Annotated in this window: 52 protein-coding genes (1 of these 52 cut by a window edge); 14 read left to right on the forward strand and 38 right to left on the reverse strand. The window is 49.5% G+C overall.

Going from position 1 to position 57,671, the window contains the following annotated elements; genetic code table 11:
- The 9 genes from larC to DWZ45_RS11870 form a co-directional block, all read right to left on the reverse strand.
- Nucleotides 1-207, reverse strand: a 207-nt coding sequence (larC, locus tag DWZ45_RS14705) for a nickel insertion protein (RefSeq protein ID WP_243023487.1), incomplete at its 3' end; no start/stop codon positions are given.
- Nucleotides 208-310: 103 nt separating this feature from the next.
- Nucleotides 311-1,084: a nickel pincer cofactor biosynthesis protein LarB gene (gene larB / locus DWZ45_RS11835; RefSeq protein ID WP_118469270.1), complete on the reverse strand. Its 774-nt coding sequence runs from the start codon at nucleotides 1,082-1,084 to the stop codon at nucleotides 311-313.
- A 134-nt stretch (nucleotides 1,085-1,218) separates the two neighbouring features.
- The gene (locus tag DWZ45_RS11840) at nucleotides 1,219-1,848 is read right to left on the reverse strand and encodes an ATP-binding cassette domain-containing protein (protein ID WP_118469272.1); all 630 of its coding nucleotides are present in this window, start codon (nucleotides 1,846-1,848) and stop codon (nucleotides 1,219-1,221) included.
- 1 nt (nucleotide 1,849) lies between these two features.
- Complete coding sequence (locus tag DWZ45_RS11845; protein ID WP_243023489.1) at nucleotides 1,850-2,689, reverse strand: ABC transporter ATP-binding protein; 840 nt, start codon at nucleotides 2,687-2,689, stop codon at nucleotides 1,850-1,852.
- 90 nt (nucleotides 2,690-2,779) lie between these two features.
- Complete coding sequence (locus tag DWZ45_RS11850) at nucleotides 2,780-3,589, reverse strand: ABC transporter permease (RefSeq protein WP_118469274.1); 810 nt, start codon at nucleotides 3,587-3,589, stop codon at nucleotides 2,780-2,782.
- Nucleotides 3,586-4,572, reverse strand: a complete 987-nt coding sequence (locus DWZ45_RS11855; protein WP_333549120.1) for an ABC transporter permease — start codon at nucleotides 4,570-4,572, stop codon at nucleotides 3,586-3,588. Before DWZ45_RS11855 ends, DWZ45_RS11850 begins: the two co-directional genes overlap by 4 nt.
- Entirely contained in the window at nucleotides 4,565-6,229 is a 1,665-nt protein-coding gene (locus DWZ45_RS11860; protein ID WP_118469276.1) for an ABC transporter substrate-binding protein, read from the reverse strand. Before DWZ45_RS11860 ends, DWZ45_RS11855 begins: the two co-directional genes overlap by 8 nt.
- Before the next feature lie 275 nt (nucleotides 6,230-6,504).
- A complete protein-coding gene (locus tag DWZ45_RS11865) occupies nucleotides 6,505-7,455 on the reverse strand; it encodes an HD domain-containing protein (RefSeq protein WP_118469278.1) in 951 nt (316 codons plus the stop codon).
- 23 nt (nucleotides 7,456-7,478) lie between these two features.
- Nucleotides 7,479-8,753 carry a S1C family serine protease gene (locus tag DWZ45_RS11870; RefSeq protein WP_233430292.1) on the reverse strand — a complete coding sequence of 425 codons (1,275 nt, stop codon included), beginning with the start codon at nucleotides 8,751-8,753 and terminating at the stop codon, nucleotides 7,479-7,481.
- A 279-nt stretch (nucleotides 8,754-9,032) separates the two neighbouring features.
- Between DWZ45_RS11870 and DWZ45_RS11875 the strand changes: the two genes are divergently transcribed.
- The 3 genes from DWZ45_RS11875 (at nucleotide 9,033) to DWZ45_RS11885 (ending at nucleotide 13,688) form a co-directional block, all read left to right on the forward strand.
- Nucleotides 9,033-11,438, forward strand: coding sequence for an endonuclease MutS2 (locus DWZ45_RS11875; RefSeq protein ID WP_117796702.1), 2,406 nt, complete (start codon nucleotides 9,033-9,035; stop codon nucleotides 11,436-11,438).
- A gap of 65 nt (nucleotides 11,439-11,503) precedes the next feature.
- Nucleotides 11,504-12,217 (forward strand): response regulator transcription factor, encoded by a 714-nt coding sequence (locus DWZ45_RS11880; protein WP_107001860.1) that lies wholly within the window; start codon nucleotides 11,504-11,506, stop codon nucleotides 12,215-12,217.
- Between the two features lie 52 nt (nucleotides 12,218-12,269).
- Nucleotides 12,270-13,688: a HAMP domain-containing sensor histidine kinase gene (locus DWZ45_RS11885; RefSeq protein ID WP_107001859.1), complete on the forward strand. Its 1,419-nt coding sequence runs from the start codon at nucleotides 12,270-12,272 to the stop codon at nucleotides 13,686-13,688.
- Nucleotides 13,689-13,717: 29 nt separating this feature from the next.
- On the opposite strand, the gene DWZ45_RS11890 is transcribed toward DWZ45_RS11885, so the two are convergent.
- The 7 genes from DWZ45_RS11890 to DWZ45_RS11920 all read right to left on the reverse strand — a co-directional run bounded on the left by DWZ45_RS11890 (nucleotide 13,718) and on the right by DWZ45_RS11920 (nucleotide 19,985).
- The gene (locus DWZ45_RS11890; RefSeq protein WP_022358806.1) at nucleotides 13,718-14,350 is read right to left on the reverse strand and encodes a helix-turn-helix domain-containing protein; all 633 of its coding nucleotides are present in this window, start codon (nucleotides 14,348-14,350) and stop codon (nucleotides 13,718-13,720) included.
- Complete coding sequence (locus tag DWZ45_RS11895; RefSeq protein ID WP_107001858.1) at nucleotides 14,331-15,008, reverse strand: DUF3990 domain-containing protein; 678 nt, start codon at nucleotides 15,006-15,008, stop codon at nucleotides 14,331-14,333. Before DWZ45_RS11895 ends, DWZ45_RS11890 begins: the two co-directional genes overlap by 20 nt.
- Nucleotides 15,009-15,233: 225 nt before the next feature.
- Nucleotides 15,234-15,776 (reverse strand): L-serine ammonia-lyase, iron-sulfur-dependent, subunit alpha, encoded by a 543-nt coding sequence (locus tag DWZ45_RS11900; RefSeq protein WP_118469280.1) that lies wholly within the window; start codon nucleotides 15,774-15,776, stop codon nucleotides 15,234-15,236.
- A 110-nt stretch (nucleotides 15,777-15,886) separates the two neighbouring features.
- A complete protein-coding gene (locus DWZ45_RS11905; protein ID WP_118469282.1) occupies nucleotides 15,887-17,173 on the reverse strand; it encodes a TRAP transporter large permease in 1,287 nt (428 codons plus the stop codon).
- Nucleotides 17,174-17,182: 9 nt separating this feature from the next.
- A complete protein-coding gene (locus tag DWZ45_RS11910) occupies nucleotides 17,183-17,701 on the reverse strand; it encodes a TRAP transporter small permease (protein WP_118469284.1) in 519 nt (172 codons plus the stop codon).
- A 75-nt stretch (nucleotides 17,702-17,776) separates the two neighbouring features.
- Nucleotides 17,777-18,841: a TRAP transporter substrate-binding protein gene (locus DWZ45_RS11915; RefSeq protein ID WP_022358811.1), complete on the reverse strand. Its 1,065-nt coding sequence runs from the start codon at nucleotides 18,839-18,841 to the stop codon at nucleotides 17,777-17,779.
- Between the two features lie 103 nt (nucleotides 18,842-18,944).
- Nucleotides 18,945-19,985, reverse strand: coding sequence for a proline racemase family protein (locus DWZ45_RS11920; protein WP_207663588.1), 1,041 nt, complete (start codon nucleotides 19,983-19,985; stop codon nucleotides 18,945-18,947).
- Between the two features lie 365 nt (nucleotides 19,986-20,350).
- Between DWZ45_RS11920 and DWZ45_RS11925 the strand changes: the two genes are divergently transcribed.
- Complete coding sequence (locus DWZ45_RS11925; protein WP_118469285.1) at nucleotides 20,351-21,448, forward strand: helix-turn-helix transcriptional regulator; 1,098 nt, start codon at nucleotides 20,351-20,353, stop codon at nucleotides 21,446-21,448.
- 452 nt (nucleotides 21,449-21,900) lie between these two features.
- Complete coding sequence (locus DWZ45_RS11930; protein WP_118469287.1) at nucleotides 21,901-22,887, forward strand: ornithine cyclodeaminase family protein; 987 nt, start codon at nucleotides 21,901-21,903, stop codon at nucleotides 22,885-22,887.
- A 156-nt stretch (nucleotides 22,888-23,043) separates the two neighbouring features.
- On the opposite strand, the gene glyA is transcribed toward DWZ45_RS11930, so the two are convergent.
- The 9 genes from glyA to DWZ45_RS11975 all read right to left on the reverse strand — a co-directional run bounded on the left by glyA (nucleotide 23,044) and on the right by DWZ45_RS11975 (nucleotide 35,078).
- On the reverse strand, nucleotides 23,044-24,291 hold the full coding sequence (gene glyA, locus DWZ45_RS11935; protein ID WP_022358816.1) for a serine hydroxymethyltransferase: 1,248 nt from the start codon (nucleotides 24,289-24,291) through the stop codon (nucleotides 23,044-23,046).
- Nucleotides 24,292-24,443: 152 nt separating this feature from the next.
- On the reverse strand, nucleotides 24,444-25,592 hold the full coding sequence (locus tag DWZ45_RS11940; RefSeq protein ID WP_118469289.1) for an FprA family A-type flavoprotein: 1,149 nt from the start codon (nucleotides 25,590-25,592) through the stop codon (nucleotides 24,444-24,446).
- 129 nt (nucleotides 25,593-25,721) lie between these two features.
- Nucleotides 25,722-26,165 (reverse strand): ribose 5-phosphate isomerase B, encoded by a 444-nt coding sequence (rpiB, locus tag DWZ45_RS11945; protein WP_022358818.1) that lies wholly within the window; start codon nucleotides 26,163-26,165, stop codon nucleotides 25,722-25,724.
- A gap of 210 nt (nucleotides 26,166-26,375) precedes the next feature.
- Nucleotides 26,376-28,967: an ATP-dependent chaperone ClpB gene (clpB, locus tag DWZ45_RS11950; RefSeq protein WP_107001854.1), complete on the reverse strand. Its 2,592-nt coding sequence runs from the start codon at nucleotides 28,965-28,967 to the stop codon at nucleotides 26,376-26,378.
- A 212-nt stretch (nucleotides 28,968-29,179) separates the two neighbouring features.
- Entirely contained in the window at nucleotides 29,180-30,049 is an 870-nt protein-coding gene (gene aroE, locus DWZ45_RS11955; protein ID WP_118469291.1) for a shikimate dehydrogenase, read from the reverse strand.
- Between the two features lie 47 nt (nucleotides 30,050-30,096).
- Nucleotides 30,097-30,876, reverse strand: a complete 780-nt coding sequence (locus DWZ45_RS11960; protein ID WP_107001851.1) for a shikimate kinase — start codon at nucleotides 30,874-30,876, stop codon at nucleotides 30,097-30,099.
- A 164-nt stretch (nucleotides 30,877-31,040) separates the two neighbouring features.
- On the reverse strand, nucleotides 31,041-31,928 hold the full coding sequence (locus DWZ45_RS11965; RefSeq protein ID WP_022358823.1) for a shikimate dehydrogenase: 888 nt from the start codon (nucleotides 31,926-31,928) through the stop codon (nucleotides 31,041-31,043).
- Between the two features lie 99 nt (nucleotides 31,929-32,027).
- Nucleotides 32,028-34,049: an FAD-dependent oxidoreductase gene (locus tag DWZ45_RS11970; protein ID WP_118469293.1), complete on the reverse strand. Its 2,022-nt coding sequence runs from the start codon at nucleotides 34,047-34,049 to the stop codon at nucleotides 32,028-32,030.
- 72 nt (nucleotides 34,050-34,121) lie between these two features.
- The gene (locus DWZ45_RS11975) at nucleotides 34,122-35,078 is read right to left on the reverse strand and encodes a LysR family transcriptional regulator (protein ID WP_118469295.1); all 957 of its coding nucleotides are present in this window, start codon (nucleotides 35,076-35,078) and stop codon (nucleotides 34,122-34,124) included.
- Between the two features lie 458 nt (nucleotides 35,079-35,536).
- Between DWZ45_RS11975 and DWZ45_RS11980 the strand changes: the two genes are divergently transcribed.
- The 5 genes from DWZ45_RS11980 (at nucleotide 35,537) to DWZ45_RS12005 (ending at nucleotide 40,971) form a co-directional block, all read left to right on the forward strand.
- Nucleotides 35,537-36,751: an MFS transporter gene (locus DWZ45_RS11980; RefSeq protein WP_118469297.1), complete on the forward strand. Its 1,215-nt coding sequence runs from the start codon at nucleotides 35,537-35,539 to the stop codon at nucleotides 36,749-36,751.
- Nucleotides 36,752-36,782: 31 nt separating this feature from the next.
- Nucleotides 36,783-37,547, forward strand: coding sequence for a type I 3-dehydroquinate dehydratase (gene aroD / locus DWZ45_RS11985; protein WP_338126570.1), 765 nt, complete (start codon nucleotides 36,783-36,785; stop codon nucleotides 37,545-37,547).
- Nucleotides 37,548-37,882: 335 nt separating this feature from the next.
- Nucleotides 37,883-38,503 carry a TRAP transporter small permease gene (locus DWZ45_RS11995; RefSeq protein WP_117796717.1) on the forward strand — a complete coding sequence of 207 codons (621 nt, stop codon included), beginning with the start codon at nucleotides 37,883-37,885 and terminating at the stop codon, nucleotides 38,501-38,503.
- Nucleotides 38,503-39,792, forward strand: coding sequence for a TRAP transporter large permease (locus DWZ45_RS12000; protein ID WP_118469303.1), 1,290 nt, complete (start codon nucleotides 38,503-38,505; stop codon nucleotides 39,790-39,792). Before DWZ45_RS11995 ends, DWZ45_RS12000 begins: the two co-directional genes overlap by 1 nt.
- A 132-nt stretch (nucleotides 39,793-39,924) precedes the next feature.
- On the forward strand, nucleotides 39,925-40,971 hold the full coding sequence (locus DWZ45_RS12005; RefSeq protein ID WP_118469305.1) for a TRAP transporter substrate-binding protein: 1,047 nt from the start codon (nucleotides 39,925-39,927) through the stop codon (nucleotides 40,969-40,971).
- A gap of 172 nt (nucleotides 40,972-41,143) precedes the next feature.
- Here DWZ45_RS12005 and DWZ45_RS12010 read toward each other — a convergent pair whose 3' ends face one another.
- The 13 genes from DWZ45_RS12010 to DWZ45_RS12070 form a co-directional block, all read right to left on the reverse strand.
- Nucleotides 41,144-41,734: a 50S ribosomal protein L25 gene (locus DWZ45_RS12010; RefSeq protein ID WP_118469307.1), complete on the reverse strand. Its 591-nt coding sequence runs from the start codon at nucleotides 41,732-41,734 to the stop codon at nucleotides 41,144-41,146.
- 235 nt (nucleotides 41,735-41,969) lie between these two features.
- Entirely contained in the window at nucleotides 41,970-42,785 is an 816-nt protein-coding gene (locus DWZ45_RS12015; RefSeq protein WP_118469309.1) for a histidinol-phosphatase, read from the reverse strand.
- 95 nt (nucleotides 42,786-42,880) lie between these two features.
- Entirely contained in the window at nucleotides 42,881-43,624 is a 744-nt protein-coding gene (locus DWZ45_RS12020; protein ID WP_118469311.1) for a YkgJ family cysteine cluster protein, read from the reverse strand.
- 2 nt (nucleotides 43,625-43,626) lie between these two features.
- Nucleotides 43,627-44,682, reverse strand: coding sequence for an aminotransferase class I/II-fold pyridoxal phosphate-dependent enzyme (locus DWZ45_RS12025; RefSeq protein ID WP_118469313.1), 1,056 nt, complete (start codon nucleotides 44,680-44,682; stop codon nucleotides 43,627-43,629).
- Nucleotides 44,683-44,756: 74 nt separating this feature from the next.
- On the reverse strand, nucleotides 44,757-45,602 hold the full coding sequence (locus DWZ45_RS12030; RefSeq protein WP_182426674.1) for a CPBP family intramembrane glutamic endopeptidase: 846 nt from the start codon (nucleotides 45,600-45,602) through the stop codon (nucleotides 44,757-44,759).
- A gap of 61 nt (nucleotides 45,603-45,663) precedes the next feature.
- On the reverse strand, nucleotides 45,664-46,302 hold the full coding sequence (gene nth, locus DWZ45_RS12035) for an endonuclease III (protein WP_107001840.1): 639 nt from the start codon (nucleotides 46,300-46,302) through the stop codon (nucleotides 45,664-45,666).
- A 159-nt stretch (nucleotides 46,303-46,461) separates the two neighbouring features.
- Nucleotides 46,462-47,328: an NYN domain-containing protein gene (locus tag DWZ45_RS12040; RefSeq protein WP_022358838.1), complete on the reverse strand. Its 867-nt coding sequence runs from the start codon at nucleotides 47,326-47,328 to the stop codon at nucleotides 46,462-46,464.
- A 492-nt stretch (nucleotides 47,329-47,820) separates the two neighbouring features.
- Nucleotides 47,821-48,414 (reverse strand): type IV toxin-antitoxin system AbiEi family antitoxin domain-containing protein, encoded by a 594-nt coding sequence (locus DWZ45_RS12045; RefSeq protein ID WP_118469317.1) that lies wholly within the window; start codon nucleotides 48,412-48,414, stop codon nucleotides 47,821-47,823.
- A gap of 155 nt (nucleotides 48,415-48,569) precedes the next feature.
- The gene (locus DWZ45_RS14755) at nucleotides 48,570-48,704 is read right to left on the reverse strand and encodes a hypothetical protein (RefSeq protein ID WP_255646893.1); all 135 of its coding nucleotides are present in this window, start codon (nucleotides 48,702-48,704) and stop codon (nucleotides 48,570-48,572) included.
- 564 nt (nucleotides 48,705-49,268) lie between these two features.
- Nucleotides 49,269-50,675: a 23S rRNA (uracil(1939)-C(5))-methyltransferase RlmD gene (gene rlmD / locus DWZ45_RS12055; protein ID WP_333490949.1), complete on the reverse strand. Its 1,407-nt coding sequence runs from the start codon at nucleotides 50,673-50,675 to the stop codon at nucleotides 49,269-49,271.
- A 23-nt stretch (nucleotides 50,676-50,698) separates the two neighbouring features.
- Nucleotides 50,699-51,289 carry a TIGR01440 family protein gene (locus tag DWZ45_RS12060; protein ID WP_022358840.1) on the reverse strand — a complete coding sequence of 197 codons (591 nt, stop codon included), beginning with the start codon at nucleotides 51,287-51,289 and terminating at the stop codon, nucleotides 50,699-50,701.
- A gap of 91 nt (nucleotides 51,290-51,380) precedes the next feature.
- Complete coding sequence (gene aroC / locus DWZ45_RS12065) at nucleotides 51,381-52,484, reverse strand: chorismate synthase (RefSeq protein ID WP_118469318.1); 1,104 nt, start codon at nucleotides 52,482-52,484, stop codon at nucleotides 51,381-51,383.
- A 25-nt stretch (nucleotides 52,485-52,509) separates the two neighbouring features.
- On the reverse strand, nucleotides 52,510-53,586 hold the full coding sequence (locus DWZ45_RS12070) for a lactonase family protein (RefSeq protein ID WP_107001837.1): 1,077 nt from the start codon (nucleotides 53,584-53,586) through the stop codon (nucleotides 52,510-52,512).
- 452 nt (nucleotides 53,587-54,038) lie between these two features.
- Here DWZ45_RS12070 and DWZ45_RS12075 point away from each other — a divergent pair, with 452 nt between their 5' ends.
- The 4 genes in view from DWZ45_RS12075 to DWZ45_RS12090 are tightly spaced (at most 36 nt apart) and all read left to right on the forward strand, a layout consistent with a single transcriptional unit that may run on beyond the window.
- Entirely contained in the window at nucleotides 54,039-54,572 is a 534-nt protein-coding gene (locus tag DWZ45_RS12075) for a helix-turn-helix domain-containing protein (protein WP_022358843.1), read from the forward strand.
- Nucleotides 54,573-54,608: 36 nt separating this feature from the next.
- The gene (gene potA, locus DWZ45_RS12080) at nucleotides 54,609-55,685 is read left to right on the forward strand and encodes a spermidine/putrescine ABC transporter ATP-binding protein (protein WP_118469320.1); all 1,077 of its coding nucleotides are present in this window, start codon (nucleotides 54,609-54,611) and stop codon (nucleotides 55,683-55,685) included.
- A gap of 18 nt (nucleotides 55,686-55,703) precedes the next feature.
- Nucleotides 55,704-56,525 (forward strand): ABC transporter permease, encoded by an 822-nt coding sequence (locus tag DWZ45_RS12085; RefSeq protein WP_022358845.1) that lies wholly within the window; start codon nucleotides 55,704-55,706, stop codon nucleotides 56,523-56,525.
- Nucleotides 56,525-57,671, forward strand: the 5' portion of a protein-coding gene (locus tag DWZ45_RS12090) for an extracellular solute-binding protein (protein ID WP_107001833.1). Its footprint extends 782 nt past the window's final position; 1,147 of the gene's 1,929 nt are visible here — the first part of the coding sequence; its start codon is at nucleotides 56,525-56,527; its stop codon lies off the right edge, out of view. Before DWZ45_RS12085 ends, DWZ45_RS12090 begins: the two co-directional genes overlap by 1 nt.

Below are 57,671 nucleotides of genomic sequence, written 5' to 3' on the forward strand. Positions count from 1 at the left end.
TTCTTCCTCTAAATGTACATCGAAATCATACGCATCGATTCCACATTTCTTCGTCCGCCCAAAATGCAGATGATACCCGGATACGCCCAGACTGTCCAGTGCCTGTACCAGTTTTTCCCGGCTTGCTCCAAGATCCAACAGTGCGCCAACCGTCATATCTCCACTGATTCCAGACGCACAATCCAGATATAAGATTTTCTCATCCATTTTTTACTTCTCCTTCCAGTCTTCTCTCTTTTGATACATTCCCGCTTTTCCGCTCTCATGCATCTATTGTCCTGTTTATTTCCACAATAACACAAACTTTCTATCACTCTGCCGTCTTCTTCGGCTCCCGCACCGCCAGGCGGTTGATCTGCGCCGCCAGATATGCTGCGCCGTAGCCGTTATCTATATTTACAACCGAAATGCCGTTCGCACAGGAATTAATCATCGTGATCAATGCCGACAGTCCATGAAAACTTGCACCATAGCCGACCGAGGTCGGAACCGCAATGACCGGATTTTCCACCAGCCCGGCGACAACTGTGCCAAGCGCGCCTTCCATTCCCGCCACCGCAATCACGCAGTTTGCCCGCGCAATCGCCTCGCGTTTGGATAAAAGGCGATGGATGCCCGCCACCCCTATATCATAGTAGCGCTCCACGCGGCAGCCGAAAAATTCTACCGTTTTGGCAGCTTCCTCCGCAACCGGGATATCCGCGGTTCCGCCTGTGCAGACTGCCACCAGCCCTTCCAGCTTCCACGGTGTCTCCGATGATTTTCTCGCCTGCAAAATTTTTGAAACCGGATCGTATTCTATCTCCGGGATGCGCGCCCGCACTAGATTCCACTGCTCTGGCGTCGCCCGCGTTCCGAGTACTTCCCCATTTTCCCGGTACAGCGTCTCGAAAATATCCGCCAGATAGGCATCCGGCTTTCCTTGGCAGAACACCGTCTCTGGGAATCCCGAACGCAATTTCCGGTGCAGATCCAGCTTCGCATACCCTAAATCTTCGTAAGGAAGATTCTTGAACGCATTCTCCGCTTCCTCAATACTCGTATCCCCCCGTTTTACCTCTTCCAACAGCTTCCGAACATCCATTTTTCCTCCTCCTTACCAAATCCCGAATTATTAATCTCTTACTATCGCCCATCTTCTTGTCCTTTGGACAAGAAGCATCCCTCGCTCTTATGAGCTCGGTCAATCCCGATTTTCTCTGTCAATATGTGCACTGGCTAAACTGCTGCCATCTTTTCCTGCAATGCCTTTAAATCAATCCGCCGCGTGCAAATCCGCTTCAAAAGAGATTCCGAATGGCTCACAATCACCATTCCCAGCTCCCGCTCCTTTGCCTCCTGCAAAAGCGCCTGCCAGATCTGGCTCTGGGTCACTGCGTCAAACATCGCGGTAATCTCATCCGCCAGCAAATACCTCGGATTTGCCGCCAGCGCTCTGGCAATACAAAACCGCTGCAGTTCGCCTCCGGAAAGCTCCGATGGGAACCGATCCAGCCATTCTTCCCGGATGCCAAGCCGTCCCCGGCTCTCCTCATCCACCTGACCGCCTTCACTGAGAACCTGGCGCATCCGCCAGCGCGGGTTGACCGCCTGCTCCGGGTGCTGCCAGATTAACTGCACCGGCATACAGCCCCGGATATTCTCAATCGGTATGCCGTCAATCTCTACCATTCCCGCCTCCGGTCTCTCATATCCCGCCAGCAGGCGACACAGCGTCGTTTTTCCATATCCGCTCGGCGCCACCAGCCCCACGCGCTCTCCCGGCTCAATTTTCAGGGAAATACGCGTCAGCACGTGGCGCCCGCCATTTTCATATGAAAAAGATAGGTTTTCTGCCTTTAGTGACATCTCATTCTCCTCCAAAAAATTCATGTTCCGGCAGCGCCCGGTAGAGCGCCTGCGTGTATGGCTCTTTCAGATTCCGTCCCTCCCGGAAGTTCTCCGGCTTTACTTCCTCCAGAATCGTCCCGTCATAAAACACCAGAATCCGGTCCGCCATCTCAATCGCCAGTTCCAGATCATGAGTAATCAAAAGCACCGCTGCCCCGTCCTGTGCCATCTCTTTTAAATGACGGATCACATGGCGCGCGGTCATCGCCTCCAGCCCCGGTGTCGGTTCATCCGCCACAATCAGCCTCGGCTCCTGCATCAGTGTCGCTGCCATCAGGACGCGCCGCGCCATGCCGCCCGACAGCTCAAATGGATAACATTTTTCCACTGATTCATCCAGCCCGTACCGCTTCAAAAGCTGGCGGCATTTTGCCCGCGTCGCTTCATCTTTTCTGCCGCCGCAGATCTGATCCCCGACCCGCATCAACGGATCGAGGTAGGAAACCCCCTGCGGAATCAGGGAAATCCCATTGCCCCGCAGCCCGGCAAGCCGCGTCTCATCCAGAACCTCTCCCTGATAGGAAATTTTTCCTTCCATCCGGCAGTTGTACGGCAAGATCCCCAGAATCGCGTGCGCCAGCAGGCTTTTTCCCGAACCACTCGCCCCGACCACCGCCGTCAGCTCCCCACTGAAAAGTTTGCAGGAAAGGTCGCGGAGCGGATGGAGTTCGCGCCGTCTAAGCCCACGCGCGTACTGCGTAAAATATAAGTTTAGATTTTGAATTTTCAATATCGGCTTTTCCATGGAATCACGATTTTCACGCAATCTCCGTTCTTTGAGAACGTCTGTCTGTTCCAAATCTGATAGCCGCATCGTTTTTGATTGTTTCTGTCTTAATCGCATCATTTTATCAAAATATATGTTTTTCTGCCTCATTCCCAGCATCCTCTACTCATGCACGCTCCCCGGATCCATCAGCCGCCCCAGGCTCTGCCCGATCGCCTGAAATCCCAGCGTTACCAGCACCAGTGCCGCGCCCGGAAAGAGCGCCAGCCACCATTTTCCGGTAATCAGGTACGACATACTCTCGGATAAAATAACACCGATCGCCGGTTGCTCGGAGGAAAGGCCGAAGCCCAGAAAGGTCACGCCCGCCTCATGAAGAATCGCATGGGGAAAGAGAAGAATTAACCCGGTTACAAATTGCCGCGATACCTGCGGTACTATGTGGTTCCAGGCAATCCACCAGGGCTTTTTCCCCAGTTTTTCGGAGATCCGCATATACGGACTGTCCCGGATCTGTAAGATTTCCGCCCGCAAAAGCCTCGCCAGGGACGCCCAGTGCGTCAGGGCAATCCCGGCTGCTACACCCCGGAATCCCTTTCCCAGACTGTAGGAAATCAGGATCAGGAGAAGCATGTGCGGGATTCCCATTACCAGATTAATCAGCCCGCATACCAATGAATCCATCAGGCCCCCGCCAAGCGACGCCAGCAATGCAAGCGCCAATGCCACCGCGGCGCTGATCGCCGCGGTCAGAAGCCCCAGCCGGATGCTTAAAGAAAGCCCCGCAACCGTCCGTTTCAGCATATCCCGCCCCATCCAGTCGGTTCCAAACAGCCCGCCGGTTCCCGGAGGCAGGTTTTTTCTCGCAAAATCGACCTGCTGTGCGGCATCCTCCCAGACGATTCCAAGCACTGTCACCAGAATCAAGAAAAGGAGGGAAATTCCCAGCAGCCAGAGTGTTTTCTTTCTCATGCCCTACCTCCTTTCCTAAGTCTCGGATCGACCAGCCGGTACAGCCCATCCGCCGCTGCATTTCCTGCAAATACAAGCACGGCACTGATGAGTGTAATTCCCAGCAGAAGCGGGATATCGCTTCCCAGCCCCGCCGTGACCGCCGCCCGTCCGAGTCCCGGATAGGAAAAGACCTGTTCCACCAGCACCGAACCGCCGAAAATCTCGCTGATCGAGCCAAATTGCAGCGTAATTACCGGGAGAAGCAGGTTGCGGAGTCCATGCCGGAAAATCAGCCGCCAGCCGCTCTCGCCCCGCGCCCGCGCATAGAGTACGTAATCACTTTCCAGAATCTCAATCACTTTTTCGCGCGTGTGCATCGCAATCGAAGAAATCCCTGTCAGTCCCAGCGTACACGCCGGCAGAAATGCGTGATACAGGCGATCCGCCAGGCTGACCTCGTCCGCCGCCATTCCCACCGGGACACTGAACCCGATTGGGAAGATGGGAAGCTGCACTGTAAAGAGAAGCAGCAGCACCAGCGCCAGCCAGAAGGACGGCGTTCCCGCGATCACGATGCAATAGCCCGTAATCAGGCGATCCACCCACTTGCCCCGTTTTGCCGCCGCTGCAATTCCTAAAAATATCCCCACGATTCCCGAAAACAGCCACGCAGACAGAAGGAGCCACACTGACGCAGACGCCTTTTCCGCGATCACCTCCAGCACCGGTCTGCGGTACAGAAGGGAAATGCCAAAATCACCATGACAGATGCCCGAAATCCAGCTAAAGAAGCGCTTCCAGACCGGCACACCAACGCCCCAGTACGCCTGCAGCTTCTCGATCTGCTCCGGCGCCATCGAGCCGAGCGCCGTCTGCCCGACATTCGTCTGCAGCGGATCGACCGGAGACATCGACACCAGCAGAAACGATACCAGACTGACTGCCAAAAGCAGCAGAATCAGGTGCAGCAGACTGCGCCCAAACCATTTCATCCTACTCATAGTACCACCGATCGACATTGTTGACGATGGACCAGCCGTGACCGTGCGGATGCACCTTCTGCTCTGCGACATGAAGCCCGTCTCTCACCCAGTACAGATGATCGACATTTACCAGCCAGATCCACGGAAGATCACCCTCGGCTGAAACGCCCGTCTCGCCGTCCCACTGCGCCGTTTTCCACAATTCATACGAACTTTCCAGATCCGGTGCTTCCAGGGCCTCATCCATATAAGCGTCCACGGTCTCATTCGCATACGGCGAATATTCTGCCAGCCCCGTATCTGCCTTTGTATGGTAAATATTATAAAATTCCATCGGCGTGTGCGCGCCCCAGCCCCAGAGAAGCGGCTGCGACTGTGCCTCGTCATACGCAGTATCCCAGCCGGTGCCGCGGATCGATGCGTCAATTCCAATCTCTTTTAACTGCTGTGCCGTATCGGCTGCCAGCGCCTGACGCACCGAATCCCCGGTCGGATAGAGAAATTCCAGAATGGCTTTCACTCCATCCTTTTCGCGGATGCCGTCAGCATTTTTCTTCCATCCCGCCGCATCCAGCATCTCTTCCGCCTTCTCCACATCATAGGAAATTTTCTCCATTTCATCGTTGTACCACGGCATCTTGTCACAGACACTATATGCCGGGCTGCCGTAACCATTTAACACATGATCGATCATTTCCTGCCGGTCAATCGCCAGGTTGATCGCCCGGCGCACCTGCACATCCGCGGTAAAATCATTGCCGATTTTTACGCCATCCCCCCGTACCGTCTCCGGCACTGCCGGGAGGTTAAATCCACGGTTGTCCACCGTCTCACAATCCAAAAGACTGAATTCTGGAACCGACTGGTCTGCATAGGACGCCGCCGTGTACGCCACATCCACCTGCCCGGCGCGCACCGCCACAAATGCCGCATCCTCTTCCATAAAGAGAATCGTGACCTGCCGCATCTTCGGCGCATCCCCATAATAATCCGGGTTGGCTTCCAGAATCACCTGCTGCCCCTTGTCCCACTGTTTCAGGATATATCGCCCGGAACCGATCGGATGTGTGCCGTAATCCGTTCCATATGCATGCTCCGGCACAATTCCCGTCACCGCCATCGTGTATGACCAGATAGCAAACGGGCGTTCCATCTCAAACACAACCGTCACATCATCGATCGCCTCCGCCTGTTTCAGCATTGAAAAATCGTTGACGGAACTCGTCTTTTTCAATGTGTTATAAGTGAATGCCACATCCTCCGCGGTCAGCGCCTCGCCATCCGTGAATTTCGCATCGTCGCGGATCGTCACCGTCCATGTCATTCCATCCTCGGAGGTCTCCACATCCGTCGCCAGATCATACCCGATACTCAAATCTGCTTCTGTCACCGTCAGGGTGCTCTGGATCAGCGGTTCATGCATATGCTCGCCCGCGCCCCAGCCATATGCCGGATCAAAGCCCGCCTCCGGCTCTGAAGTCGGCGGCATCGCGATAATAACGCTTGTTTGGGTATTTTCCGTCTGTTCTGCGCCGGAACCGCCTTTCTGTGCCTGATTTCCAGCGTTTCCGCATCCGGAAAGCATGACTGCCGCCGCTAAGGCAGTAACGCCAAGTTCCCTGGCTTCTCCGAACACCTTTCCAATGATTTTGCCTGTATTTTCTCGTTTTTTCATATTTTCTGTTGTACCCCTATATTTTTCTTTATGAAACAAAAGGATATCAGAAAAGTGCGATCCCTACTGAACCGCTGTACCTTCCTGGTATCCTTCTCCATTTTTCTTATTTATTTTATGTGCGGCTATTTAACTCGCTTCTCTGCCAACAGCATAGACACCTGATTCCTATTTTTTCGTTCCCCCGCTTCTGCAAGGCAGCATCTGCTTGTGCAGCGCTGTTTTCTTTTTCTTATATACATTTAGACTCATTTTAGATGTCTGTTATCTTATTATTATTCCGTCGGCGTCGTCTTTCTCACATTCGTCTCCAGGAAACGGTTATATCCGAGCCAGCCCGGATTCTCCCCGCCGCTCTTTAAGACTTCCAGCATCGTCTCCATCTTCGCATCGGTATTGTCCGCGAAATTCAATGCCAGCGCCTCCAGAAGCGCCGGTTTCTTCGGGGAACCGTACTCTAATTCGCCGTGGTGCGCAAGGATGCAGTGCTTTAACTCCGCCGCTGTCTTTGCCGGGAATCCCGGAATCTCCTTAATACGGTCTGCAACCATCATCGTGCCGATCACGATATGACCTAAGAGCTGACCGTCGTCCGTATAATCATTTTCCGGAAACGCGGATAATTCCTGCACTTTTCCGATGTCGTGGAACAGCGCCGCCGTCAGAAGCAGATCGCGATTCAGCGCCGGATATGACTTCGTGTAGAAATCACAGAGTTTCATAACACTTAACGTATGTTCCAAAAGTCCGCCCACAAAACCATGATGCACACTCTTCGCCGCCGAATGGAAGCAGAATTTCTTCACAAACGCCTTATCTTCCAGGAAACAGCTGGATGCCAGCTTTTTCAGGTACGGATTCTGGAAAGACTGCACCAGAGCCGTCAGATCCTGATACATTATCTTGATATCCTTTGAGCTGACCGGAAGGTAATCACTTTCCTGATACTCGCCCTCGTCTGCCTTGCGTATGCGCTTGATATTTAACTGGTTGGAACCCTGGAAAACCGTCACATCGCCGTCCACATAGACGTACTGCAGCGGCTCAAAATCATTGATGCCCGGAGAACTTAAATCCCAGATTTTGCAGTCTACCGTGCCTGTTTTATCCTGAAGCAGCACGGAAGCGTACTCTTTTCCGTTTTTCGTCACCGCGTGCTGTTTCGTCTTACATAAATATACGTCCGAGACTCTCATTCCTTCCCGGAACTGTTCAATATATCTCATTCTGCCTATATCCTCCTGAATTTCTATCTGGCGCGCAGAGATACCAAAAATGGAATTTCCGTGTATCCGTCGCGCCCTTTCCGCATCACATTTACCGATACAGACACGCCGCTCGCGGAATTTTCAATCTGCGCCTGGAGATCTTTGAAACTTCCGATCTCCTTTGTGCCAAATTTCACAATAATATCGCCGGGCTGGATGCCAGCGTCATATGCCGGGCTGCCGGAGACTGCCTCCGTCACGTAAACGCCCGCCGGAATGCCGCTCCCCTGCATCGCACGGCTCACATCCTGTCCCAGGATGCCCAGATATGCCGCCGAAGCGCCATTCGTCAGCCGCTCCAGAATCGGCTTGTAGCTGGAAATGGTGTACGCCGCCGTCCGATCCGTACAGCTCTCGCTGCGGCAGGACTCCGATGTCCAGCCGACCATCTCTCCGGCTGTATTGATCAAAAAGGTACCCGTCTGCGAATTGCTGCTGATATCCGCATACAGGATCCGCGTCAGTCCATCTGTAATCTGCACATTGCGCGCCACGTAGGATACCGTTCCGAACGAAAGCGAATGCACCTGTCCGGACGGACCGCCGATACCTACGAGGACATCGCCTGCCTTGACCGTATATGAATTGGCAAGTGAAAGCACCTGCACCTTTTTCCGCTCTTCTTCCGGCAGATTGCCGGACGGCACCGCCACAACTGCCATTCCGAGCACTTCGTCAATCTGGCGCACTGTACCAGCGATCTTCGTTCCATCCGAAAATCTCACATTGATCGAATCTGCTGCCCGCACCGCATCGGCGTAAGTAAAGATCAGAAATTCTCCATCACTCTCCGCGATGACTGCACCTGCATAATCACCCGTATTTTCCACCGGGTTTCCAAATATATCCGTATCCTGTTTGCCGGAGCTGACCGTCACGATCGACTTATCACCCTGTTCCCCGATTCCACGCAGCACCGACGTCATCGAATTGAAATTGTCTGCGGAAAACTGATAGCTGGAAAGCGCCTCGCTGACCGCCTCATCAATCTCCTGCTCCATTTGTTCCGGCTGCGCTGTCATATCCGCATCTGCACCGTCCGACGGCGAAACAGAGTCCGGATCGTCCTTGGAAAACTCGACTGAGGATGTCTCCTGCATCCCATTTTCCTGAAAACACCGATCCGCAAACGGCTTTACCGCCGCAAACGAAACCGCCGCGACTCCTCCAAATGCGGCTGACGCGCATACAAAGAGAGCCACCCGCTTCGCAATCTGTTTTCTGGTCAGCGGCGGCTTCACTATCGTTTCTCTCATGAATTCCCGTTTTTCCTTTTTTTCAAGTTCTTCTGAATCCGGCATTTCACTTTCCCCTTTGCATAACATATCCTAATTATACTTTCCTTCTTAAGGTTATGCAAGAAAAAAGTGCGAATGCTTGGCTAGACGGCGGGGAATGTGATATAATGTGAACACTTGACGAGGTCTTTTCGAGTCTAGTGAGAACTTATACCTGACCACTTAATGAGGTCTTTCACGAATTTAGTGGTCACGGTATCATGTGAACACCATTTAAATTAAGAGGATTACCACAACATGAATGAAAAAGCATTAAAAACTCTCGAATATACAAAGATCATCGACCAGCTCACGGAGTACGCCTCCACGGAGATGGGAAAACAGATGTGCCGGGAACTGCAGCCGTCCTGTGATCTGGGGACGATCCGGCAGAGCCAGACGGAGACGACCGATGCCCTGACGCGCGTCCGCATGAAGGGAAGTCTCTCCTTCGGCGGCGTGAAGGATGTGCGTGGTTCCATGAAACGTCTGGAAATCGGAAGTTCCCTGGGGATCCCGGAGCTTCTCGCTGTCAGCTCCCTGCTGACAGTCGCTGCCCGCGCGCAGAGCTACGGACGCCATGAGAAATCCGAAGAATTTCCAGATGATTCCCTCGATGAGCGCTTCCGCGCCCTGGATCCGCTGACGCCGGTCAACAATGAGATCAAGCGCTGCCTGCCATCCGAGGATGAGGTCAGCGATGACGCAAGTCCGGGACTTGCCAAAGTGCGCCGCTCCATGAAGATCGTGGGCGGACGCGTCCATACCCAGTTAAATTCTATTTTAAATTCCAGCCGGACCTATTTACAGGATGCCGTCATCACAATGCGCGACGGGCGCTACTGCCTGCCGGTCAAGGCTGAGTATAAATCCCAGGTTCCAGGCATGGTGCACGACCAGTCCTCGACCGGTTCGACTGTATTTATCGAGCCGCTCGCGATCGTCAAGCTGAACAACGAACTGCGCGAGCTGGAAATCCAGGAAAAACGGGAAATTGAGTTCGTTCTGGCAGCTCTTTCCAGCCAGCTTATGCCTTACACCGACGCGATCCTCTCGGATCTTTCGATTCTGGCAGAGCTCGATTTTATTTTCGCAAAGGCAGCTCTTTCCCGCCACTATAACTGCGTGGAACCGAAATTTAACAACAAACGGTATATCAATATCAAGGACGGACGCCATCCTCTCTTAAATCCGAAACAGGTCGTTCCGATCAACATCTGGGTTGGCGATTCGTTTGACCTTCTGATTGTGACGGGTCCAAACACGGGTGGTAAAACCGTTTCTTTAAAAACCGTCGGACTCTTTACCCTGATGGGGCAGTCAGGACTCCATATCCCGGCATTTGAGGGATCCGAGCTGGCTGTTTTTGACAATGTATTTGCCGACATTGGCGATGAGCAGAGCATCGAGCAGAATCTGAGTACATTCTCCGCCCATATGACGAATATCGTTTCGATTTTAAATGAGGCGGACGCCAATTCGCTCTGTCTCTTCGATGAGCTCTGTTCCGGTACCGACCCGACCGAGGGCGCGGCGCTGGCGATTGCGGTTTTAAATTTCCTGCACAACATGACCTGCCGGACGATCGCAACCACGCATTACAGCGAATTAAAAGTCTTTGCGCTGACCGCGCCAGGCGTTGAAAATGCCTGCTGCGAGTTCAACGTCGAGACTCTCCGCCCGACCTACCGCCTGCTCATCGGTATTCCAGGAAAAAGTAATGCATTTGCCATTTCCCGCAAGCTGGGGCTGCCGGATTATATCATCGACGAGGCGAAAAACCAGATGGAGCAGAAGGACGAATCCTTCGAGGATCTGCTTGCCAATCTGGAAAACAGCCGCGTGACCATTGAAAAAGAGCGCGAAGAGATCGCCTCCTATAAACAGGAAATTGAAACGCTGAAGAACCGCCTCCAGCAGAAGGAAGAACGTTTCTCCGAGCAGAAGGAAAAAATGCTTTCCAAAGCCCGCGAGGAAGCTCAGAAGATCCTTCAGGATGCGAAGGACACCGCCGATCAGACGATCCGCAACATCAACAAGCTTGCCAAGTCTTCCGGCGTCAATAAAGAACTGGAAGCTGAGCGGACCAAGCTACGCGGCAAGATCCAGGATGTAGACAAGAAACTGGCAGTTAAGAAAACCGCCGCACCGAAAAAAGCCGTTTCCGCGAAAAAGCTGCGTCTCGGCGATACCGTGCGCGTTCTCTCGATGAATTTAAAGGGAACCGTCAGCTCCCTGCCGAACGCCAAGGGCGATCTGTATGTACAGATGGGAATTCTGCGCTCCCTCGTCAATATCCGCGATCTGGAAATGGTCGAGGAAGCATCCATCACCGGACCGGGACTTTCCGGCACGCATACGGGTGGTTCCCGCGGATCCGGAAGCGGAAGCAGCAAGATCAAGATGTCCAAGTCCTTCAGCGTATCGCCGGAGGTCAACCTGATTGGCATGACCGTCGATGAGGCGATCCCGGTACTCGACAAATACCTGGATGATGCCTACCTGGCGCATCTTCCGCAGGTCCGCGTCGTACATGGTCGTGGAACCGGCGCTTTGAAAGCGGGCGTACACCGCCACTTGAAGAAATTAAGCTATGTCAAGGAATACCGGCTTGGCGAGTTTGGCGAAGGCGATACAGGCGTTACAATCGTGACATTTAAATAAGAAATATCCATAACTGTGAAGGTACTGAACAGTTACAAATATCCAAAAAAACAGGAGGAATCAACATGGCTGAAAAGCAGCGCATTCTCATCGTAGATGACGACTACAACATTGCTGAACTAATCTCACTTTACCTGACGAAAGAATGTTTTGAAACGAAAATTGTCGGAGACGGGGAAGAAGCTCTCCGGGTATTTCCCGAATTTCAGCCCAACCTGATTCTCCTTGATCTGATGCTTCCGGGCATCGACGGCTATCAGGTCTGCCGGGAACTGCGAAGTACCTCCCAGGTGCCAATCATCATGCTCTCCGCCAAGGGCGAAATCTTTGATAAGGTGCTGGGGCTGGAGCTGGGCGCCGATGACTACATGATCAAACCATTCGATTCGAAAGAGTTGGTTGCCAGAGTCAAAGCCGTTCTGCGGCGCTACCAGCTGCCGGTGCAGATGCCTGCATCGTCCGTGACCGAACAGCATGGCAATTTTGTCGAATATCCGGATCTCATCGTCAACCTGACGAACTACTCCGTCATTTACAACGGACACTCGATCGAGCTGCCGCCGAAGGAACTGGAACTGCTCTATTTCCTCGCGTCCTCACCAAACCAGGTATTCACAAGGGAGCAACTTCTCGACCATATCTGGGGATATGAATACATCGGCGACACGCGGACGGTAGATGTCCATATCAAGCGGCTCCGTGAAAAAATCAAGGGCAACGACAAGTGGGCGCTGACGACCGTCTGGGGGATTGGATATAAATTTGAGGTAAAACGGTAACTGTTAGTAAAGGAACTGAACTGTTACGTGAAGAGGTAACCGGAGGTTTACCATGAAATCAAACCACTACACACATTCTCTTTATTATAAACTGCTGATCGGCTATCTCATCTTCGGTCTGCTTGGATTCATCACGATCGCGACCATCTCATCTGAGATGACCTACCACCATCTGGTGGAACGCGAATCGGAGGTTCTGTATGACGAGGCGACCATGATTGCCGATCGGTGCAGCAAAGCCTACGAGGGCAAAACCATCAATCTCGACTCGGCATACCCACAGCTCGAGGCGGTTTCCGCCTATCTGCAATCGGATATCTGGATCCTGAACCATGAGGGCACCATCGTTGCGGACAGCAGCGACAGTCGTACCGGCATCGCAATCGACGATTTCGACCCGACCGCACAGGGCAACCGGCTCTATTCCATCGGACAGTATTACAACCTGTTTGACAGCAAAGTACTCTCCGTTTCCGCCCCGATCACAGGCAATATGAAGACCTACGGCTACATCGTGATTCATATGCCAATCCAGAACATTGAGGCGGAACAGAACGGATTTCTAAATATTATTTACATAACATCGATCATCCTGTTCTTCCTATCCCTGGTGGTGCTTCTTGTTTTTACAAAAGTGGTCTATTTCCCGCTCAAAAAGATTACGGTCGCAGCCAATGAATATGCAGCCGGAAACCTGGCACACAATATCCCGATTACCACCCACGACGAGATCGGCTATCTCGCCAGCACATTAAACTATATGTCCAGCGAGTTAAATGAAATGGAACAGTACCAGCACAATTTCATCGCGAACGTATCGCACGATTTCCGCTCGCCGCTGACCTCCATCAAGGGCTATCTCGAGGCGATTCTCGACGGCACAATCCCGCAGGAACTCTATCATAAATACCTGCACATCGTCATTTCCGAAACCGAACGCCTCAACAAGCTGACCCAAGGCATGCTGACACTCAACTCCTTGGACAGCAAAGGCTACTTAACCCGGACAAATTTCGATATCAACCGGACGATCAAGGATACCGCCGCAACCTTCGAGGGCACGTGCAGCGCGAAAGGCATCACGTTTGACCTGACCTTTGCGGATAGCATCCAGATGGTCTACGCCGATCTCGGAAAAATCCAACAGGTTCTCTACAACCTGATCGACAACGCGATCAAATTCAGCCACGAGGATTCGATCATTTACATCCAGACCTCCATCCGGTATGAAAAAATCTTCATTTCCGTCAAAGACACCGGCATCGGCATCCCGAAGGACAGCCAGAAGAAAATCTTTGAACGTTTCTACAAGACCGACTTATCGCGCGGAAAAGATAAAAAGGGCACCGGGCTGGGGCTTGCGATTGTCAAAGAGATTATTCAGGCACATGGGGAAAATATCGACGTTGTCAGCACCGAGGGCGTGGGGACGGAATTTATTTTTAGTCTGCCGAAGGCGACGGCGCTATAGCAAATTGAAACTGTCAAATCCCTTCGCAATTACAGCAAATCTTCCATCTGGCATCCCAGTGACCGTGCAAGCGCACGCACGGTTTCTGCGGATGCTTTTTGAATCTTCTTTTTTCCCTGTTCATACTGCTGAATACTCCGCAGCGTAACCCCCGATTGCTCTGAAAGATCCTTTTGGGTATATCCCGCCATCTTCCGGATCCGCCGCAACGCGTTTTTTCCCTGCTCTTTTCTTCGAATGATTCTGTCTGCCGCCTCAACAAATTTATCCTCCGGAGCTTCATGAAGTGCCGGATACATTTCCACAACCTCCCGGACCGGAAGCCCTGCTTCAATTTCCTTAAATTTCTTCTCACTGTACCACTGATAATACGCCAGTATCCAGCCACTCCAATACTCTCTGGAACAGGTAAATTCTACCTGCGGTTCCGGCAGTTCGTCCTTTTTTCCCGCTTTTCGAAGCACTTCCTCCGCAAGCTCCGTTCCAGAAAAGCCGCTCACTACTCTTGGTACACCTTCCCCAAATTTTTCTGCATACCCAGTTGTAAGAAACAATTTCCAAAAATCTTCCAGATCCATCCCACAGGCATTGACCGCATAATCTGTCATTTCCCCCAGATTTCTCATCGCATCATCCAGATATTCAATCCCATAAGCGCTCATCCTCAGCCGACACCTCCCCTCGAATCAAATCCCGCATATAAATACCGTCGATATCATCCTCTTCCACCTTTTTCCGGTATGCATTTCTAGCTTGCTCATCCCTGGCTCTTCGTTTTACATAATATTCCACTGAATCTACTCCTTCATAAGAAAGAAAGTGTATCGCCTGAAATGCCTTCTGACTCTTTAATACATACTGCTCTCCCAATTTTCCCAACCGCATCGCATACGAAAGCTGCTCTAACGATATTTCATTATTTACAAACGCCCTTGCAAATGAAAAATACGAATCATCCGCCCGGTACCCAATCACCACATCATATCCGTCCACATCCGGGAGGAAATGTTCCAGCAGCCACTCTCTTCCCCGTTTCATGACCGCCGAAGAAAGGCGGATTTTCCGGTATTTCATCAAAATCGCCAGCCAATGAAGAACGCTGTAGTGCTTCTCCATCAAATTTAAAATCAAAAGACCGGTTTCATCCATTTCATACTGATTCACATAGCCGTCCTCTCGCTCGGCGCACGACCACTCCTTCGCCAGCTCCAGACTCTCCGTACAATAAAAGCCCTGTCCGTAGTCATTATAGACCTTTCCCTGACCATACATAGGAGTAGAAATAATTTCCAAGGAACCGTGATATAAAATTTTTCTCATTCTGAGGAACCTCCTTATCTATTATGGGAGCAAGTAGAAACATGTGGTATATAAAAAATAGATTCGTTTTAATAAAAATAACTCTATAGAGATATTTTTATTAATATTATATCTCTATAGAGTTATTTAATCAATTTTTATTTCAGATCTTAAAAAGATATGCCACCTTACAGTACGCACCTTACACAAACTGTAACTGTCCTTTCACGATGTTTCGAATTACACCTACCGCGCCTCTTCCCCCGGAAAATGCGCGTCGGACCGCTTCAGAATCTCCCGGGCAGTCTTTGTCTTTCCAAGACCACCAAAGGTACAACGCAGTTCCAGCGGCAGTGACAGACCGATCTCATAGATTGCGCCTATTGTCTCATCCAGCGGGATCACCTTGTCATAACCTGCCAGAATCATATTGGCGCTGGCGAGCGCATTGCTTCCTCCCATGATATTTTTGCCGAGACATGGCCATTCAACACGGTTTCCGACCGGATCGCAGGCAAGCCCTGTGATATTCTGAAGCCCTACGGACGCCGCATCCAGCTCCATATTCAAAAGTCCGCTGGCAAATCCCATATCCGTTCCGTGTCCCGTGTGCGATGCCGCCAGCGCACCATTGACATCAAAATCAACAATCGCTTTTTTCACCGGTGCATCCAGAGATTGCCGGATCATGGAGGCGATCCGCGCCGCCCCCGCCACATGGGAACTGGAAGGTCCGCGCATCACCGGACCGAGTACATCATTGAAGATACTGCAGGGTAGTTTTTCCATGGTTTGTCCTCCTTTTTGTATCAATCATTCCATGTTTTTTATTCATCATTTTTGATTCGTGTTTTTGTAAAGGAAAAGGGAACGTCCAACTTCAACGTCCCCTCTCGTTTCTATCGTCCCATTAAAATAAATGGAATTCTGGATACTACCGGAACATTCGTAATAATCGCTAATGCTGCCAGCATCGCTACCAGGAATGGTATTGCATTTCGAACCGTATCTCCAAATTTACATCTTGCAATATTGGTTGCCGTGTATAAGCAGACACCTACCGGCGGAGTTGCCAGACCGATGGTCAGGTTCAGGCAGACAATCATACCAGTCTGAATCGGGTCAACGCCCAGGCTTGCCATCGCCGGTGCCAGAATCGGCGCTACCAGCATGATTGCCGGAGCACTATCCATAAACATACCAACAACCAGAAGAACCAGATTGACCAGTAACAGTTTCACTGCTAAAGAAGTATGAAGACCAACCAGCATATTCGTTACAGAAACTGCCCATCTCTCATTGGAGATAACCCATCCAAACAGATAGCAGCCGCCGACAATCAGCATAACCGTACCACTGTCGATCGCGCTGTCGATAATCGATTTCCAGAGCTCTTTCCAGCCAACGGTCCGGTATACAAATGCCGACAAAATCAGGGAATAAAGAACCGCTGCCGCCGCTGCCTCGGTCGGAGTAAAGAAACCACCCATGATACCGCCAACAACGATGATCGGAAGTCCGATACATGGAAGTGCCTGTCTGGTTGCTTCCCATTTTTCCTTCCAGCTTGTCTTAGGACCTGCTGAAAAATCACGTTTCACTGCAAATACATAAACAACCAGCATCATGATAATACCCATCAGGATACCCGGTACTACTCCGGCGATAAACATATCGCCAACGGATACCTTCGCTGCCGCACCGTAAATAACGAATGCCAGACTCGGTGGGATAATCGGGCAGCAGCAGGATGCACACGCGGTCAGACCTGCTGTAAACGCCGGATCATACTTTTCATCCTTCATTGCCGGAATCATCAGGCATCCAACTGCCGCCGTACCAGCTACCGCCGAGCCTGAAACTGTACCAAACATCATACATACCAGGATGTCTACCATCGCCAGACCACCCTTGATATGTCCAACGAATGCCTGTGCGAAACGAACCAGACGCATGGTAATACCGCCGTGATTCATAATATTTCCTGCCAGAGCGAAGAATGGAAGACAAAGCATGGTAAAACTATTAATACCATAGATAATTCGCTGCGGAACCAACGCCAGGTTGGCATCACCGGTACTTAAAAGCGCATAGGAGACCGTCGCTACGATCAATACAAAAGCAATCGGAACGCCTAATGCAAGAAACAAGAAAAAGCTTCCAAATAAAATTATACTGCTGAACATATTGACCTCCTACTCTTCATCCCCCGGAAGAGGAATCTTTTTCGCTTCCCCGTAACATATATTTTCAAGAAGCTGCACAAATGTATAATAAATCATAATGAGACCGCTGACCGGAAGGGCTGCATAAAAGAGCGCCAGCGAAACCTTGATCGTCGTTCCCAGATGTGGAATCTGTGCAACTGTATAGTTCCAACCTGAAATTGTAAATAAAACAAGTGCAAATAATAAAATCACATCCGCCAGAACCAGCATAAACTGACGTGTTTTTCCATGGCACAAGTTAATTACCATGTCAACACCGATATGAAGCAGATGACGGCTTGCTACGGCACTGCCAAGCATCGTGGTCCAAACGAAGATATAACAGGAGAACTCCGTTGCCCATGGCATCGTAGCTCCAAACCATCGCAAAATAAACTGGCCGATTACCGCGATACATAAAGCAATTGACGTAACCCCTAATGCAACTCTGGCAACCGTATTGATCACGTCGCCAATCTTGTGAAGTTTTTCAATCAATCCTGCCATTTTTCTCCCCTCTTTGTAAATGTACTCCCGAAAACAGGCTCCGGGAGTACATGATAGTTCAAAAATTATTGTACTTTATTTCGCTGCGCGAACCATCTCAACCAGACCTTCCCAGGTCGGATGTGCCGCGTACATTTTATCATATACCGGAGCAACTTTTTCTTTCCATGCATCAATATCAGTCGGACGTGTTACGGTATAACCTTTTTCTTCATACTCAGCAATCTTTGCCTCGTCATTTTCCAGGAACCAAGCTCTCTGCTCTTCGCCTGCTTTTATAGCTGACTCTTTCACGAGTTTCTGGTCTTCTTCGCTTAAACCCTCATACCATTTTGAAGAAGCAACAATGATACCGCTGGAATAGTAATGATGAATATCGCAGATATTATTAACAACCTCAATATAACCATCTGCTACTGCATATAATGCACTATTGTCTGTTCCATCTACAACGCCATTCTGAAGTCCTGTGAACTGCTCGCCAGATGCCAATGCAACCGGTGTAGCACCAAGTGCTTCGTAGGTTGCCACGCAAACTTCATTCTGCATGGTTCTCATACGAACGCCCTTCATATCATCTACGGTATTAATTGTCTTATCTTTAGTCAGGATATTTCTCCAGCCATCCTCATGGAAACCAAGTCCTGTAATTCCATCAACCGCGCTTAACTGTTCCAGAAGGGAATTGCCAAATTCTCCCTCCAGCGCTTTATTGACATTATCCTCATCCTCAAACAGGAATGGAAGCTCAAAAATGCCTAAATCTGGTACAAATCCGCCCAGTGCACCAGTTCCTACCCAGCCGATTTCCAGGTTATTATTCTGAACCATCTCAACACACTCAACCTCGTCGGTTGTCATATCGCCTGCATAAACCTCTACTTTAATCCGTCCGTTGCTGCCCTCCTCGACCAGCTTTTTAAAAGCATTCGCACCGTAATCATACGGAGAACCGGTTCCACATACATGTGCTACACGGATCGTCATCTCCGCTCCGGAAGTATCTACGCTGGAACCACTATCTGCTGCTTCGGTTCCGGCTGCAGATGCGGATGAAGAAGAATTTCCGCCTGAACACCCCGCCATTGCCATCGCTCCGATTACCAATGCCATCGTACCGCAAAGCCATCTCTTTTTCATAAAGTATCCTCCTTTATACTGTTTTTATGTGAACTCCCGAGGTACTTCTTTCCCTCAGAAGTACCTCCCTGTACCTTTAAACTCTTATTTTGTTTCTATCGATTTAGCCTAATAAGAAACCTTCCGGGAATGGATCGTCCGGATCGAATAACCATGTACTCTCTCCCATTACAAACGCCCGTCCGCTGATCTCCGGTACTACTGCCGGAATTCCTGCCACCTCTGTCTCTTCAACGATATGGCAGTGGAATAAACTTCCAATCAGGCTCTCATGCACAAACGACTGTCCGACTGCCAGCTTTCCTTCCGCATGAAGAAGTGCCATCTTCGCTGATGTACCGGTTCCGCAAGGGCTTCGGTCAATCGCTGCCGGGGGAATGACAACTGAATTTTTTACGTCCGAAACCCCTTCTGTACCCGGTTCGAAAAATTCCACATGCGTTACCTGGTTCATGATTTCCAGATACGGATGCTTGACTGTTACCTGCTCATTGATAAACTTTTTAAGATAATTTCCTTTTTCGACAATCTCTTTTGCATTTTCTTTATCCAGCTTTAAGCCCATTGCCGATGCCGGTACTAACGCAAATACATTTCCACCGTATGCGATGTCTAACGGAATCTCACCATATCCAGGAACCTGTACCTTTACATCCCGATTCATCACAAATGCCGGGGCATTTTTAAAGGATACCCGCACCGCCTTGCCATCTTTCACCTCAATTTTCACTTTTACCAGTCCAGATGGTGTATCTAAGGTCGCATATGTATACGGTTCCTCCGCTTTTAAGAGTCCGCTTTCAATCAGTGCCGTTGAAACTCCGATCGTATCATGTCCGCACATCGGCATCCAGTTTCCAACCTCGTAATATAAAACACCAAAATCTGCCTCCGGATTGCACGGCTTGGTAACAATCGTTCCGGACATTACGTCATTTCCTCGCGGTTCAAAACAAATTGCTTTTCTCATCCAGTCCTGTTCCTGCATCATATAGAGCATCTTTTCTTCCATCGTGTTCCCCGGAATTTCCGGAAATCCCGATAAAATGGTTCGGGTTGGCTCTCCCTCTGTATGTGTCTCGATGCAGGTTACTGCCTTTCTCCCCTTAATCTCCTGCAAACAAAATTCATTCTTTTTTTCCATAGGCTCCTCCGTATTAAAAATTTTGTCCGTTCTCTTTCAGTTTTCTGAAATCTCGTTGTTAAAATCATATCATGACAAAAACTTTCAAAAAACATCATTTTTAATACAAAGTTTTTTGTGTTTTGGTTATTATGATGCATGACGTCAGTTAATGGTAGATACTTTCGGTTCTATCATAGTATACTTTTGGATACTTTTTCTATTTTCAAAGTTTTTCCACTTGCAATAATCATAACAACATTTTATTATGCTTTATATATTATCAGTCTATTAAAAATAGTTTAAAACAATAGTTGGACTATAGTCTAGTATTGATTCCATTTTGTTTTCACTAATTGAATACTCACGGGAAAGGAGGCATCTTCATGAGTGCTGAAAATCTTTTTACAACATCACGAATTGAAAACGTCAATCAGATCATTGCTGAACTTTACGACGATTCAATTCTTCTTGAAAAACGGATGGAGAGTTTTTTCCTGAACCTGAACAATATTGTTTTTTTTGAAAAAGCAAATTTTTTGTTTTACCAAAAGCAGGGACAGAATTACAAAACCCATTCCATCTACACCATCAACTGGAATGATGAACAGAAACGGCGATATCAGGAAGAATACTGCCATATGGACGATGTTCTGTCGATTCTGGACTCCGACAGTAATGTAACTTTCCTGACCAACCAGCTGTTCAATCAGGAGGTTCGAAAAAATTCTCTTTATTTTCAGGAATTTCTACTTCCCATGGGGCTGCATGATTCCATTGAAACGAATTTTTCGATTCGGAACCGGGATCTGCGGGGTGTGTTTTCCATCCACCGATCCAACGATAAAAAAAATTTCCTGCCAGATGAATTGAGCCTTGTCCGGTTATTCCAGCCGCATTTCTGCAACGTATTTAAAAATTACGGGCGGGAGCTCAACATCGGACGGGCATTTCATGTACTGGAAAATTACAACTGCATCGGAATCGGCTGTTTTGACGATAAACTGAATTTTATCGGGTGCAACACAACCTACCGTACATACATGGAGAATCATGGATTTGCAGATTTATCCAACAACCCCATTTCCAACTGTTTTCGCTCTCTTTGCCGTCAGCTGCTCCGTTCTGGAAGCATTACCGGACAAAATATCGAATACAAGATGGAAAACAGCCCTTTGTTTCTGGAGGTAAGCCGCTCCCATCTTAAGGAGGGACCAGACAACGACTGCTTTGTATGTCTGTTCTTCGATTTATCCTATGTGATGGATCGTACTCTTTCCCAGATCAGCCGGGATTTTTCCCTGACGAACCGAGAAGTAAATGTTTTAAGCCTTTTACTGCGCGGCTATTCCAACGATCAGATATCTTCCACCCTCTTCGTCAGCATCCCTACTGTCAAAAAGCATCTGGCTTCCATTTATTCCAAAATGGAAATCAAGAGCCAGAAGCAAATTCTGGAACGCATTCATTTCTACGACAAATAATTTTCGCATTAATCTTGTTTAACCACGAAAAAAGGGAGTCCGCTCATCCTGGGCTTCTCTTTTTTCGTTCTTGAGCTCCCAATGAATCAAAAATTAAACTACCGTCATCTTTTTCTCTCACTTCATTGTCTGATACTCATTTTTATCTCAGTCGAGAAGATTCCCACCTCTTCAGGTGGTGTGTAATAGCAAATTTATCTCAGTGGGAGTTGGGTCTCCGACTGAGATAAACGCTCCGCGAGGATGCGCAGTGATTCTGATAGGAATATGTCAGCTTCGCTGACCAGAATCACGCGCCAAGTCTCACGGACGTTCGACTTGAATCTATTTTCATCTTGACACTGAAACGTGAAACTGCTACAATCCAACTATGCAAATCACATTTGATTTGTGATAAATCCATTTTAATATGTATATTTTATTTCATTCATAAATATTCAGGAGGTTTTGATATGTTATTTCTCAGCGAACAAGAAATGTGGCAGTCCGTCACCTTAGAGGATGTCATGGACGCAATCGAAGATGCGTATGCGATTCACAAAAGCGGCAATTATAAGATGCCGGATCGTTTTATCGCACAGCGTGATAAAAATATGATGCTCTATATGCCGTGTTTTCTGGATTCCGTCATCGGTACAAAGATGTTATCCGAATTTCCGGACAATCCCTCTCTGGGAATTCCGTATCTGAACGGACTTATGATTTTAAATAACGCAAAGACCGGTCTGCCGAAGGCGATTATGAACGGAAGTGTCCTGACCGCAATGCGGACCGGTGCGGTCGGCGGTGTCGCACTGCGCTATCTGGCTCCAGAGGATGCTGCCTCAGTTGGTCTGGTTGGCTGCGGTATGCAGGGACTACACCAGCTTCTCTATGCCTGCGAGGTGCGCCCGATCACAGATATTTATCTGTATGACGCATACGCTAAGGATCTTTCCGGCTTTATCGAGCGCTTATCGGCGCGTCTGGCATCGTTTGGAAAAAACGACATCCAGATTCATACCTGCGCGGATACCCGTGAACTGGCTGAGCACAGCCGCGTCCTGATCTCCGCCACCCAGGCGGTCGATCCGGTCTACCCGGATGATGAAGAGCTGCTTCGCGGCAAATGCTTTGTTGCCATCGGCTCCTGGCGTCCGGAACGGCGCGAACTGCCGGATGCGGTGTGGAAACTCGTCAAGAACGCGTACACCGAGCTTCCGTATGCCTGCGAGGAGAGCGGCGATCTGAAAATTCCGCTGGAAAAGGGCGTTCTGACACAGAAGCGCGTCCACTTTATCGAGGATCTGATCGAAGATACCAAGCAGGGACATCCGCATGAGCAGAACGAGACCCGCTGCTTTAAATCCGTCGGCATGGGACTCTTTGATGTGCGGACGGCACAGCTTATCTATGAAAAAGCATTGGAAAAAGGAATTGGACAAAAACTTAATTTCTAGGAAAAATGGTTGGAATAGAAAAGGCTGTATCACCTACCGCGCGCTTCCATGCGGCAGGCAATACAGCCTTTTTCTTATTGTTATATGTGCATTCATTTTCCAGCATTTTTCTGAATCTATAGACTGGCAAATTTTTCGCTCCATATTCTTCTCTACTTATTTATATAACGGATACTTCTCACACAGCTTCGTCACTTCCGCACGGATGTAATCTGCCTTGTTCTCGAAGTCGGTAGCTGCCAGCCAAATGCACTCTGCGATGACTTCCATGTCTTCTTCTTTGAGTCCACGGGTGGTAACAGCCGGAGTACCGATGCGGACACCAGAAGTAACAAACGGGCTTCTCGGGTCGTTCGGAACGGTATTTTTGTTCAGGGTAATGTATACTTCATCGCAGCGGTTCTGCAGCTCTTTACCGGAAATATCCATGCCGCGCAGATCAACTAACATCAGGTGGTTATCGGTTCCGCCGGTCAGAATCTTGAATCCCTGCTTCTGAAGTGCGGCTGCCAGCGCTGCTGCATTCTTCTTTACCTGAAGCTGATACTCTTTAAATTCTGGTTTCAGCGCCTCGCCGAAGCAGACTGCCTTGCCAGCGATGATGTGCTCTAACGGACCGCCCTGGGTTCCCGGGAAAATCGCCTTGTTGAAGTTGAACTTCTCAGCTGCTTCCTTATTTGCCAGAATCAGACCGCCTCTCGGTCCGCGCAGTGTCTTATGAGTGGTTGTCGTAACAACATCTGCATACGGAATCGGGCTCTGGTGAAGACCGGCTGCTACCAGACCAGCGATATGAGCCATATCGACCATCAGGTATGCGCCTACTTTGTCTGCAATTTCACGGAAACGTTTGAAATCAATCTCTCTTGCATAGGCACTTGCACCTGCAATGATCAGCTTCGGTTTTGCTTCCAGTGCAATGCGCTCTACCTCTTCGTAATCAATCACGCCATTGTCATCGACACCATACGGCACAATGTTGAAATATAAACCGGAGAAATTGACAGGGCTTCCGTGTGTCAGATGTCCACCGTGATCCAGGTTCATGCCCATAACAGTATCACCCGGTTTCAGCATTGCGATAAATACCGCCATGTTTGCCTGCGCGCCGGAATGCGGCTGTACGTTTGCATAATCACAGCCAAACAGTTTTTTCGCTCTCTCGATCGCGATGGACTCTACAACATCGACACACTGGCATCCGCCGTAGTAACGTTTTCCCGGATATCCCTCCGCATATTTGTTGGTTAATACCGATCCCATCGCCATCATAACCGGCTCCGATACAATATTCTCCGACGCGATCAGCTCCAGGTTTCTTCTCTGACGGGCTGCCTCTGCTTCAATGGCTTCTCCCACTTCCGGGTCTGCCTCTGTAATGAACTTCATTACCTCATCTACCATGTCTGTTTCTCCTATTCTTTTTCTGTCATCCATACAAAATCATCAAGTGGATTTTTCATATATAAATATAAAAACCACACTTTTGTCTCTCCGGATTTTTTATTTAAAAAAGCCTTTTTCAGGTCTCATTAAATACTGTCACCAGACGCTTCTTATGCCAGCAGCGCTTCCGCCATCTGCTCCAGCGACGGAATATCGCTCTCCTTGAGCGCCCCGCGAACCGTAACGACCGGTTCAACCACCGTGATCTCCTTCATCGCATCCAGCATTCCCTTCATCGTGCGCGCTGCACTCGGCGCCCAGGAACCGTTTTCAATCAGGGCAACGGTGCGTTTCTGGTAATTCTTGCTCTGTAAGTGGTGCAGGAAATCTGCCATAACCGGCATCACACCCGCGTCATAGGACGGTGCTGCCAATACAATTTTTCCATACCGGAATGCATCTTCCAGCGCCTCCGCCATATCACCGCGCGCCAGATCCGCGATTGCCACCTTCGGGCATCCTTTTTTCTCAAGAATTTCCTTGCATTTCTTCGCCGCATCCTCGGTGTTGCCATGCAGGGACGCATATGCGATAAATACACCCTCAGACTCAACGCCGTAGCTGCTCCAAATCTGGTATTTTTCAAGCACATGACCGATCGTCTCTTTCAGAACCGGTCCATGCAACGGGCAGATAATCTGGATCTCAAGACCGGCTGCTTTCTTAAGAAGTGCCTGCACCTGCATTCCATATTTTCCTACAATATTGAAATAATACCGTCTCGCCTCGCAGTCCCAGTCCTCATCCACATCAAGCGCACCGAACTTGCCGAAACCGTCGGCGCTGAACAGCACCTTGTCGCAAGAATCATAGCTTACCATAACTTCCGGCCAGTGTACCATCGGTGCCATGATGAATGTCAGCTCATGGCGTCCCAGTTTCAGGGTATCGCCCTCCTTGACCGTCAGCACACGGCTGGTATCAAGATCAAAGTACAGTTTCAGCATCGGAAATGTCTTCGCATTGCCTACCAGTGTGATTTCCGGGTACCGTTCTACGACTGCCTGGATACTTGATGCATGATCCGGCTCCATGTGGCTGATTACCAGATAATCCGGGGTTCTTCCAGCCAGTGCGGTTTCCAGATTTCCCAGAAATTCCGTCTGTTTGCGCTTGTCTACCGTATCCATGATCGCGATCTTTTCATCCATAATCACGTATGAGTTATATGAAATACCATTTGGCACCTGATGCTGCCCCTCAAACAAGTCAATGTCATGGTCGTTTACACCGATGTAGCGAATATCTTCTGTGATCATTTCCTGCTTCCTCCTGTTCTTTTCGCAGCTGCTCCATCTCTTTACAGCTGCCTCTTTTTGTTCTCACAGGCATCCCGCATCCTGCTGTCAGCCTGCCTTATGATTTCATCCGTTACCTCTGACTCTGAATCAGTCTTTCTCCTCAATCGCCATAATCATATCCACGCGTCTCTGATGGCGTCCGCCCTCAAATTCTGCGTTGATCCACTCGTCAACGATCATCTTCGCAAGCTCACTTCCTACCACGCGGGCGCCGAAGCAGAGTACATTGGCATCGTTGTGGCGGCGGGACATCACCGCTGTGTACGGCTCGCTGCATACGCAGGCGCGCACGCCTTTTACCTTGTTAGCTGCCAGTGAAATACCAAGACCGGTACCGCAGATTGCGATACCCAGATCGGCTTCGCCGGAAACAACTGCACGGCCTACCTTCTCTCCGTAAACTGGATAATCACAGCTCTCGCTGCTGTCTGTACCCAGATTTAACACTTCGATTCCTTTTTCTTTCAGGAAATCCACAATAATGTTCTTCAGTTCTACCGCCGAATGGTCATTTCCAATCGCAATTTTCATCTCATCTTCTCCTCATCTGACTGACTTCCGGAACAAATGATATAGTCCGGTCATTATGGAATCATTTTAGTAAAGTTGCCGGGCAATGTCAAGACTGTGAAAATCTCAGAAATACATAAAAAGAGCGCAGAGGAAGCTCTTTCGCACTTCTCCGCGCCCTATTGTTTCTTCTATATAATAGTTATAAATCCGCCGTAAGACGTTTTCCGCTTACGCGCTATGGACAGCCGAAGCCGTCAGCTTGCCATCCGAAAGCCCGATCTCTATCGTATCGCCCGCACGGACGCCGTCCGCCAGAATCAGCTTCGCTGCCAGTGTCTCAACGTTCTTCTGCAGGTACCGTTTCAGCGGTCTTGCACCGTAAACCGGATCGTAGCCATTTTCAATGATGAAATCCTTTGCCTCGTCCGTCAGGGCAATCTTTAATTCCTTATCCGCCAGACGTTTGTTGACATCTGCAATCAGAAGCTCAATGATGCCTCCGATGTTGCCTTTCGTCAGCGGCTTAAAGAGAATAATCTCATCCAGACGGTTCAGGAACTCAGGACGGAAGTGAGCTCTCAAGTCATGCATAACGGAGCTTTCCGCCTCCGGCTTGATCTGTCCCTTTTCATCGATGCCGTCCAGCAGATACTGGGAACCGATGTTGGAGGTCATAATCAGGATCGTATTCTTGAAATCGACAGTTTTGCCGGTCGAATCCGTGATACGTCCATCATCCAGAACCTGCAGCAGGACGTTAAATACATCCGGGTGCGCTTTCTCAACCTCATCGAAGAGGACAACGGAATACGGTTTGCGCCGTACTGCCTCGGTCAGCTGACCGCCCTCGTCATATCCGACATATCCTGGCGGCGCTCCGATCAGACGGGAAACGGAATGTTTCTCCATGTATTCACTCATATCGATACGAACCATGTTGTTCTCATCATCAAACAATGCCTCCGCCAGCGCTTTTGCAAGCTCTGTCTTGCCGACACCGGTCGGACCTAGGAACAGGAACGAACCGATTGGTTTCGTCGGATCCTTGATGCCCGCTTTGGAACGGATAATCGCCTCCGTTACCTTGGTAACGCCCTCATCCTGTCCGATGACACGTTTATGCAGCAGTTCGTCCATATGCAGGGTCTTGCTGCGCTCGCTCTCGGTCAGTTTGGCAACCGGAATACCGGTCCACTTCGAAATAATCCGGGCAATCTCATCCTCGGTGACACTCTCATGTACCAGACTGAGATCCTGATTTTTCACTTTCTCTTCCTCTTCCGCCAACTGTTTCTGCAGTTCCGGCAGCTTGCCGTACTGGAGTTCAGCCGCTTTGTTTAGGTCATATGCCTGCTGCGCTGCCTGAATCTCGCCATTTACATGCTCAATCTCTTCACGCAGTTTGGACAGCTTATCAACGGAAGATTTTTCATTCTCCCACTGGGCTTTCTGGGTCGAAAAGCTGCTCTTGAGCTCTGCCAGTTCTTTCTGCAGTTCTGCCAGGCGATCCTGACTTAAGCGGTCAGTCTCTTTCTTAAGCGCAGCCTCTTCAATCTGCAGCTGCATGATACGTCTCGACAGTTCATCCAGCTCTGCCGGCATTGAATCCATCTCTGTCTTGATCATCGCGCACGCTTCATCAACCAGGTCGATCGCCTTATCCGGAAGGAAACGATCCGTAATATAACGATCCGAGAGGATTGCCGCCGATACAAGCGCAGAGTCGGTAATCTTGACCCCGTGGTAAACCTCATATCTCTCTTTCAGACCACGCAGAATGGAAATCGTATCTTCCACGGTCGGCTCATCAACGTGAACCGGCTGGAAACGACGTTCCAGAGCTGCGTCTTTTTCGATGTATTTACGGTACTCATCCAGGGTCGTCGCACCGATACAGTGCAGTTCACCTCTCGCCAGCATCGGCTTCAGCATATTCCCGGCGTCCATCGCGCCCTCGGATTTGCCCGCGCCGACGATCGTATGCAGCTCATCGATAAACAGAATAATCTGTCCCTCGCTCTTCTTGACCTCGTCAAGCACCGCTTTCAGTCTCTCTTCGAACTCGCCGCGGTACTTCGCGCCCGCCATCAGAGCGCCCATATCCAGGGCAAACAATTTCTTGTCCTTCAAGCCCTCCGGGACATCGCCGCGCACGATACGCTGTGCCAGTCCTTCGACAACGGCTGTCTTACCGACGCCAGGTTCACCAATCAGAACCGGGTTGTTTTTCGTCTTTCTGGAGAGAATCATAACCACGTTACGGATCTCACCGTCACGGCCGATGACCGGATCGAGCTTCTGATCTCTCGCACGTTCCACCAGATCGTAACCGTATTTATTTAAAGTGTCATACGTTGCCTCCGGATTATCGCTGACAACACGCTGGTTGCCGCGCACTGTCGAAAGCGCCTGCAAAAAGCTCTCTTTCGTAATGCCGTAGAGACGGAACAGTTCCTTGACCGCCTTATTCGGCTGTTTTAACATCGCCAGAAATAAGTGCTCGACGGAAACATACTCGTCACCCATCGCCTTGGCTTCGTCCTCCGCGTTCACCAGCACCTTGTTGGCATCGTTGGAGAAATACACCTGACCGCCGGATACCTTCGGCAGCTTTCCAATCGCCTGCTGCACCTCATCACGGAACTGGTCGCCCGAGATTCCCATCTTTGTTATTAATTTAAAAATCAAGCTGTCTTCCACAGTCAAAAGACTGTACAGCAAATGTTCCTGATCAATCTGCTGGTTTCCATATTCATACGCCAGCTTTTCCGTATTCTGAACGGCTTCCAGAGACTTCTGGGTAAATTTACTGATATTCATAAATCATGCCTCCCTTCGAACCATAACTATCTATAATTTATTGAACTGATTTTCTTTTTTGTTCTAGCAGTAATATAACACTTGTTATTAGCACTGTCAAGAGGAGAGTGCTAATTATTTTGTGAAGAATTTGTGAAAACATTTTTTTGAAAAGCGGCACACCGCATTCTCATCACTAAGTAGCGAGAATGCGGTGTGCCGTTCTTCAAATCCTATTTTGTAAAATATTTCTCTTTAATGATCTCCACCGGCATCTGCTGTCCTGTCCAGAGTTCAAAGGATGCAGCTCCCTGATAGAGAAGCATGTACATACCGTTGCTGGTCTTGCAGCCTGCCGCTCTTGCTTCGCGCAGTAAACGGGTCTCCTGAGGATTGTAGATGACATCGAATACGAACAGGTCTTTGTGGAACATCGTTGTATCAGTAATGATCGTATTGTCCGTCTTCGGAGCCATGCCGACGGAAGTACCATTTACCAGAATCGCGCTGTCTGCGATGGACTGGCGCAGGATCTCCGGATCGGAGTAATCATGCAGGGTTACCTTGCATCCTGTGCGCTCGTTCAGTTTCTTTACAATCTCCTCGGCTCTCGGATAGAACGCGTCCTTGACGTTAAATACGTTAATTTCTGCCACGCCGTCTAAAGCTGCCTGTACAAGAATCGCGGTTGCGGCGCCGCCAGCGCCTAAAAGCGTCATTTTCTTGCCAATGATGTCTACACCATTTTCTGCAACTGCACGCATAAATCCGACGCCATCGGTCGTATAAGCAGTCAGAACACCGTCGTCGTTGACAACCGTATTGCAGGCGCCGGAAATCTCGGAAGCCGGTGAAACCTTGTCTGCCAGCTTGCACATGATATTTTTGCCCGGCATCGTGATATTCCAGCCGCGCGCGCCCATCGTCCGCAGTCCCTCAACCGCCTGCGGCATCTTCTCTTCCGGCACATCAAACGCCAGATATGTATAATCCAGACCCAACTGGCTGCACGCCTCGTTGTGCATCTCCGGCGAAACACTGTGTGCGACCGGGCTTCCCAGTAAACAAAGTAAACCTGTGTGTCCTGTGATATGATTCGACATCTTTTTCCCCTTTCGTTTTCTCTGTCAGAACTTTCTGAGCAGTCACATTATTTAAACTTCTTCACCTGTGCAATGATCTCCTCGCAGATCTCATTCGCTGATTTTCCATCGGTCGCGATCACAATATCCGCTGCCGCTTCATACGCCGGTCTGCGCTTCTCCATCAGCTCGGAAACATATTCCACTGTCTTATTATTTTCCAGAAGCGGACGGTCATGGTTCTCTTTGACACGCTCCAGAATCGTCTCCGGCTTCGCGGTCAGAAGTATAATCTTGCCGCTCTTTCGCATCTCCTGTACATTGATCTCGCGCATCGCTACGCCGCCGCCGCAGGATACAATCTTGTTCTTCTCGTTTCCTACCTCCTTGAGCAGGTTTGTCTCCTCGTTGCGGAAATATGCCTCGCCGTGCAGATCGAAGATCTCGGAAATGCTCATGTTGTTCTTTTTCGCGATCATTTCATCCATTTCCAATACATCCATCGCAAAGGTATTCTGCAGTGCATTCGAAACGGTGCTCTTTCCGACTCCCATAAATCCGATCAGGAAAATATTGAACCCAAACAGCTCATGGGACTGAATCCGTTTGCTCCGGTAGAGGACGCTGTCGTAAACTGCCATGATTGATTTTTTGTATTCATAATCATCCAGCTTCGCAAGCATCTTGCTCTTCTTGCGCTCTTCTTCCTCTGCCTGGTAAATCGGAAGTCCGTTTTTCTGTTTATAATTTGTAATCTCCTGGATAATCTGGCAGCGCATCCGCAGGGCGTCGATCAGAATCTCGTCGCACATGTCCAGATCATTTCGCAGCTTCTTTAATTCATCCATCTGTCTCATCCTTCTCCACTTGTATTCATTCAGATCACTTTTGCACTTTACATTGAAAGTGTGTTTTATTATTATACCCGAATCAGGATATGAACGCAAGTGCTAATGCGGAATAGCAGGTATAACTGTGGGGGATAGGTGTTGCTGTTCGAGCTATATTTTTATTAGATTCCCAGCTTCTCCTTCATGTAATCCACCGGTGTTGATTTTCCTGTATACAGTTCAATCGCGATCAGCGCCTGGAACAGCATCATGCTCATGCCGTTGTATACGCGGGTGCAGCCAGCTTCTTTGGCCTGCTTCATCATCACGGTCTCACGCGGTGCATATACCGTATCAGTTACGATCAGATCCTTGCGGAAATAGGACGGATCCGGGATATTGGACAGATCCTCCAGCGGGTGCATACCAACGCCGGTTGCATCACAGAAAATGTCTGCTTCGTGCATTTTCTCTTTTAAGAGTGCCAGATCACCCAGGTCATGCATCTCGGCCTTGCAGTTAGAGTTCTTGTTGATGATATCAACGATCTCCTCGCCGCGTGCATAGAATTTATCTTTGATATTGAAGATATGCAGCTCTGCAATGCCGTCCAGTGCGCCGCGTACTGCGATAGCGGTTGCTGCACCGCCAGTACCGATGAGAACCATCTTCATTCCCTTGAAATCAATGCCTTCTTCCTTGATTCCCTGCCAGTAGCCCATACCGTCAGTGTTGTAACCCTTCAGGTATCCGGTTACATTGCCGTCTTTGTCACGGGTGTTGACTACAGTGTTGATCGCGCCGCACAGCTTTGCAGCCTCGTCTACCTCATCCAGATATTTGTGAACGACGGTCTTGTTCGGCATGGAGATGTTGGAACCCAGCATCTTCAGCGCACGGATACTCTCAACCGCTGCTTCCAGGGTATCGTTGTCTACCTCGAACGCAAGCTGGATAACATCGTCGCCATTCTTGTCATAGGCAAGGTTGTGGGTGGTCGGAGACTGTGTATGACGGATCGGGTAAGCCATTAATCCTACTAATTCGGTATGTCCTGTAATGTTTGGCATGATAATTTCCTCTTTTCTTTTCTATTTTTTATAATCAAATAAAACGATATTATTCGTTCAGCGAACAGTCAGAATCTTTCAAATACGATATTCAATTTCTTACTCCAACGGTGCCAGCTCTAAAAATCCTCTCGCTTCCAGCACGTTCAGAATCGCACGTCCTTCCATCGTTCCCTCCATGATACGGCGGGCGCGAACAGAGTCTCCGATCGGGTAAATGAAGGTATCTGTGTTGTCAAATGCCTCTTCAAGCTGTGCCAGAATCGGATTGTTGGCGCGCATTCCCAGACAGTTGAAGCCGAGGTCAAAGTTCAGATCCTCGATCGTGCCATCCGGCAGCTTCACGGTAAATGCGTTTTCTTTGACTTCCTGCAGTGCAGTATTCACATACTCTTTCACACCATATTTGTCGTGTGTCTCACGCATGGAACATTTCGTGATCGGATCTGCCAGCATCCCAATCTGCGGGAGCATATCCACGATGGTACACTCCGCGCCGCGCGGTGCGAAATACTCCACAACATCCAGACCAACGGAGCCGCCGCCGACTACAACCACTTTTTTGCCCTTGCAGAAATCTTCCGGGTATTCTCCGGCTTTTACTTTCTGAATCATCTCGAAAATGGTATCGACATGACCGGCTGCGATGTTTTCCTTGAGTCCCTTGATCGGCGGAACGACTGGAACGGAACCGGTTGCGTTGACAATGATATCCGGCTTGAACTGTTTGATCTTGTCCACGGTTGCCTCGCAGTTCAGGAAAACATACAGGTTTTTCAGTCTCTTCGCACGTGCTTCCAGATATTTCGGGAAGTCTTTCATACGGTTCTTGCTTGGCAGGTCGGAGATGAAGGTAGAAAGTCCGCCTAATTTACCACTCTTTTCTAATAAGAATACGTTGCATCCAACCTCGGCTGCCGTGCAGGCTGCTTCCAGACCGGCTGTACCGCCGCCGACTACAACTACGTTGCAGTTTTTATTGACTTTCAGCTTCTTGTAGATATCGCCCTCCGGAACAGCCGGGTTGACGGTACAGCGGATCGGGCGGTTGACGCCGATTCGGTTGCCCGCACAGCCGACGTTACAGGAGATGCATTTACGAAGAATCTCTTCCTCACCGTTCTGCACCTTGCTGACCCAGTTCGGTTCTGCAATGAGTCCGCGTCCCATGCCGACAATATCGACATCGCCGCTCTCCAATACTTTCTCAACGACCTCCGGATCGCGGTAGTTGCCCGCATTGATAACCGGTTTACCAAATTTATCCTTCACGGCTCTTGCCATGTAGGAACGCCAGCCATCCGGCAGGAAGTTCGAGTCAATCTGATACTGTAAGGACGGGTTCAGACCGCAGGATACATCGTACATATCTACGTACTCATCCAGATATTCGAGGTATTCCAGTGTGTCTTCCAGCGTGTTGCCGCCCGGCACGCGCTCTTCCGCAGAGATACGGACGATGATCGGGAACCACGGACCTACATTTTTCCGCACCTCTTCCAGAACCATCTTCGGGAAACGGAGACGATTCTCGACAGAGCCGCCGAATTCATCGGTTCTTTTGTTGTAATACGGGGAAATAAACTGACTCATCAGATAAGAATGACCGCAGTGGATCTCAATCGCATCAAATCCGATCGCCTGTACACGTTTCGCCGCCTCGCCGTATTTTTTTACGGTCGTCAGGATCTCTTCCTTTGTCATCGGACGCGGAATCTCGCCGCCTGCCTTGGTCGGGATATTGGAGGAAGACACCGTCTCCATACCGGTTCTGGCAGAGGATGCAGAAGCACCCGCATGGTTGACCTGAATCGCTACCATCGCGCCATTCTTGTGAAGATTCTCGACTAACTGATAATAACGCGGCATAAAGCTGTCGTGATCGATGCGGATCTGGCTTGTGCCATTGGAACCAACCGGATATTCAATATTGGCATTCTCCAGAATAATCAGACCAGTTCCTCCCTTGGCACGCAGGGAATAATAATTCATATGGCGGTTGCTCATCTCACCGCTCGTCTCGCCATAGTTAGTACCCATCGGCGTCATGGCAACACGGTTTTTGATTGTCATGCGCTTAATGGTAATCGGTTCAAAAATTTTCGGGTATTTGCTCTTCATGATGAAATTCTCCTTCTCCATTGCATGAGAGGCATCCCTGTGTTTGTGACACTTTTATCTTAACCGTTTTGCTTAAAAATTAACAATATCTTTCAAGTAAATTTTCAATACGTTTTTGCTATCGGTTTCCCGTTCCGCCTGCAGACCGTCCTGACGCGCCTGCTGTTTCATATATTCAATAAAGCGTTCCACCGCCGGAAGCCGGTAGCGTTCTTTCATCCAGAACATAAAAATCTGGTGATAAATGTCCAGATTTTCAATCGGGTGAATGCAGACTCCCTGAGAAAGCTCCAGAATGTCCGTGCGCGGCATCAGTGCGATGCCAAAACTCTCCCGCACCAGCGCGACGATCGAATATTCGTCCGGGCACTCCACAATGATATCCGGCTGGATGTTGTATTTCGCATAGAGCGCGCGGGTGCGCGTCCCCATCCAGGAGTCCTTATCATATCCAATTACCGGATACCGGTTCAGCTCCGCAAATGGAATACTCTCCCGCTCTGCCAGCGGATGATCCTTCGGCGTGATGATGACAAGCTTCTGGTTCGCCACCGGGAAAAATTCCATGTCATCCTTTTCCAGACAGCCGCCAAAGCCTACATCTAATTCACCCGTTTTTACCTTTTTGGCAATCGCCGGTGTGTGATTCTGCCAGAAATTAAACACAACCTTTTGATTTTCCGGCTGTTCTAAAAAGAGCTTGACCCGGTGCGGGATATAGTGGCCGGCCAGCGGAAACACGTAACCGATGTCGATCTTTCCCCCATTCATCGAAATTTCCCGCATTTTCCCGACCGCTATGTGGCAGTCTGTGAGAATCCGGTCCGCGTACTCCAAAAACATCTTCCCCGCCTTCGTCAGGGTCACCCCGCGTCCTTCTTTTTCAAAGAGCGTCACGCCCAGCTCATTTTCCAGTGACGCCATCGACCGGCTCAGGGATGGCTGTGATATATATAATTCTTCCGCCGCCTGATGATAATTTTCCAGATTCGCTATCTTCTGAAAATATAAAATCTGATTCAATGTCATTCCTAACGTCCCCCGTCTTTATGTATCTTCGTATTAACTCTTCGCAATATCAGCCGTAAATGCATCACACCAAACTTCCATAATCGTTACTGTTCACGCATACGTGCCCAGTAACGGAATTTGCCGTGGCTTCGCATTTAAATACGGCAAATTCCTGCTGCCACCACGTTTTCTTACGGCACTTTCGGTTCCAAAAGTGCCTACCCGTGAACAGTAACCCATAATCATATTTATAACACATTAATGCTTAAAATGCATTGGTTTTTTGCTATAAAAGTATTAGACTTCGGCTATAATAATTATTAGAATAAAGGCATCAAACGTGTTATTTTTCTAACACTAAAACAGAACTTTTTATATCGGCATCTCCTTTGTGTTTGTGACAGAACATCAGCCATCATCCGCCCGGTTTCCGAAACGGCAGCCCGACAGGCGGATCTTGAATTAAGGAGAAAATCATGAACAAGAAATATCTGCCAAGTGCACTTATCATGTACTTAAACTACTTTATCCATGGCGTCGGCTGTTCGATTCTCGGACAGGCAGTCATCAAGGAAGCGCTTGCCGCAGCCTGGGGCGTTGAGGCAATGGCGATCACCGCGATTTCCGCTGCTTTAGGACTCGGACGTCTGATTGCACTTCCATTTGCCGGACCACTTTCCGACAAACTGGGACGCCGCATCTCAACCGCGATCGGCAGCGCCTCCTATGCGGTTTACCTGATTGGACTTGCTTTCGCTTTCAGCGCCGGACAAAACGGCGGCTATCAAATTGCTTATGTATGTGCAATCATCGGAGGTATCTCCAACTCGTTCCTTGATACCGGTATCTATCCGGCGGTTGCCGAGATTATCAGCAGCGCTCCGGGTGTCGCTACCATGGGAATCAAATTTTTCATTGCGATCGCGCAGATGCTTCTGCCGTTCGTACTCGGTGTTGCTGTGACAACCACCGCCACCGGCATGGTATCTTACAATCCGTTATTTATCGGATGCGGTATTATTTACGCTGTTTTATTTGTACTTATTTTCCTGTTCCCGCTGCCAGATTCTGAGCAGAAGGCAGAGGGCAAATCCGAGGGACTCATCGCCAGCTTAAAACACACAAATTTTTCGTTTGAGTCCATCGCCATGATCGTGATTGGTTTCACCTGCACCGGTACCTTCCAGTTATGGTTAAACTGCGCGCAGAACTTCGCAAAAGAAAATGCAGGCTGGGCGAACCCGTCCATCATGCAGACCTACTATTCCGCAGGTACCCTGATGGCGCTCGTTGTCACCTCCCTGCTGACCCGTAAAATCAAGGATGTACGTTTCATCCTCGTTTACCCGGTTATCTGCCTCGTTACTTTGGTTGCCGTACTCATCGGTCACAGCCAGACCCTTATGATTGCAGGCGCTTTCATCATCGGCTGGGCAGGCGCGGGCGGTCTGTTACAGATTGTAACCTCCGTCTGCAACATGCTGTTCCCGAAGATCAAGGGGACCGTAACCGCACTGGTTATGATTGCTTCTTCCTTATGTAATTACACAATTTTGACTGCCGCTTCCAAAATGGCACCATCCCATGTTATGATAATGAATATCGTACTGACTGCCATCGGCGTTCTCTTAGGACTCTTTGTCAATGCCCGCTACGCGAAAATGGTGTCTCTGGCAGAAAGCGACAAATAAATATTTATTGATAAAATGAAAGGATTCTCTGATTATGAATACTATCAAAGTTAGAAATATCGAAATTGGCTCCGGCACACCGAAGATCATCGTTCCGATCGTAGGCGTTACCAAACAGGAAATCATCGACGAGGCAAAAACGTTTGATTCTATTCCGGTTGATGTGGTAGAATGGCGTGCAGACTGGTTCGAGGGTGTCTTTGATTTTGAGAAGGTAGAAGACGTCTTAAAGGAACTGCGTGCCGTTCTCGGCGAGACTCCGATTCTGATGACTTTCCGTACCTCCAAAGAGGGCGGCGAGAAATCCATCGAGCCGGAAGATTACGCAAAGCTGAACATCAAGGCAGCTCAGACCGGCTATGTCGATTTCATTGACGTAGAGATCTTTACCGGCGACGCGATTGTAACCAAGATCATAGACGGTGCACATGCTGCTGGCGTGAAAGTCATCGCTTCCAACCATGACTTCCACAAGACGCCGGAGAAATCCGACATCATCTACCGCCTGCGTAAGATGCAGGATATGAATGCAGATATCCCGAAGATCGCAGTTATGCCGCAGAACAAGAAAGATGTTTTAACGCTTCTCTCTGCCACCGAGGAAATGACTTCCCTCTATGCGGACCGTCCAATCATTACCATGTCGATGGCTGGCACCGGCGTTATCAGCCGTCTCTGCGGCGAGGTATTTGGTTCTTCCATGACCTTCGGCGCTGCCAAGAAGGCATCCGCACCGGGTCAGATGGGCGTAAAGGATCTGGAGACTGTACTGGGACTGCTTCACAGTGCGATGTAATATCTGGCTTATCCAGTTATTCGGTTACTGTTCACGCTAACGTGCCCAGTAACTGAATTTGCCGTGGCTTCGCATTTAAATACGGCAAATTCCAGCTGCCACCACGCTATCTTACGGCACTTTCGGTTCCAAAAGTGCCTATATTATACTTTTAGCCACCTATTTTTTTACTCCCGGAAATCCCTGTGCCTGCGGGTACGTGGGAATTCTCCGCGAGGCACTCAAGACCTGCTACCTCCATCGCAGGTCTATTATTGTTATCAAGCGGCACATCCGTTTTCAAACGTGCCTGCATAAACAGCAACCTATTATCCGTATTTACAAGGGGATTATTCATGAAAAAAACACTTCACTGGCTGGATGAAAACCTGGAAGAATTTCTGCTGGTTGTCATGCTGGCTGCGATGACACTCATTATGGGAATCCAGATATTTTCCCGCTACGCGCTTGGGCAGTCTCTGTCCTGGTCCGAGGAGGTTACCCGTTTTCTCTTTATCTGGAGCGGTTTTTTAAGCGTCAGCTATTGCAGCAAAAAGTGCCTGTCTATCAAGATCGAACAGTTCGTCGCTGCCTTTCCACGCAGAGGTAAGGCTCTTTTTAAGGTTGTCAACCACACCTTTGAGCTGATTTTTTTCCTTTATATGATCCCATTTGCATACTCTTACATGATGTCCGCCATTCACAGCGGACAGTTATCCCCCGCCTGCGGGATTCCGATGTACTATATTCAGGCAGCGCCGTTTGTTTCCTTTCTTCTGGTAACATTCCGCATTCTGCAGCGCTGGATCATCGAATTTAAGGTTGCCCGCGGCGAAGATGTCTACGATCCGGCCCACCCGGAGCGCAATACACCGGAATCCTTTATCCATGCAAATGCAGATATGCCGGAAAAGGAATCCAATGAAATCGAATCTCTCATCGAGGCAAATACACCATCTGGAAAGGAGGAACACTGATGCCTGCTGCTCTCTTATTTGTTATCTTTGTCGTGCTGCTTGTCATCGCAATCCCGGTATCGATCACGCTCGGTATCGCCTCGGTTCTCCCTTCCGTTTTTGACCCGTCCTTCACGGTCGGCGCTAAGTATCTGATCCGCGCCATGTTCGGCGGACTGGATTCTTTTCCCCTGCTCGCCGTGCCGATGTTCGTCTTATCCGGCATCATCATGGCAAAAGGCGGTATTTCCAAGAAGCTGTTTGACGTATTCGCCTTCTTTCTTGGCAATTTTACCGCCGGTATGCCATGCGCGGTCATCGTGACCTGCCTCTTCTACGGCGCTATCTCCGGCTCTGCCCCGGCAACCGTTGCAGCCGTCGGAAGCATGACGATCCCGATTTTAAGCGCCCTCGGCTATGACCGGACTTTCTCTACCGCGATCGTGGCAGTCGCAGGCGGTCTGGGCGTTATCATTCCGCCGAGTATCCCGTTTATCATGTACGGCATGGCGTCCGGTGCCTCTGTCAGCAGTCTGTTCTTAGCCGGCGTCATTCCGGGTCTGATGATTGGTCTGCTCCTGATGCTGTATGCCATCTATCACTGCCGGCGTTACGGCGAAGATAGAGAAAAAATCCACGCTGAAATCCATCTGCTGCGCGAAAAAGGGCTGTTCCGGGTGCTGCGCGAAAGCTTTTTCGCTCTCTTAAGCCCGGTCATCATCCTTGGCTGTATCTACAGCGGCATCGCCTCCCCCACGGAAGCAGCAGTTATCTCCGTTTTCTATGCCCTGTTTGTCAGCCTGTTCCTCTACCGGACCATGAAATTCCGGGATATCCCGCCGATTTTTGTGGAAGCGATCCGCACATTCACACCGATCCTCTTTATTCTGGCAGCTTCCACGGCATTTTCCAGAGTCCTGACCCTGATGCAGGTGCCGCAGGCGGTCAGCAGCTTTATCCTGGAACATTTCAACAGCCCTGTCATGATCCTGCTTGTCATCAACCTGTTCCTGCTTATCGTGGGAATGGTCATGGATACAACCCCGGCGATCCTGATTCTGACCCCGATCCTGCTCCCGATCGTGACAGCGATCAACATGGATCCGGTCCAGTTCGGTGTGATCATGGTTGTCAATCTGGCAATCGGCTTCGTAACCCCGCCGATCGGCGTCAACCTCTTTGTCGCCAGCTCCCTGACCGACGTCCCGATCATGGCGATCGCCAAAAAAGCGATGCCGATGATTGGCTTGTTTCTGGTGGCGCTGCTGCTGATTACGTTTATACCGGCTTTGTCGCTGGGATTGTTATAATGCTGAATGGACGCTTGGAAATGTTGAAGCTCTGAAAGATTTCATATAACGACCTGCTTCACGCTTTCAGGCTGTGAATGGAATATTTCACATATGAAATGGATATTTTTAAATTTGAAAGGATCTCCCATTATGATTTATATTTCAAACCTAGTGTCCCGCCGATGCCGGACTTCTTTCCGATTCGCTGCGGCGCTCATTTCTTCGTCGGTTCTTTTATTCGGCGCCTCGCTCGCGCTGAGCGGCTGCGCCTCCAGCCAGAAAGAACAGCGCTATTCCTGGCCACTGGCGACCGCCAGCCCGGAGGACACGGTAACGCAGCTGTTTGCCGAAAAATTTGCGGAGGAAGTACATGACTTAAGCAACGGCGCAATGCGGATTCAGGTTTACGCCAACTCCACACTCGGCGGTGACCGCGACCTGCTCGAAACGTGCGCGGACGGCGATATCCCATTTGTCGTGCAGAACACCGCCCCTCAGGTTTCTTTCATGAAGGATCTCGCCGTTTTTGACCTTCCATGCGTCTTTGATTCGCTGGATGACTGCCGCAAAAAGCTGGATGATCCGGATTTTTACAATCTCATCAGCCAGGTGTACACCGACGGCGGTTACCACCTGCTCGGCATGGCAGATCAAGGATTCCGCATCATGAGCACAAATAAACCGGTTTACTCTCTGGCGGATTTCAAAGGGCAGAAAATCCGTACCATGGAAAACAGCTATCATCTCGCATTCTGGAAAGCAATCGGCGCCAATCCGACGCCAATGACCTTCAGCGAGGTGTATATCGGTCTCCAGCAGCACACGATCGACGCGCAGGAGAACCCGTATGAGGTCATCGTCTCCAACCGTCTTTACGAACAGCAGGATTATGTGGTCGATACGAACCACCTGCCACATCTGATCTCCCTGATTGTCAATGACGATTTCTTCCAGAACCTGACTCCGGAAGAACAGGAAATCATGACGCAGGCAGCCAAAACCGCGACCGAGTATGCCAGAGAACAGTCCGACGCGCGCATCTTTGACCGTATCGCTACGATCGAAGCGAGCGGCACCGCGATTTTAACTCTCTCGGATGAAACGCGCGATGCCATCCGGGAGGCGGCTGGAAGCGTATATGAGAGTATCCGTGAGAATATTGATCCGGAAATTTATGACGCATATATGAAGCCATAACCTCATCTTCTTTTACCATCTGCAAAAAAAGTTCATACAAAATTCAAAAGCGGATATACCGGCCATCTGGTCAGTACATCCGCCTTTTCTCATGTTTCAATCATTCCACGAAACTTTTTATCTGCCTTGCGGACAGCATCCCGTTTCACTTCATCCTGGCACTGCGCTTCAATTATTTAGCTTCTTCTGCGTCAGCCTCTTCATCGGTCTCCGGTACATTGTTGTGAACCGCTGTGACGGTAGCAACTACTGCCTCCAGATCGGTCAGAATATCAACGTCTTTATCTTTTGCGATCGAAAGGTCTTTGACACGAATTGTATCACCAATCTCCATCTCACCAACATCAACTTTGACTTTCTCAACCAGTGCAGCCGGTAATGCGCGGTACGATACTTCTTTCAGTACCTCCTGCAGAACGCCAGTTTCTACCTTGTCGTGGTTCTCGAAGATAATCTCAGCAACGGAATGAACCTTCTCATTGCTTACCAGCGCCTGGAAATCTATTTCTACAACCTGATTTGCCATTGCATCATAGTCAACTTCCTTGATCAGGACATCGTAGACTTCGCCTTCTACATCCAGCATAATCTGTCCGCCCTTGGTCTCGTTCTTCAGCAGACGATCCACGTCTTTCTTTTCCATCTTAACAGGAATGGAGCCCTGAATCTTCTTGCCAAATACGTTGCCTGTTACATAACCTTCTCTTCTGAGTCTCTTTGCCTTAACATCCATGCTTCTTTTTTCAGCTTTTAAAGTAGTCATTTGTCTTTTCCTCCAAAAATCTGATCTGCGCCTTCCGCACGCCCTGTGTGGAAAACACATTGTGCTTAGCAGCCCTCAGCCATGGGGTTTTGTTAAGTATCTATCTCCTTGTTACGGCTCATATTATAGCAGGGTTCTCTGAAAACGATTCACTAAAAATAAAAATATTTCGGCTTTATTTTCAGCATTTTTAAGGTTGAAATTTAGAATTTGTATATTTTTCTTTCTGTCTTTTTTATACAAGAAGTATCTCCCTAAATCCGCCACCCGGTTTCAGGGCACACACACTTTTAAATCCACACGCCACCGCCAGCTCCTGCGCCTGCTTAAACCCATATCCGATCGTGTCGGTACTGTGGCTGTCGGAGTTGATGAGGATACGTCCGCCGCAGGCACACAGCTCTTTTAACAGAGCTGCGGACGGGTACGGCGCACTCCGATAGCCGCGGGACATGGCGCCTGTGTTGATCTCAAACGGAATCCCCAGAGCCGCCAGTTTGTGCATCGCCGTGATCGCCGGTTCCAGATAGGCGTCTTTCGTCTCGTCAAAATGTTTATATCCCTCGTTAAATTTTGTCAACAGGTCAAAATGTCCGATGAAATCGCATTTTGTCCGGTCATAAATCTGCGCCTCTGCCTCGAAATACTCCCGTGCAAACGCGTACCAGTCACCATGCCACAGCGTCTCGACTGCTTTTACCAGTTTCTCTTCCGTATCATCCACACAAACATACTCGCCATCCTTGATGAGCGCATGGGTCGAGCCGATCGCGTACTCTGCTTTCTGCACCGGTCCCAGTCCATCCAGCTCGATCCCGATATAGAGATTCATCTTTCCCCGGTATTCCTCCCGGAGTTCTTGAAGTTCTTCGGTATACTGGCGAAGCTTCTCGTCGTCCATCCCGAATCCCGGCTCAAACATCGAAAAATCAGCATGTCCTGAAACACCAAAATCGGTCATTCCCATCCGGTATGCCGCCTCCACCATCTCCCGCGGTGTACTCTTTCCGTCGCAGAACGTGGTGTGGGTGTGAAAATCTGTATGAAGCATCGGTAATCTCCTTTCTTATTTCACTCTGTCAAAACGTTTCTGCCTCTTCACAGCTGCGGGCAAACATCCTTGCGGATTTGTCTTCAACAAAGGATTTATCGCAAACTCCGCTCCGCCATCTGCATCCGCTTTTCAAACTGCTCGTAAAAGTCCTTCTCTCCATCATACGGAAGCAGATAGAACAGTTTCATAATCAACAGATTGCGCCGTTTTTCGCGCTCGGCTGCCGCAGTGGCACGGTTTTTCTTCTGTATCTCCTGTTCCTCCGGCGTTCCGATGCATGGTTCTGCCAAAAGGTTCTGCGCCGCCTCCGTTTCCGCCCTTCTTATATCTTTTAAGAAATAATGCCACCGGCTGATATACGCCTCATACCGCTTTAAATCTGGCGTATCGATCCATTTTTTCACTTTGACTTTCGTCCGGTTTTCCTTTTTACACTCATGAATCTGGAGAAAATACTGGAAACTTCCATTTTCATAAAAGCGCCCCAGTGGAAACAGGCGGCAGATACCCGGCCGGTATGCATGGATCCGGCAGCGCCCTGCTTCATCGAGAAACCCACAGGCTTCATCCGCCCCGCTCCGGAGAGCCAGATTCGGCAGAATCTGTCCGTCCACGACGTTCCACTCCACCTTTTTCTCCTCCAGCAGATGTTCCAGCGTGTCCCCGCGCAAGGTGGTCAGACGGTACACATCATATGGATCCAGCACGATCGAATTACCCATTCCGTGGCAGCACGCCGAACAGCCCCGGCAATCATCGCATCCGGCTTTTACCATATCGTCCCGGCTGTACAGCTTTCCATCTGAAATCTCCGCCATCGTTACATTACGTTCCATCTCTACTTCTCTCTTTCTGCCTCAATCCGATCTAAAATCTCCCACAAATGTTCCAGATCCGCCTCTCTGGTCGCCCAGCTCGTCGCAAAACGGACAACGGTGTGATCCTCGTCATACCGCTCCCAGAAGCTCACGGAAACCTCTTTTTCAATCTGCTCCATCCGGTCATTTTCCAAGATCACAAACTGCTGGTTGGTCGGGGACTCACGGAAAAACGTATAACCGCGCTGTTTTAACCCTTTCTTTAAAGCTGCCGCCATCTCTACCGCATGGCGTCCCAGGCGCTCGTACAGCCCGTCTGTAAACAGCACATCAAACTGGATTCCCAGCAGGCGTCCCTTTGCCAGCAGCGCGCCCTGCTGCTTGATCCGGGTAATAAAATGCGCCGGAACATTCTTCTTCTCACCAAATACAACTGCCTCTCCGCAGAATGCGCCCATCTTCGTGCCGCCGATATAAAATACATCACACAGATGCGCGATCTCCGAAAGACTCAGGTCATTTTCCTCCCCCGCCAGACCATATCCAAGACGCGCCCCGTCCAGATAGAGCGGGATTTCATACGAACGGCAGATCTCCGAGATCGCCTGCAGCTCCTTCCGGCTGTATAAGGTTCCGTATTCCGTCGGATGGGAAAGATACACCATTCCCGGAAATACCATATGATCATGGTTTGCGTCCGCCTCGAAATTTTGCAGATATTCCTGCAGATCCGCCGGATCAATCTTCCCATCTTTTTCCGGAAGCTGCAACACCTTATGCCCGGTGTACTCGATCGCCCCGGCTTCATGAATACTCACGTGCCCTGTCTGCGCTGCTACTACGCCCTCATACGGTGCAAGCATGCTACTGATCACGGCCGCATTCGTCTGGGTACCGCCCACCAGAAAATAAACCTCCGCCTCCGGGCATCCGGTCGCCTCCTGTATTTTTCTGGCGGCACTCTGGCAGTACCGGTCCATGCCATATCCCGGCAGACTCTCCCGGTTCGTCTCCGCCAGCTTCTGAAGTATCTCCTCGCAGGCGCCCTCTGTATAATCGCTTGCAAATGAAAGCATCGTAGTATCTCCTCCTGTTCTTTCTTCGAGCAAACACAATCCTGCGTTCTCGAAATTGTTTGTATTTTTTGTCCTCACCAGTGCCAGAGAAGCACCCGCATCAGCATCGCCGTCAAATTTGCTGCACTGTGAAATAACACAGGTTCCCACAGACGGTTCTTTTTTTCATACAGCCACGCCAGTATAAGTCCCATGAGCGCCGCATAAATCCCCTGCGCCCAGTTTCCATGCACCAACCCGAAAAATGCCGCCGATCCAAGTGCCGCCCAGAAAAATGGGAGCGCCATACGCAGGCGCTCAAATAAAATGCCGCGAAACAGCAGCTCTTCGGAAAGTGGGGCGGCAATGCCCATGAGAAAGAACTGCTGCCACAGGGCGCCAGAAAATAAAGCGGCGGCGCCCTCCGACGCACCTTTTCCCAGAGTTGCCGCAAGCATATCCCCCCGAGGCATTTTCAAACACAGAGACACCGCTTCAGCTGCCTGCCCAGTCATCCGAACCTTTTGCACTGCAATATGCAGCACTCCCAGGAAAATCTCCTTTTTTTCTAATGCCCAGAAAATCATGTTAAACACAGCGCTGAACGCAGCTGCCACCAGCAGGATTTTCCACACATCCGGCACTTTCTCCCAGAAATATCCACTTTTCTCTCCCTTTGTCGTCTTTATCTGTGGAGAGACCTGCTCTTTCATCCCGTCTGCCTCTGCTATGCGCCTGTTTTCTTTCTTTTTCTGGATCCTCCGCCAGTAAAATGGATAAATCACAGCAAATGTAAGAAACGACGACACGGTTCTTCCCACATTTCCCTCCAGATGTCCCAGCACCTCCACACATCCGCCGATTAAATCGCTGATGACGCACGGAAAAAACATCTGCCAGACGATACGCCAATCCGCTGTCTCCTGCCGTTCTTCGTCCATTTTTCTGCCTCCTGTCATCCTTTTCCTATCTGCATCTGTTTCCATGACTTTTTCAGACTTTCTACTCCACGCCTGCCTTCGCGCAGATATCCTGCAGACAGCACTTGTCACAGTACGGCTTCGTCCGCGCCGTACAGACTTCACGCCCGTGATACACCAGGCGGTGGCAGAAATCGCTGCCCTCCTCCGGTGGAATCAGCTTCCAGAGTGCCATTTCCACGCGCTTCGGGTCCTTGATTCCTTCCACCAGCCCTATCCGGTTTACCAGGCGGATGCAGTGCGTATCCGTGACGATCGCCGGTTTTCCAAACACATCCCCCATAATGAGGTTGGCGCTCTTTCTGCCGACTCCCGGAAGCTTTAACAGAGCGTTAAAATCATCCGGCACATGCCCGCCGTACTCGTCGCGCAGCATCTTCATACAGGCGCTGATGTCCCGCGCCTTGCTGTGTCCCAGACCGCACGGCTTCACAATCGCCTCGATGTCTTCCACCGGGGCATCCGCCAATGCCGCCACATTTGGATATTTCTCAAACAATCCCTTGACTACCACATTGACACGCGCATCGGTACACTGCGCCGCCAGACGGACACTGACCAGCAGCTTCCACGCCTGATTGTAGTCCAGCGTACAACCCGCATCCGGATATTCTTTTTTCAGGCGGTCAATTACCTCTAATGCAAGCTCTTCCTTTGTCATGTTCCTGTCTCTCCTATCTTCTATCCTTCACTTTTCAATTTACAGTCTGTCTTTGTAACAGCTGACACAACACTACAACCACTGCTGCATTCTTCCAGCCTCATACGAATCACAGCCGCTTCTGCAACTTTTTATTCTCATACGAACCGCATATGCTTACTATTCTTCCGCGTCCGCATCCTTCTTTCGTTTTCCGCCGCGCCGTACCTTGGAAAGTACCGGCTTTTCTTCTTTCTGTTTGACACGCACATAGATGATCGACAGAATCTTATTGTGCGGATTGCGCGCTGACCGAACCTCAACGGAATCAAACAGCTCGATAAACTGCTTTAACTTCGTGCATTTATAATTTCGCGGGTCAAATCCCGGCACACGCTTTGGAAGGTTGTCTCCCAGCTCCGATAAATCCACCCATCCGTCATCGTCCGCATGTGTGTTGATGATCGAGATAATCTCTTTCTCCATCTCCTCCATGTTCGGAATATTGCTGACTGCATTCGGATCGCTTTCTTTCTCTGCCTCTTTTCTGGAACCATCCGCCTCACTCTCCTTGCGCGTCTGCGGCAGGGACGGATTCTGCGACGGATTTTCATCGTTTAATAAAATATCCAGGAATTTAAATGTCTCACACGCCGAAACAAATGCATTCGGCGTCTTGCGCTCTCCCATGCCGATCACCGTCATGCCTGACTCACGCAGGCGCAGCACCAGCTTCGTAAAATCACTGTCCGAGGTGACGATACAGAAGCCATCCACATTGCCCGAATATAAAATATCCATCGCATCGATGATCAGCGCCGAATCGGAGGCATTTTTCCCCTGCGTATAATTGTACTGGAAAACCGGCGTGATCGCATAGTCGCGCAGGTTCTTCATCCACGCCCGCACGCTCGGCGTCTGAAAATCGCCGTAAAGGCGCTTGTACGTCGCACTTCCATAATTGCTGACCTCATCTAAAATCAGCTTGATATACTTGCCGGACACATTTTCCGCATCGATCAGTACGGCTATTTTTTTGTCATCCATCTCCTGTTTCCTTTCTCAAATACCGCTCAAAATATTCTCTGCCGCTTTCATCAGGGCGCACTTTCCTTTGAAATAAAAAGGCACCGGAACTTTCGCACGGTCGCATGATCGTGACTCTGAAAGCCTCCGGTGCCGGAATTTCTCATTTTCACACCGCCGAAACGGTCGTGATCGACAGCCGATACAGCTTATCTATAAGTGTATCACGTTCATGAGAAATCAGCAAATATTCTTTTTATTGTATTATGGTTTCACTGCATATCCGTCGTTCTCTTACATCACTGTCAAAATCAACAACAGGGTAGAACTCTCACGAATCCTACTCCAAAATTACTAACATAAAGCCAGCTACGGCTTAAACCATAGCTTAATGTCAAAGAGGAAAAAACAAACTCTTGAATATTAAAATTCTTCAACAAAAATCCTCTAAGACAATAGATATTTCACTATCTCTTAGAGGATATTTCTTCAAAACTTGTTCCGCTGTATGAATCATATCATTACCTCCACATACATCATCACTTCATCCCTTACTCCAAGTTTAACCGCATACTCAATCAATCTTGAAAGATTCTTTTCCTTCGAGGACATATATTCCTTGATTGCTGTCTGATATAACTGAATTTCATATTTCTTTCGATCCTTAATCAAATCACAAATACATCTTTCCTTGTCATACACTTTAACCAAATTACCGCTGCTTGACGGGATTTCACAGGTCCCCATATCAAGAATCTCTGGGTTTGCGTAACGAACTTTTTTGTTTTTCTTTTTGATATGTGTTGCATTATATCCGGTAGGAACAGTGAAACAAATATGACTGTATTCTCTGTCGATAAGACCATGCAAATAAAGGGCGGTCTCGCCCGAATAAATAATATTCTTATTTCGTTGCTGGAGTACAAACAACTCATCTGGCCACACATTATCTAAAATATAAATGCCATGTGCCACTTTTTCCATATCATGCTCTCTGACGTATTTTGAGACAGATGGCTTTGATACACCTGATTCAACGGCCTTCGATGTAATCAAATATCCATTGTCTTTTTCAATTAGCGATTCCAAAATATCTGATATTGACATAGTTGTCCTCCTTATCCTTGATATTTGCTTTTATGCTTAAATTATATTATATTTAAGCGTAAAAGTAAATTCAATCCTTATATGCTTGCAGAAGTAAAAGATAACGCAGCCGAATAATTTCACAAAAAGCGACAGTCTGATTTACATTTTGTATTTCAGGAAACTGCCGCTTCTTTTTCTTCCTTATTCTGTTTTTCTTCCTCCAACTCTCGGAGGACTTCATCGCCGTACTTATCAATCATCCGTACCAGAAAATCAATGCACCGTTCAAATTCAATATTCTGTTGCATAAGCTCCTCCCGTCATTGTTTTGATCTGAGCTTATTTTACAGAACCTACCGGAAAACCACATTGAATAGAAATTGATTGTAAATTGACACAATCACTTTAAAAATATCCGCATTTTCTTTAATCAAATATATGTTCGTGTTATGATAGATATACTCAATCTTAACTAGCTATGACGGAAAAACCAGCCTTCCAAAACTTAGAAAAGATCACTTGCTATAGAATTGTAATTTGCTTCTTCTTTGACCCCTTATAAACACAAAAGCTGAACAAACAGGATTTTTCGTCCTACTTGGCAGATTATAGTTCTCTCCTACTTCGATTCCACATTTCCTTTTGATTTGAGAAATATATAAATTTGAAACCTTCAAGACAAATTCTTTCAGCACATAATCTTTGATTTCCTGATAGGTCGCTTTCGGCTCTGCACTGGTTGCATCCAGCTCGTTCAGGTCTAAATCGATCTCTATCGTGTCATCTGGTTTTTGCGCGAGCAACGAGGCAAGCCGAGATGCTTGCATCTCGATTTGCCGACTGCCGCGTTCATCGAGACAAGTACTCTTGTCTCAATGTTGGGACAAAAGAGCTACCGTCTCCACATGCCCGCTCATCCCGAACATATCACAGCATCTCACGCGCTCCACCGCGTATCCTCTTTCATCCAGATACTTCACATCGCGCGCCAATGTGGCGGAATCGCAGCTGACATAGACTACCCGCTTTGGCTGCATCCGGACGATCGTGTCGAGGCAGACGCTGTCACAGCCTTTGCGCGGCGGATCGACGACGATGACATCGGCATAGACCTGATTTTTTTCATACTCCCTTGGAAGTACCTCTTCAGCTTTTCCGACGAAAAACTCGACATTTTCCATGCCATTTAATGCCGCGTTCCGGCGGGCATCCTCGATCGCCGGAGGGACGATCTCTACACCGTACACTTTCTTCGCTTTCTGCGCCAGAAACAGGGAAATGGTTCCGATTCCGCAGTACAGATCCCATACAGTCTCCCCACCGGTCAGCCCCGCGTATTCCAGCGCCGTTCCATAGAGTTTTTCCGTCTGCACCGGATTGACCTGATAGAAAGAAAGCGGCGAAATCTGGTACGATACATTTCCGATTTTATCTGTGATATAGCCTGGTCCGTATAAGTTTACAAGCTCCGCACCAAGAATCACGTTTGTTTTTTCCTGATTGATGTTGTAGGAAATACTGGTCATGCCAGGGACTTCTTTTAAGCGTTCCACAAAAATATCCGCATGCGGCAGCTTCTTTCCATTGATGACGAGACAGACCATCAGCTCGCCGTTTGAAAATCCCTTCCGAATCAATGCATGGCGAATCAGACCCTTGTGCGTCTCCTCGTCATATGGCGCAATCTGATATTCTTCCATGATTTTCTTGATAATATCCAGAATTACCGCATTTTCTTCGACACCCAGCAGGCAATCCTCCGCTTCCACAATATGGTGGGTGCGTCCCGCGTAAAATCCGGCAATGATTCTTCCATCCTTATCGCGTCCAAACGGAAACTGTGCCTTGTTGCGGTAGCGCCACGGTTGCTCCATCCCCAGGATCGGCTCCATCACGATGGTTTTATCCACAATCACACTATCCGCCCGCTCCGGCAGCCGCAGGTTCTCCATCCCGCCGATCCGGCGCAGGTTATTGTAGACCTTGCGCTCCTTAAAATGAAGCTGCGCCTCATAACTCATCATCTGAAGCTGGCAGCCGCCGCACTGTCTTGCGACCGGGCATTCCGGCATCACGCGGTCTTTGGATGCTTCCAGCACCTCCATCAGACGGGCAAAACCATAGTTTTTCTTCATTTTCATCGCCCGCACCCGGATCCGATCCCCGATCACGGCATCTTTTACAAACCAGATATAGCCGTCCTGCTTTCCGATCCCGGCTCCATCTTCGCTCATATCTTCGATTGTCAGTTCAAATTCATCATTTTTCCTGATTTCCACGTTTTTTGTACTCCTCATTTTCTTTATTTCGCATCCAGATAATGCGCCCGCTCTCCGCCAATATATTTCAGCCTCGTTCTCGCACACGTCACATGGGCGCCGCCGATCGCACGGATCGAGGTCCGCACCGGAACTGCAACCGGGCGCAGGTGCATACCGATGAAAGTGTCTCCGATATCGATGCCCGCGTGTGCCTGAATCCGCTCTACGGCTGTCGGATGTTCAAATCCCGCATAGGCTGCCGTTGCAAAGGAACCGCCTGCTTTTAGCTGCGGCACGACGTTTACCATCTCCAGACCATATTTTTCCGCCGCTTCTTCTTCCACAATCAGCGCCCGGTTCAGATGTTCACAGCACTGTGCCGCCAGATAAAGCCCCTGCGACTTGGTGACTGCATACAGCTCCTCAAACACCGCTTTTCCGATCTCGGCGCTGGAATAGGAACCGATCTTATGCGATGCAATCTCGCTGGACGAGCATCCGACCACCAAAATCTGTCCCGGCTTCATATTTGCCGCACTGAGAAGTTCCTCTGCGGCAATCCGTACCTCCTGGCGCAGCTCCTCTAACTGTCCTGCTGTCTCTATTTCTTTTGAAATTCCTGTTGCACTCATCCTGCTGCCTCCTGATTTAATGCCAGAAAAAGCCGCGGACCAAACAGGCTGAGCCCGCCGCAGCTTTTCCAAAATTTTTATTTACATTCCCTTACTTCCGGTAAAACTCCTGAATCCGATCCAGCCTCGCCGTCATGCCGCCCAGCAGCATATCCGCCGCCGCAAATGCCGCCATCGTCTCAACCACGACAACCGCTCTCGGCACAATGATCGGATCATGGCGTCCCTTGATGCTGATGCCGATCTCCTCGCCGCTCTTATTGACGGTTCTCTGCTCTGCGGCAATCGACGGGGTCGGTTTAAATGCCGCACGGAACACAACTTCGCTTCCATCCGTCATACCGCCTAAAATGCCGCCTGCATGGTTCGTCGCCTTGCCAACGCTTCCATCCGCCTCCATGACAAATGCGTCGTTGTTCTCGCTTCCTGCCATCTGCGCCGCATGGAAACCCTCTCCGATCTCGAAGCCTTTAACGGCACCGATCGAGCAGATTGCCTTTGCCAGATTCGCATTAAATTTATCAAAAACCGGTTCACCAAGCCCTGCCGGAAGACCGGCAATCACGCATTCCACGATACCGCCAGCAGAATCTTTCTCCGCCATCCTCCTTTCCAGATACTGCTCTGCCTCTGCGGCTGCGGCAGCATCCGGCATATACAGCTTATTCTTTTCACATTCTGCCAGATCAAACCGATCCGGCGCCACTTCCACCGGTCCGATCGCTTTCGTGTATGCTTTTACCCGGATGTTCAAGGATTCCAGCAGCTTTGCCGCGATAGCGCCTGCTGCCACTCGTCCGATCGTCTCGCGTCCCGAAGAACGTCCGCCGCCCCGGTAATCCCGGAAACCGTATTTTTCATCGAAGGTATAATCTGCATGTCCGGGACGGTAATAACTGGCGATCTCACTGTAATCCTTCGAATGCTGATCCTGGTTCCGCACCAGCATCGAGATCGGCGTGCCCGTCGTCCGCCCTTCAAAAACGCCTGACAGGATCTCCACCGTATCGCTCTCGCTGCGCTTCGTCGTAAAACGGCTCTGCCCCGGTTTGCGGCGGTCCAGATAACGCTGAACGTCTTCCTCACAAAGCGCAAGCCCCGCCGGACAGCCATCTACGACCACGCCCACGCCTGCTCCGTGGGATTCGCCCCACGTTGTCATTGTCAGTATTTTTCCGTATGTTGACCCTGCCATTCTCGCTATTAACTCCTTCTGCCATTTAGTCTGCTTTCTTTCCTCTCGTAGGTACCTTTGTAATCACACAGCAGTTCGGCTCATTCACCGAAATACTGCGTCCGCTCATCACCAGCAGTTTCTCCTTATATTCCACCTGGAAGAAAGAAATGCTGTTACTGCCGTGGTTGATCGACGCCAGATGGTTTCCATCCGGGAAAATCGCGATATCCTTCGGGTAATCTCCACTGATCGGCAGACAGCAGAGCAGCTTCAACAGCCCCGTCTGTGCATCGCGCTCGTAGACACTGACTGAATTATCGCCCGCATTGCTGCAGAACAGATGTGTCTCGTCCTCGGACATCCGGATCGTGCACGCTGCAGTCAGCTGGCTGGTGCGCTCCGGTGCGGTCGATGGAATCGTCTGGATCTTCTCGATCTTCGGCACACGATCGCCCGTTTCATACGTGTATACATCAATCACATTTTTGATTTCATACATCAAATATAAGAATTTTCCATCCTTGCTGAACATGAAATGTCTCGGACCAGATTCCAAATCACAGCGGATCGCGTCCACCAATGAAAGGGTTCCCTTCTCGCCATCAAACCTGTAAATCTTGACCTGGTCAATTCCCAGATCGGCTACCAGCAGGAATCTGCCATCCGGCGTGCGCTCCGCACAGCTCACATGCGGGCGGAACGTACGCTCTGCCACGCTTCCAAGTCCCTTGTGATAAACGCCGTCGGTCACTTCCCCGATAGAACCGTCCGGTTTCAGGCGGACCACCGTCTCCTTGCCGTCATGATAGCCGGATACGAAGATAAACTTGTCCTCCGCATCGGTCGCAATATGGCAGCCGCGCATCGCCTTGATATTTGCGCTGTTCACACGGCTGAGTGCGCCGTTTTCCAGAATCCGGAACGCCACAACGCCCTCGTCCGCGATGGAATAGAGCATCCGCCCGTCATGTGAAACAGTTAAATAGGAAGAGTTGTCCACTTCCACCTCGCACCGGTAGATAAATTTTCCCTTTTTTACATCCACATCATACACGGTAATTCCCTTTGCCTGACCGTTGTATGAGTAAGAACCCACATATGCCATATACTTATCCTGCATGAAATGTTCCTCCTTTGATCCCCCAGAACCGTTATAACGGTTTCTATCAAATTATCTGCCCCTATTTTATCATCATACCGCCATTTTTGCACCCTTTTTTCACACAATTTGAGAGCCCCCGGATTTTCCCGTTTTTTTCCTTGACACCTTCCCCACATTCTGTATAATAGATACTCGGAAGCAAGTTTATTATTTCTAAACAAAAAGATTAATTTTACATTCATTTTAGAATTTCTAAACTTTCATCTTACTTTTGTATGTTTCTAAAAAACGCCGGACGGATGGTTTTCCCACCCGGTTTTTATAAAAAAGGATGTGCCCTGGCACATTCGGGCGTCTCGCGCGGTCGCTTGCGACATGTTTCTGCTTCGCGCAAGTGCGCATCCTCGCGGAGCGTTTTTTGTTTCATAGGACGCAATTTCCTATGAAACCAGGAAAGGAGGTTCCCTCTGTTGAGTATAGGAGGAAAATTAAAGGAACTGCGAATTTTAAAGGGTCTGACGCAGGAAGAGCTGGCTGACCGCGCAGAGCTTTCGAAGGGATTTATCTCCCAGGTAGAGCGCGATCTGACCTCCCCGTCCATCGCTACTTTGATGGATATTCTCCAGTGTCTCGGCACAACCATAGGGGAGTTTTTCAACGAGGCTCCGGAAGAGCAGATTGTATTTGAAAAAAACGACTATTTTATCAAGGAAGATCCGGAACTAAAAAATGAGATTCAGTGGATCATCCCGAACGCCCAGAAGAACACGATGGAACCAATCCGCCTGACACTCGGTGCCGGCGGCTCCACCTATCCGGACAGCCCACATGAGGGTGAGGAATTTGGCTATGTTCTTTCCGGCAGCATCCTGATTCATCTGGGGAACCGGACGTACAAAGCCAAAAAGGGCGAATCTTTTTACTATACGAGCGACAAGACGCATTACCTTGAAAGCCGCTCCGGCGCGACGATCCTCTGGGTCAGCTCGCCGCCAAGTTTCTAATACTACACATTATTTTACTATTTACGGAGGAAACGCATGAGCCAGCCATTAATCGATTTACAGCATATCTCGAAACGCTTTGACGACACCCTGGTCCTGGATGACTTGAGCCTTTCAGTAAAGGAAAATTCCTTTGTAACGCTCTTAGGTCCCAGCGGCTGCGGCAAGACGACCACGCTCCGCATCATCGGCGGATTTGAATCCCCAAATACAGGAAAAGTAATTTTCGGCGGCGAAGACATCACCAAACTTCCGCCAAACAAGCGCCAGCTAAACACCGTATTCCAGAAATACGCACTGTTTCCGCATATGAGCATCGCAGATAATATCGCATTTGGGCTAAAAATTAAGAATAAATCAAAAGCATATATTGATGACAAAATTAAGTACGCTTTAAAGCTTGTAAACCTAAACGGCTTTGAGCATCGCAGCATTGACTCTTTGAGCGGCGGTCAGCAGCAGCGTATCGCCATTGCGCGTGCGATTGTCAACGAGCCAAAGGTCCTGCTTCTCGATGAGCCGCTTGGTGCCCTAGATTTAAAACTGCGACAGGACATGCAGTATGAGCTGATCCGTCTGAAAAATGAGTTAGGCATCACTTTTATCTATGTTACCCACGATCAGGAAGAGGCATTGACGATGTCCGATACCATCGTTGTCATGAACCAGGGTTATATCCAGCAGATGGGTTCCCCGGAACAGATCTACAACGAGCCGGAAAACGCATTCGTTGCCGACTTCATCGGCGAGAGCAACATTGTGGACGGTCTGATGATCCACGACGAGCTGGTTGAAATCTTCGGTGCGAAATTTGCCTGCGTCGATAAGGGATTCGGAACAATCCAACCGGTAGACGTTGTCATCCGCCCGGAGGACATCGACCTCGTAAAACCGGAGGAAGGCACGCTGCAGGGCATTGTCACCCACCTGATTTTCAAGGGCGTCCACTATGAGATGGAAGTCACCACACCGGACGGCTATGAATGGCTGGTTCACAGCACGGATATGTTCCCGGTCGGCGAGAAGGTCGGCATCCATGTAGACCCGTTTGACATCCAGATCATGAACAAGCCGGCGTCAGAGGACGAGGAAGCTGTGGGCGTCAATGAATAGAAAGGAGTCGGACTTAGCATGAAATCAAACGTGAAACGGCTCTTCGCCGGTCCTTATATTCTCTGGATGATTGGTTTTACCATCATCCCGCTCCTGCTGATCGTATACTACGGTCTGACAACCAAAAGCGGGGCATTTACACTGGCAAATGTCTGTTCCATCACGACACCGGAGCATATGAAGGCGCTGCTCTTATCCCTGGGTCTGTCTCTGGCTGCGACCGCCATCTGCCTGCTTTTGTCCTATCCGCTGGCTTTGGTGCTGCGCCGCCGCGGCATTGGGGCAGGCAGCTTTATGGTATTCGTCTTCATCCTTCCGATGTGGATGAATTTCCTGCTCCGCACCCTCGCGTGGCAGACGCTCCTGGAGAAAAATGGCGTTATCAACGGCATTCTTTCCTTTCTCCATCTGCCAAATATTGCCATCATCAATACCCCGTGGGCGATCATTCTGGGCATGGTATACAACTTCCTGCCTTTCATGATTCTCCCGATTTATAATGTGCTGGCAAAGATCGACGACAATACCATCAACGCCGCCAAAGACCTGGGTGCAAACAATTTCCAGACACTCATTCACATCTGGATTCCGCTCAGCATCCCGGGCATCATCAGCGGCATTACCATGGTATTTGTCCCGGCGCTGACAACCTTCGTTATTTCCAGTCTCTTAGGCGGCAGTAAGATCCTGCTCATCGGAAATGTCATCGAGCAGGAGTTCACCAAGGGAAGCAACTGGCACTTAGGTTCCGGTCTCTCGCTGGTTCTGATGATTTTCATTTTACTGAGTATGGCGCTTATCGCCAAATACGATAAAGAAGGGGAGGGCAATGCGTTCTGATGAAACATAACCGCTTAAAACAGTTTTTCCAGGACTTTTACCTGGCGCTCATCCTGCTCTTTTTATACATCCCGATCGTGACCATGATCGTTTTGTCCTTTAACAACACAAAATCGAGAACCGTCTGGGGCGGTTTTACCACCCGCTGGTATACGCAGATGTTCCAGGATTCCGCCATCATGAATGCCTTAAACAATACGCTGCTCATCGCGTTTGCGTCGGCTCTGATAGCGACCGTCATCGGCACGATCGCCGCCATCGGCATCAACAGCATGAAACGAATTCCGCGCACCATCGTCATGGGAATCAACAACATCCCGATGCTGAACTCCGATATCGTAACCGGTATCTCCCTGATGCTTGCATTTATCGCGTTCGGTATCTCTCTCGGATTTAAAACCGTGCTGATCGCGCATATCACATTTAACATTCCATATGTGATATTAAGTGTCATGCCGAAACTCAAGCAGACGAACCGGTACACCTACGAAGCCGCTCTGGATCTCGGTGCCAGCCCGCTATATGCTTTCTTCAAGGTCGTATTTCCGGACATCGTCCCGGGTATCCTCTCCGGCTTTTTGATGGCATTTACGATGTCCCTCGATGATTTTATCATTACGCACTTTACAAGAGGTGCCGGTATGGATACCTTATCCACCCTGATCTACAGCCAGGTGCGCCGAGGCATCCAGCCGACGATGTACGCCCTGTCCACGCTGATTTTCGTGGCAGTCCTGGTGCTTCTGGTGATCACCAACTTTGCCCCGGAGAAAAAATCCACCGGCAATGCGACTGTGATTGACACAGAGACCATCAAGCGCCGCAAACGCAACAACCAGATCAAGAACGGCGTTCTGGGACTTGCCTGCACGCTGATTCTGCTTGTCGTTGGTGTCAGCACCTACAGCCGCTACACCACGACTCATTCAAACGAACTGTACGTCTACAATGCAGGCGAATATATTGATCCGGACCTGATTGAGGAATTTGAACAGGAAACCGGAATCAAGGTTACCTACGACGTATTTGAGACACTGGAAGAAATGTATCCGGTCATCGAAGCCGGCGGCGTCAACTACGATGTAGTCTGCCCATCCGACTACATGATTCAGAAAATGAAAGAAAATGACCTGCTTGCCGAACTCA

The sequence above is a fragment of the Clostridium sp. AF32-7AC genome (assembly GCF_003477925.1).
GTDB classification, from domain to species: Bacteria; Bacillota; Clostridia; order Lachnospirales; family Lachnospiraceae; genus Otoolea; species Otoolea fessa.

What these genes read in the sequence shown, in the direction of transcription:
- DWZ45_RS11975 (WP_118469295.1), bottom strand. Translation starts at nt 35,078, where the DNA reads ATGACATTGAATCAGATTTTATATTTTCAGAAGATAGCGAATCTGGAA.
- DWZ45_RS11850 (WP_118469274.1), bottom strand. Translation starts at nt 3,589, where the DNA reads ATGAGAAAGAAAACACTCTGGCTGCTGGGAATTTCCCTCCTTTTCTTG.
- DWZ45_RS12030 (WP_182426674.1), bottom strand. Translation starts at nt 45,602, where the DNA reads ATGGACGAAGAACGGCAGGAGACAGCGGATTGGCGTATCGTCTGGCAG.
- rpiB (WP_022358818.1), bottom strand. Translation starts at nt 26,165, where the DNA reads ATGAAAATTGCGATTGGAAATGACCATTCGGCGGTAGAACTGAAGAAC.
- larB (WP_118469270.1), bottom strand. Translation starts at nt 1,084, where the DNA reads ATGGATGTTCGGAAGCTGTTGGAAGAGGTAAAACGGGGGGATACGAGT.
- DWZ45_RS11920 (WP_207663588.1), bottom strand. Translation starts at nt 19,985, where the DNA reads ATGGAAAAAAAGAATGAATTTTGTTTGCAGGAGATTAAGGGGAGAAAG.
- DWZ45_RS12045 (WP_118469317.1), bottom strand. Translation starts at nt 48,414, where the DNA reads ATGTCAATATCAGATATTTTGGAATCGCTAATTGAAAAAGACAATGGA.
- aroE (WP_118469291.1), bottom strand. Translation starts at nt 30,049, where the DNA reads ATGTCGAATCATATCACAGGACACACAGGTTTACTTTGTTTACTGGGA.
- DWZ45_RS11890 (WP_022358806.1), bottom strand. Translation starts at nt 14,350, where the DNA reads ATGAGCGCTTATGGGATTGAATATCTGGATGATGCGATGAGAAATCTG.
- DWZ45_RS11925 (WP_118469285.1), top strand. Translation starts at nt 20,351, where the DNA reads ATGAGTGCTGAAAATCTTTTTACAACATCACGAATTGAAAACGTCAAT.
- DWZ45_RS12005 (WP_118469305.1), top strand. Translation starts at nt 39,925, where the DNA reads ATGATTTATATTTCAAACCTAGTGTCCCGCCGATGCCGGACTTCTTTC.
- clpB (WP_107001854.1), bottom strand. Translation starts at nt 28,967, where the DNA reads ATGAATATCAGTAAATTTACCCAGAAGTCTCTGGAAGCCGTTCAGAAT.
- DWZ45_RS11970 (WP_118469293.1), bottom strand. Translation starts at nt 34,049, where the DNA reads ATGAAGAGCAAATACCCGAAAATTTTTGAACCGATTACCATTAAGCGC.
- DWZ45_RS11875 (WP_117796702.1), top strand. Translation starts at nt 9,033, where the DNA reads ATGAATGAAAAAGCATTAAAAACTCTCGAATATACAAAGATCATCGAC.
- DWZ45_RS11855 (WP_333549120.1), bottom strand. Translation starts at nt 4,572, where the DNA reads ATGAGTAGGATGAAATGGTTTGGGCGCAGTCTGCTGCACCTGATTCTG.
- glyA (WP_022358816.1), bottom strand. Translation starts at nt 24,291, where the DNA reads ATGGTAGATGAGGTAATGAAGTTCATTACAGAGGCAGACCCGGAAGTG.
- DWZ45_RS12010 (WP_118469307.1), bottom strand. Translation starts at nt 41,734, where the DNA reads ATGACTACTTTAAAAGCTGAAAAAAGAAGCATGGATGTTAAGGCAAAG.
- DWZ45_RS12000 (WP_118469303.1), top strand. Translation starts at nt 38,503, where the DNA reads ATGCCTGCTGCTCTCTTATTTGTTATCTTTGTCGTGCTGCTTGTCATC.
- DWZ45_RS11915 (WP_022358811.1), bottom strand. Translation starts at nt 18,841, where the DNA reads ATGAAAAAGAGATGGCTTTGCGGTACGATGGCATTGGTAATCGGAGCG.
- DWZ45_RS11910 (WP_118469284.1), bottom strand. Translation starts at nt 17,701, where the DNA reads ATGGCAGGATTGATTGAAAAACTTCACAAGATTGGCGACGTGATCAAT.
- DWZ45_RS11980 (WP_118469297.1), top strand. Translation starts at nt 35,537, where the DNA reads ATGAACAAGAAATATCTGCCAAGTGCACTTATCATGTACTTAAACTAC.
- DWZ45_RS11840 (WP_118469272.1), bottom strand. Translation starts at nt 1,848, where the DNA reads ATGTCACTAAAGGCAGAAAACCTATCTTTTTCATATGAAAATGGCGGG.
- DWZ45_RS12060 (WP_022358840.1), bottom strand. Translation starts at nt 51,289, where the DNA reads ATGAGTGCAACAGGAATTTCAAAAGAAATAGAGACAGCAGGACAGTTA.
- DWZ45_RS12015 (WP_118469309.1), bottom strand. Translation starts at nt 42,785, where the DNA reads ATGCTTCATACAGATTTTCACACCCACACCACGTTCTGCGACGGAAAG.
- aroC (WP_118469318.1), bottom strand. Translation starts at nt 52,484, where the DNA reads ATGGCAGGGTCAACATACGGAAAAATACTGACAATGACAACGTGGGGC.
- DWZ45_RS11880 (WP_107001860.1), top strand. Translation starts at nt 11,504, where the DNA reads ATGGCTGAAAAGCAGCGCATTCTCATCGTAGATGACGACTACAACATT.
- DWZ45_RS11940 (WP_118469289.1), bottom strand. Translation starts at nt 25,592, where the DNA reads ATGATCACAGAAGATATTCGCTACATCGGTGTAAACGACCATGACATT.
- DWZ45_RS12070 (WP_107001837.1), bottom strand. Translation starts at nt 53,586, where the DNA reads ATGCAGGATAAGTATATGGCATATGTGGGTTCTTACTCATACAACGGT.
- DWZ45_RS12040 (WP_022358838.1), bottom strand. Translation starts at nt 47,328, where the DNA reads ATGGATGACAAAAAAATAGCCGTACTGATCGATGCGGAAAATGTGTCC.
- DWZ45_RS12085 (WP_022358845.1), top strand. Translation starts at nt 55,704, where the DNA reads ATGAAATCAAACGTGAAACGGCTCTTCGCCGGTCCTTATATTCTCTGG.
- DWZ45_RS11900 (WP_118469280.1), bottom strand. Translation starts at nt 15,776, where the DNA reads ATGGAAAAACTACCCTGCAGTATCTTCAATGATGTACTCGGTCCGGTG.
- DWZ45_RS11870 (WP_233430292.1), bottom strand. Translation starts at nt 8,753, where the DNA reads ATGAGAGAAACGATAGTGAAGCCGCCGCTGACCAGAAAACAGATTGCG.
- DWZ45_RS12025 (WP_118469313.1), bottom strand. Translation starts at nt 44,682, where the DNA reads ATGCTTTCATTTGCAAGCGATTATACAGAGGGCGCCTGCGAGGAGATA.
- DWZ45_RS11860 (WP_118469276.1), bottom strand. Translation starts at nt 6,229, where the DNA reads ATGAAAAAACGAGAAAATACAGGCAAAATCATTGGAAAGGTGTTCGGA.
- DWZ45_RS14755 (WP_255646893.1), bottom strand. Translation starts at nt 48,704, where the DNA reads ATGCAACAGAATATTGAATTTGAACGGTGCATTGATTTTCTGGTACGG.
- DWZ45_RS12020 (WP_118469311.1), bottom strand. Translation starts at nt 43,624, where the DNA reads ATGGAACGTAATGTAACGATGGCGGAGATTTCAGATGGAAAGCTGTAC.
- DWZ45_RS11930 (WP_118469287.1), top strand. Translation starts at nt 21,901, where the DNA reads ATGTTATTTCTCAGCGAACAAGAAATGTGGCAGTCCGTCACCTTAGAG.
- DWZ45_RS11865 (WP_118469278.1), bottom strand. Translation starts at nt 7,455, where the DNA reads ATGAGATATATTGAACAGTTCCGGGAAGGAATGAGAGTCTCGGACGTA.
- DWZ45_RS11995 (WP_117796717.1), top strand. Translation starts at nt 37,883, where the DNA reads ATGAAAAAAACACTTCACTGGCTGGATGAAAACCTGGAAGAATTTCTG.
- DWZ45_RS11905 (WP_118469282.1), bottom strand. Translation starts at nt 17,173, where the DNA reads ATGTTCAGCAGTATAATTTTATTTGGAAGCTTTTTCTTGTTTCTTGCA.
- nth (WP_107001840.1), bottom strand. Translation starts at nt 46,302, where the DNA reads ATGACAAAGGAAGAGCTTGCATTAGAGGTAATTGACCGCCTGAAAAAA.
- DWZ45_RS11895 (WP_107001858.1), bottom strand. Translation starts at nt 15,008, where the DNA reads ATGAGAAAAATTTTATATCACGGTTCCTTGGAAATTATTTCTACTCCT.
- potA (WP_118469320.1), top strand. Translation starts at nt 54,609, where the DNA reads ATGAGCCAGCCATTAATCGATTTACAGCATATCTCGAAACGCTTTGAC.
- DWZ45_RS11960 (WP_107001851.1), bottom strand. Translation starts at nt 30,876, where the DNA reads ATGGATGAATTAAAGAAGCTGCGAAATGATCTGGACATGTGCGACGAG.
- DWZ45_RS11965 (WP_022358823.1), bottom strand. Translation starts at nt 31,928, where the DNA reads ATGCCAAACATTACAGGACATACCGAATTAGTAGGATTAATGGCTTAC.
- DWZ45_RS11885 (WP_107001859.1), top strand. Translation starts at nt 12,270, where the DNA reads ATGAAATCAAACCACTACACACATTCTCTTTATTATAAACTGCTGATC.